The 55,145-nt window shown below is 69.8% G+C and carries 54 protein-coding genes and 1 pseudogene (1 of these 55 running past the window's edge); 36 read left to right on the forward strand and 19 right to left on the reverse strand.

Annotated elements, in window-relative coordinates; translation table 11 throughout:
• Positions 1-711 (reverse strand): amidohydrolase family protein (locus AC07ZS_RS09390; protein WP_494798328.1); only part of this gene is annotated, 711 nt, incomplete at its 3' end.
• Positions 708-1,760, reverse strand: coding sequence for a ketopantoate reductase family protein (locus AC07ZS_RS09395; RefSeq protein ID WP_494798329.1), 1,053 nt, complete (start codon positions 1,758-1,760; stop codon positions 708-710). The genes AC07ZS_RS09390 and AC07ZS_RS09395, both read right to left, overlap by 4 nt.
• Before the next feature lie 149 nt (positions 1,761-1,909).
• On the opposite strand from AC07ZS_RS09395, the gene AC07ZS_RS09400 reads away from it, so the two are divergent.
• On the forward strand, positions 1,910-3,340 hold the full coding sequence (locus AC07ZS_RS09400) for an FAD-binding oxidoreductase (RefSeq protein WP_494798330.1): 1,431 nt from the start codon (positions 1,910-1,912) through the stop codon (positions 3,338-3,340).
• On the opposite strand, the gene AC07ZS_RS09405 is transcribed toward AC07ZS_RS09400, so the two are convergent.
• The gene (locus AC07ZS_RS09405) at positions 3,258-3,623 is read right to left on the reverse strand and encodes a hypothetical protein (RefSeq protein ID WP_494798331.1); all 366 of its coding nucleotides are present in this window, start codon (positions 3,621-3,623) and stop codon (positions 3,258-3,260) included. The genes AC07ZS_RS09400 and AC07ZS_RS09405 overlap by 83 nt on opposite strands.
• 85 nt (positions 3,624-3,708) lie before the next feature.
• Between AC07ZS_RS09405 and AC07ZS_RS09410 the strand changes: the two genes are divergently transcribed.
• The gene (locus AC07ZS_RS09410; protein WP_494798332.1) at positions 3,709-4,632 is read left to right on the forward strand and encodes an alpha/beta fold hydrolase; all 924 of its coding nucleotides are present in this window, start codon (positions 3,709-3,711) and stop codon (positions 4,630-4,632) included.
• Here AC07ZS_RS09410 and AC07ZS_RS09415 read toward each other — a convergent pair.
• The gene (locus tag AC07ZS_RS09415) at positions 4,604-5,116 is read right to left on the reverse strand and encodes an Lrp/AsnC family transcriptional regulator (protein ID WP_494798333.1); all 513 of its coding nucleotides are present in this window, start codon (positions 5,114-5,116) and stop codon (positions 4,604-4,606) included. The genes AC07ZS_RS09410 and AC07ZS_RS09415 overlap by 29 nt on opposite strands.
• 56 nt (positions 5,117-5,172) lie before the next feature.
• On the opposite strand from AC07ZS_RS09415, the gene ilvB reads away from it, so the two are divergent.
• Together ilvB and AC07ZS_RS09425 are read left to right on the forward strand one after the other, a co-directional pair.
• Positions 5,173-6,933, forward strand: a complete 1,761-nt coding sequence (gene ilvB / locus AC07ZS_RS09420) for a biosynthetic-type acetolactate synthase large subunit (RefSeq protein ID WP_494798334.1) — start codon at positions 5,173-5,175, stop codon at positions 6,931-6,933.
• Positions 6,934-7,046: 113 nt separating this feature from the next.
• Entirely contained in the window at positions 7,047-10,598 is a 3,552-nt protein-coding gene (locus AC07ZS_RS09425; RefSeq protein ID WP_494798335.1) for an indolepyruvate ferredoxin oxidoreductase family protein, read from the forward strand.
• 119 nt (positions 10,599-10,717) lie between these two features.
• On the opposite strand, the gene AC07ZS_RS09430 is transcribed toward AC07ZS_RS09425, so the two are convergent.
• On the reverse strand, positions 10,718-11,494 hold the full coding sequence (locus AC07ZS_RS09430) for an enoyl-CoA hydratase/isomerase family protein (RefSeq protein WP_494798336.1): 777 nt from the start codon (positions 11,492-11,494) through the stop codon (positions 10,718-10,720).
• A gap of 56 nt (positions 11,495-11,550) precedes the next feature.
• Between AC07ZS_RS09430 and AC07ZS_RS09435 the strand changes: the two genes are divergently transcribed.
• Entirely contained in the window at positions 11,551-11,991 is a 441-nt protein-coding gene (locus tag AC07ZS_RS09435; protein WP_494798337.1) for an SDR family oxidoreductase, read from the forward strand.
• A gap of 18 nt (positions 11,992-12,009) precedes the next feature.
• Here the strand turns inward: AC07ZS_RS09435 and AC07ZS_RS09440 are convergent, their stop codons facing one another.
• A complete protein-coding gene (locus AC07ZS_RS09440) occupies positions 12,010-12,879 on the reverse strand; it encodes a fumarylacetoacetate hydrolase family protein (RefSeq protein WP_494798338.1) in 870 nt (289 codons plus the stop codon).
• Positions 12,880-12,897: 18 nt separating this feature from the next.
• Positions 12,898-13,617 carry a GntR family transcriptional regulator gene (locus AC07ZS_RS09445; RefSeq protein ID WP_494798339.1) on the reverse strand — a complete coding sequence of 240 codons (720 nt, stop codon included), beginning with the start codon at positions 13,615-13,617 and terminating at the stop codon, positions 12,898-12,900.
• 232 nt (positions 13,618-13,849) lie between these two features.
• Between AC07ZS_RS09445 and AC07ZS_RS09450 the strand changes: the two genes are divergently transcribed.
• Genes AC07ZS_RS09450 through hydA form a run of 6 tightly spaced genes read left to right on the forward strand, consistent with a single transcriptional unit; the run spans position 13,850 to position 20,244 of the window.
• Positions 13,850-14,845 (forward strand): TRAP transporter substrate-binding protein, encoded by a 996-nt coding sequence (locus tag AC07ZS_RS09450; RefSeq protein ID WP_494798340.1) that lies wholly within the window; start codon positions 13,850-13,852, stop codon positions 14,843-14,845.
• A complete protein-coding gene (locus AC07ZS_RS09455; RefSeq protein WP_494798341.1) occupies positions 14,842-15,393 on the forward strand; it encodes a TRAP transporter small permease in 552 nt (183 codons plus the stop codon). The genes AC07ZS_RS09450 and AC07ZS_RS09455 overlap by 4 nt, the downstream gene beginning before the upstream one ends.
• On the forward strand, positions 15,390-16,670 hold the full coding sequence (locus tag AC07ZS_RS09460; RefSeq protein WP_494798342.1) for a TRAP transporter large permease: 1,281 nt from the start codon (positions 15,390-15,392) through the stop codon (positions 16,668-16,670). Before AC07ZS_RS09455 ends, AC07ZS_RS09460 begins: the two co-directional genes overlap by 4 nt.
• A gap of 12 nt (positions 16,671-16,682) precedes the next feature.
• Positions 16,683-18,074 carry an amidohydrolase family protein gene (locus tag AC07ZS_RS09465; protein WP_494798343.1) on the forward strand — a complete coding sequence of 464 codons (1,392 nt, stop codon included), beginning with the start codon at positions 16,683-16,685 and terminating at the stop codon, positions 18,072-18,074.
• A complete protein-coding gene (locus AC07ZS_RS09470; RefSeq protein ID WP_494798344.1) occupies positions 18,071-18,817 on the forward strand; it encodes an aspartate/glutamate racemase family protein in 747 nt (248 codons plus the stop codon). Before AC07ZS_RS09465 ends, AC07ZS_RS09470 begins: the two co-directional genes overlap by 4 nt.
• The gene (hydA, locus tag AC07ZS_RS09475) at positions 18,814-20,244 is read left to right on the forward strand and encodes a dihydropyrimidinase (RefSeq protein ID WP_494798345.1); all 1,431 of its coding nucleotides are present in this window, start codon (positions 18,814-18,816) and stop codon (positions 20,242-20,244) included. The genes AC07ZS_RS09470 and hydA overlap by 4 nt, the downstream gene beginning before the upstream one ends.
• Positions 20,245-20,260: 16 nt before the next feature.
• On the opposite strand, the gene AC07ZS_RS09480 is transcribed toward hydA, so the two are convergent.
• On the reverse strand, positions 20,261-20,740 hold the full coding sequence (locus AC07ZS_RS09480; protein ID WP_494798346.1) for a cupin domain-containing protein: 480 nt from the start codon (positions 20,738-20,740) through the stop codon (positions 20,261-20,263).
• Between the two features lie 144 nt (positions 20,741-20,884).
• Between AC07ZS_RS09480 and AC07ZS_RS09485 the strand changes: the two genes are divergently transcribed.
• Positions 20,885-22,429, forward strand: a complete 1,545-nt coding sequence (locus AC07ZS_RS09485; protein WP_494798347.1) for a methyl-accepting chemotaxis protein — start codon at positions 20,885-20,887, stop codon at positions 22,427-22,429.
• Here AC07ZS_RS09485 and AC07ZS_RS09490 read toward each other — a convergent pair.
• Positions 22,410-23,069 carry a phosphatase PAP2 family protein gene (locus AC07ZS_RS09490; protein ID WP_494798348.1) on the reverse strand — a complete coding sequence of 220 codons (660 nt, stop codon included), beginning with the start codon at positions 23,067-23,069 and terminating at the stop codon, positions 22,410-22,412. The genes AC07ZS_RS09485 and AC07ZS_RS09490 overlap by 20 nt on opposite strands.
• 244 nt (positions 23,070-23,313) lie before the next feature.
• Here AC07ZS_RS09490 and AC07ZS_RS09495 point away from each other — a divergent pair, with 244 nt between their 5' ends.
• The 17 genes and pseudogenes from AC07ZS_RS09495 to AC07ZS_RS09575 all read left to right on the forward strand — a co-directional run bounded on the left by AC07ZS_RS09495 (position 23,314) and on the right by AC07ZS_RS09575 (position 39,180).
• Positions 23,314-23,553 carry an acyl carrier protein gene (locus tag AC07ZS_RS09495; RefSeq protein ID WP_494798349.1) on the forward strand — a complete coding sequence of 80 codons (240 nt, stop codon included), beginning with the start codon at positions 23,314-23,316 and terminating at the stop codon, positions 23,551-23,553.
• 3 nt (positions 23,554-23,556) lie between these two features.
• On the forward strand, positions 23,557-24,822 hold the full coding sequence (locus tag AC07ZS_RS09500; RefSeq protein ID WP_494798350.1) for a beta-ketoacyl-[acyl-carrier-protein] synthase family protein: 1,266 nt from the start codon (positions 23,557-23,559) through the stop codon (positions 24,820-24,822).
• A gap of 24 nt (positions 24,823-24,846) precedes the next feature.
• Positions 24,847-25,131, forward strand: a complete 285-nt coding sequence (locus tag AC07ZS_RS09505; protein ID WP_494798351.1) for a phosphopantetheine-binding protein — start codon at positions 24,847-24,849, stop codon at positions 25,129-25,131.
• A gap of 1 nt (position 25,132) precedes the next feature.
• The gene (locus AC07ZS_RS09510) at positions 25,133-25,795 is read left to right on the forward strand and encodes a COG4648 family protein (RefSeq protein WP_494798352.1); all 663 of its coding nucleotides are present in this window, start codon (positions 25,133-25,135) and stop codon (positions 25,793-25,795) included.
• Positions 25,792-27,433 (forward strand): annotated as a pseudogene (locus AC07ZS_RS09515) (AMP-binding protein). The gene AC07ZS_RS09510 and the pseudogene AC07ZS_RS09515 overlap by 4 nt, the downstream one beginning before the upstream one ends.
• Entirely contained in the window at positions 27,430-28,335 is a 906-nt protein-coding gene (locus AC07ZS_RS09520; RefSeq protein ID WP_494798353.1) for a lysophospholipid acyltransferase family protein, read from the forward strand. The pseudogene AC07ZS_RS09515 and the gene AC07ZS_RS09520 overlap by 4 nt, the downstream one beginning before the upstream one ends.
• Complete coding sequence (locus AC07ZS_RS09525) at positions 28,332-28,895, forward strand: LolA-related protein (protein WP_494798354.1); 564 nt, start codon at positions 28,332-28,334, stop codon at positions 28,893-28,895. Before AC07ZS_RS09520 ends, AC07ZS_RS09525 begins: the two co-directional genes overlap by 4 nt.
• Positions 28,892-31,231 (forward strand): MMPL family transporter, encoded by a 2,340-nt coding sequence (locus tag AC07ZS_RS09530; RefSeq protein WP_494798355.1) that lies wholly within the window; start codon positions 28,892-28,894, stop codon positions 31,229-31,231. The genes AC07ZS_RS09525 and AC07ZS_RS09530 overlap by 4 nt, the downstream gene beginning before the upstream one ends.
• Complete coding sequence (locus tag AC07ZS_RS09535; protein ID WP_494798356.1) at positions 31,228-31,866, forward strand: alpha/beta hydrolase; 639 nt, start codon at positions 31,228-31,230, stop codon at positions 31,864-31,866. Before AC07ZS_RS09530 ends, AC07ZS_RS09535 begins: the two co-directional genes overlap by 4 nt.
• Before the next feature lies 1 nt (position 31,867).
• The gene (locus AC07ZS_RS09540) at positions 31,868-32,674 is read left to right on the forward strand and encodes a polysaccharide deacetylase family protein (protein ID WP_494798357.1); all 807 of its coding nucleotides are present in this window, start codon (positions 31,868-31,870) and stop codon (positions 32,672-32,674) included.
• A complete protein-coding gene (locus AC07ZS_RS09545; RefSeq protein ID WP_494798358.1) occupies positions 32,671-33,393 on the forward strand; it encodes a methyltransferase domain-containing protein in 723 nt (240 codons plus the stop codon). Before AC07ZS_RS09540 ends, AC07ZS_RS09545 begins: the two co-directional genes overlap by 4 nt.
• A gap of 62 nt (positions 33,394-33,455) precedes the next feature.
• Positions 33,456-34,652: a beta-ketoacyl-[acyl-carrier-protein] synthase family protein gene (locus AC07ZS_RS09550; protein WP_494798359.1), complete on the forward strand. Its 1,197-nt coding sequence runs from the start codon at positions 33,456-33,458 to the stop codon at positions 34,650-34,652.
• Complete coding sequence (locus AC07ZS_RS09555; RefSeq protein ID WP_494798360.1) at positions 34,649-35,443, forward strand: beta-ketoacyl synthase chain length factor; 795 nt, start codon at positions 34,649-34,651, stop codon at positions 35,441-35,443. Before AC07ZS_RS09550 ends, AC07ZS_RS09555 begins: the two co-directional genes overlap by 4 nt.
• Positions 35,440-35,886 (forward strand): hotdog family protein, encoded by a 447-nt coding sequence (locus AC07ZS_RS09560; protein ID WP_494798361.1) that lies wholly within the window; start codon positions 35,440-35,442, stop codon positions 35,884-35,886. Before AC07ZS_RS09555 ends, AC07ZS_RS09560 begins: the two co-directional genes overlap by 4 nt.
• A 19-nt stretch (positions 35,887-35,905) precedes the next feature.
• Complete coding sequence (fabG, locus tag AC07ZS_RS09565) at positions 35,906-36,625, forward strand: 3-oxoacyl-ACP reductase FabG (protein WP_494798362.1); 720 nt, start codon at positions 35,906-35,908, stop codon at positions 36,623-36,625.
• A 10-nt stretch (positions 36,626-36,635) separates the two neighbouring features.
• On the forward strand, positions 36,636-37,736 hold the full coding sequence (locus tag AC07ZS_RS09570) for a phospholipase A (protein ID WP_494798363.1): 1,101 nt from the start codon (positions 36,636-36,638) through the stop codon (positions 37,734-37,736).
• A gap of 103 nt (positions 37,737-37,839) precedes the next feature.
• On the forward strand, positions 37,840-39,180 hold the full coding sequence (locus AC07ZS_RS09575) for a hypothetical protein (RefSeq protein ID WP_494798364.1): 1,341 nt from the start codon (positions 37,840-37,842) through the stop codon (positions 39,178-39,180).
• 6 nt (positions 39,181-39,186) lie between these two features.
• Here AC07ZS_RS09575 and AC07ZS_RS09580 read toward each other — a convergent pair whose 3' ends face one another.
• Genes AC07ZS_RS09580 through AC07ZS_RS09600 form a run of 5 tightly spaced genes read right to left on the reverse strand, consistent with a single transcriptional unit; the run spans position 39,187 to position 44,303 of the window.
• Positions 39,187-40,401: a cation:proton antiporter gene (locus tag AC07ZS_RS09580; protein ID WP_494798365.1), complete on the reverse strand. Its 1,215-nt coding sequence runs from the start codon at positions 40,399-40,401 to the stop codon at positions 39,187-39,189.
• 7 nt (positions 40,402-40,408) lie between these two features.
• On the reverse strand, positions 40,409-41,167 hold the full coding sequence (locus AC07ZS_RS09585; protein ID WP_494798366.1) for a glycosyltransferase family 2 protein: 759 nt from the start codon (positions 41,165-41,167) through the stop codon (positions 40,409-40,411).
• A gap of 3 nt (positions 41,168-41,170) precedes the next feature.
• Positions 41,171-41,971, reverse strand: a complete 801-nt coding sequence (locus AC07ZS_RS09590) for a lysophospholipid acyltransferase family protein (RefSeq protein WP_494798367.1) — start codon at positions 41,969-41,971, stop codon at positions 41,171-41,173.
• Positions 41,968-42,969: a chorismate transformation FkbO/Hyg5 family protein gene (locus tag AC07ZS_RS09595; RefSeq protein ID WP_494798368.1), complete on the reverse strand. Its 1,002-nt coding sequence runs from the start codon at positions 42,967-42,969 to the stop codon at positions 41,968-41,970. The genes AC07ZS_RS09590 and AC07ZS_RS09595 overlap by 4 nt, the downstream gene beginning before the upstream one ends.
• Positions 42,966-44,303 carry an NAD(P)/FAD-dependent oxidoreductase gene (locus AC07ZS_RS09600; RefSeq protein ID WP_494798369.1) on the reverse strand — a complete coding sequence of 446 codons (1,338 nt, stop codon included), beginning with the start codon at positions 44,301-44,303 and terminating at the stop codon, positions 42,966-42,968. The genes AC07ZS_RS09595 and AC07ZS_RS09600 overlap by 4 nt, the downstream gene beginning before the upstream one ends.
• A gap of 154 nt (positions 44,304-44,457) precedes the next feature.
• On the opposite strand from AC07ZS_RS09600, the gene AC07ZS_RS09605 reads away from it, so the two are divergent.
• A complete protein-coding gene (locus AC07ZS_RS09605) occupies positions 44,458-44,802 on the forward strand; it encodes a hypothetical protein (protein ID WP_494798370.1) in 345 nt (114 codons plus the stop codon).
• A 4-nt stretch (positions 44,803-44,806) separates the two neighbouring features.
• Here AC07ZS_RS09605 and AC07ZS_RS09610 read toward each other — a convergent pair whose 3' ends face one another.
• From AC07ZS_RS09610 to AC07ZS_RS09630, 5 genes are all read right to left on the reverse strand, one after another.
• Positions 44,807-45,634 (reverse strand): ABC transporter permease, encoded by an 828-nt coding sequence (locus AC07ZS_RS09610; RefSeq protein WP_494798371.1) that lies wholly within the window; start codon positions 45,632-45,634, stop codon positions 44,807-44,809.
• A gap of 4 nt (positions 45,635-45,638) precedes the next feature.
• Positions 45,639-46,451, reverse strand: coding sequence for an ABC transporter ATP-binding protein (locus tag AC07ZS_RS09615; protein WP_494798372.1), 813 nt, complete (start codon positions 46,449-46,451; stop codon positions 45,639-45,641).
• Between the two features lies 1 nt (position 46,452).
• Complete coding sequence (locus AC07ZS_RS09620; RefSeq protein ID WP_494798373.1) at positions 46,453-47,478, reverse strand: ABC transporter substrate-binding protein; 1,026 nt, start codon at positions 47,476-47,478, stop codon at positions 46,453-46,455.
• Between the two features lie 64 nt (positions 47,479-47,542).
• Positions 47,543-48,307 (reverse strand): class II glutamine amidotransferase, encoded by a 765-nt coding sequence (locus AC07ZS_RS09625; RefSeq protein WP_494798374.1) that lies wholly within the window; start codon positions 48,305-48,307, stop codon positions 47,543-47,545.
• Between the two features lie 5 nt (positions 48,308-48,312).
• A complete protein-coding gene (locus tag AC07ZS_RS09630; RefSeq protein WP_494798375.1) occupies positions 48,313-49,818 on the reverse strand; it encodes an MFS transporter in 1,506 nt (501 codons plus the stop codon).
• Positions 49,819-49,950: 132 nt separating this feature from the next.
• Here AC07ZS_RS09630 and AC07ZS_RS09635 point away from each other — a divergent pair, with 132 nt between their 5' ends.
• From AC07ZS_RS09635 to AC07ZS_RS09660, 6 genes are all read left to right on the forward strand, one after another.
• Positions 49,951-51,030, forward strand: a complete 1,080-nt coding sequence (locus tag AC07ZS_RS09635; protein WP_494798376.1) for an AI-2E family transporter — start codon at positions 49,951-49,953, stop codon at positions 51,028-51,030.
• Between the two features lie 102 nt (positions 51,031-51,132).
• Complete coding sequence (locus tag AC07ZS_RS09640) at positions 51,133-51,801, forward strand: response regulator (RefSeq protein WP_494798377.1); 669 nt, start codon at positions 51,133-51,135, stop codon at positions 51,799-51,801.
• Entirely contained in the window at positions 51,798-53,219 is a 1,422-nt protein-coding gene (locus tag AC07ZS_RS09645; RefSeq protein WP_494798378.1) for a sensor histidine kinase, read from the forward strand. Before AC07ZS_RS09640 ends, AC07ZS_RS09645 begins: the two co-directional genes overlap by 4 nt.
• Before the next feature lie 145 nt (positions 53,220-53,364).
• The gene (locus AC07ZS_RS09650; protein ID WP_494798416.1) at positions 53,365-54,330 is read left to right on the forward strand and encodes a Bug family tripartite tricarboxylate transporter substrate binding protein; all 966 of its coding nucleotides are present in this window, start codon (positions 53,365-53,367) and stop codon (positions 54,328-54,330) included.
• A 1-nt stretch (position 54,331) separates the two neighbouring features.
• Positions 54,332-54,778 carry a tripartite tricarboxylate transporter TctB family protein gene (locus AC07ZS_RS09655; RefSeq protein ID WP_494798379.1) on the forward strand — a complete coding sequence of 149 codons (447 nt, stop codon included), beginning with the start codon at positions 54,332-54,334 and terminating at the stop codon, positions 54,776-54,778.
• A gap of 1 nt (position 54,779) precedes the next feature.
• Positions 54,780-55,145 carry the 5' end (the start) of a tripartite tricarboxylate transporter permease gene (locus tag AC07ZS_RS09660; protein ID WP_494798380.1) on the forward strand. 1,149 nt of this gene lie beyond the right edge of the window, so the window shows 366 of its 1,515 coding nt (coding positions 1-366); the start codon lies at positions 54,780-54,782; its stop codon lies beyond the right edge, outside the window.

Below are 55,145 nucleotides of genomic sequence, written 5' to 3' on the forward strand. Positions count from 1 at the left end.
GTGGGGGCTGGTGGGGTGGGGCCAGTCGCTGCCCCAGACCAGGCGGCTGGCATTGGCGCGCAGCAGCGCCTGCGCCACCTCGCCCACCAGCGGGTCGCGGCCGCTGTCGGCCGAAAGGCGGTAGGGTGCGGACAGCTTGGCCCAGACCTCGCCGGCGAGCAGCTGGCTGCACAGGTTGGCGAAGCCCGGGCTGGCCAGCAGCGCGGCCGCACCGTGGTGGCCCATGTGGTCCACCACCACCGGCACACCCAGGGCCCGCACCTGCGCCACCAGGCCGGGGTGGCGCACCACGTCGACCAGGATCTGCACATGCCAGCCGAAGGGCTTCACGCGCGCGGCGATCTCGCGGATGCGCGCCAGGTCCGGGCCCTGGAAGATCGTGGTGACGCGGGTGCCGCGCGCGCCCAGCGCGTGCCAGCGGGCGATGTCGGCCTCGGGCGTGTCGGGCGAGACCACGGCCACGCCGCGCAGGCGCTGTGGGTGGGCCGCGAGGATGTCCTCGAAGCTGCGGTGGTCGGCGCCGAAGACCGTGGGGTGCACCAGCACACCGCGCTCGATGCCGACGGATTCGCACATCGCGAGGTAGGCCGCCAGCGGCGCGTCGGGCGGCGTGTAGTGGCGGCCCTCGGCATAGGGGTAGCGCGCCGCGTCGAAGACGTGGAAGTGGCAGTCGCAACTGCCGGCGGGCCAGCGGGCGGTGGCGCTGCTCATGCCAGGATGCCCGCCAGGTGCTCGGGGCTGGGCGCGGCCTCGCCGCGCTCGATGCGCCGGATGGTCTCGCTCACGCGCTTGTGCAGCGTGGTGTCGATGCCCAGCGCATCGCCGCGCTGCGCCACCAGGCCGTTGATGGCGTCGATCTCGGTGCGCCGGCCCTTGCGGATGTCCTGGCCCATCGAGGGGCGCTGCGCATCGCTGCGGGAGTTCGCCACCTCCATGATCATGCGGGTGATCGCCTCCAGCGCCGCCGGGTCCTCTTCGGCGCGCGCCAGCAGGTCGAGATCGAGCCCGCCCGCGGGCTCCAGCGCCAGGCCGAGCGCGCGGCCGACGCGGATGCAGGAACTGCCCAGGCGGATGCTCAGCTCGCGGGCGCGCGCATCGGTGTCGCGCTGTTTGCCCGTCATGCCGGTGAGCGCGCACACGCCGTTGCGCATGGCGTTGATGGTGAGCTTGGACCAGCGCTCGCCCCACAGGTTGGTGGTGACCTTGCACGAGTCGCCGTGCGCGAGCAGGGCACCGATGGCCTCGGCGCGCGGCGTGACCTGGCCGTGCGCCTCGCCGATGCGCATGCCCGGCTTCTTGTCGTCGCCCAGCGGCGAGTTGCGCACGATGTGGCCTGGGCCCATCAGCTCGGCGGCCAGCGCGCTGACCGAGCAGCCCAGCACGCGCCCCCAGCCGGCGACACCGGCGATGGTGTCCTCGTTGATGCCGTTCTGCAGCGACACGATGCTGCCCGTGGGCGCCAGGTAGGGCAGGATCAGCTGCGTGGCCCAGGCCGTGTCGTAGGCCTTGACGGCGATGAAGGCGACGTCGATCGGGGCTTCGCGCATCAGCTGCGGCACATCGCCCACGTGCAGGGCGCGCACCGGCGTGTGCACCGAGCCCGCGCCGTTCATGCCCTCGACCCTCAGCCCCTGTGCCCGCATGGCCTGCACGTGCTCGGGCCAGGCGTCCACCAACAGCGTTTCAACCCCGGCGCGGGTGATGTGCGCACCCACGTACCCACCCACCGCACCGGCCCCGACGACACACACTTTGCTCACATGAATTCCTTGATGACGAATGACATGCGACGGACCTTACGTGCGGACCGGGGGCGGAGGAAGACCGCGCCAGCGGCGCTGTTTCATCTCGTGAACTTCCGGTGCGGCGAGCGTGGCGCGGGGCCACCGGCGTCCGACACCATGTGCCTATGAACCGATCCGAACTCCTGGCGTCGCTGGCGACCTGCGTGGGCGAGCGCCACGTCCTTCACACCCCCGCGGACATCGCCGCCTACACCGAGGACTGGCGCCGCAAGTACCGCGGCCAGGCCGCCGCCGTGGTGAGCCCGGCGAGCACGGCCGAGGTCGCGGCCGTGCTGCGGCTGGCCAGCGCGCACCGCATTCCCGTGGTCACGCAAGGCGGCAACACCGGCATGTCGGGCGGCGCGACGCCCGACGGCAGCGGCACCCAGATCGTGCTGAGCACGCGGCGGCTCAACCGCATCCGCCGGGTGGACGCGCTCAACGACACCATCGAGGTCGAGGCCGGGGTGGTGCTCGAAGCCGTGCAGGTGGCCGCGAGCGAAGTGGGGCGCCTGTTTCCCCTGGCGCTGGCGGCCCAGGGCAGCTGCACCATCGGCGGCAACCTGGCCACCAACGCCGGCGGCACCGCCGTGTTGCGCTATGGCAATGCGCGCGACCTCACGCTGGGCCTGGAGGTGGTGACGCCCGACGGCCGCGTCTGGAACGGCCTGCGGGGTTTGCGCAAGGACAACACGGGCTACGACCTCAAGCAGCTCTACATCGGGTCGGAAGGCACGCTGGGCGTCATCACCGCGGCGGTGCTCAAGCTGTTCCCGCCGCCCACGGCGCGGCGCACGGCGCTGCTGGCCCTGCCTTCGGTGGCGCATGCGGTGGACCTGCTGTGCCGCGCGCGGGCCGAGCTGGGCCCCGCGCTCACCGCGTTCGAGGTCATCTCGGCGGCCTGCGTGCCGCTGCTGAAGCGGCATTTCTCCGCGATGCGCTGGCCCTTCGACGCACCGGTGCCGGTGGTGGCCCTGGTCGAGATGAGCGACCACGAGAGCGAGGCGCACGCGCGCGACGTGCTGGAGTCCGTGCTGGCGCAGGCGCTGGAGGCGGGCCTCGCCACGGATGGTGTTGTCGGCGAGTCGGTGGCGCAGTCGCGCGCGCTGTGGGCGCTGCGCGAACACCTCTCCGAAGCCCAGGCGCTCGAAGGGGCGCACATCAAGCACGACGTCTCGGTGCCCATCTCGGGCGTGGCGGCCTTCGTCGAGGCCGCGCTGGCGCAGGTGGAGCGCGACTTCCCCGGCGTGCGCGCGGCGTGGTTCGGCCACCTGGGCGACGGCAACCTGCACTTCAATCTGCTGGCGCCCGAGGGCACCGACCCGGCGCTCTTCTGTGCCCGGCAGGAGGCGGTCAACCGCGCGGTGCACGACCTGGTGCAGGCCTTCGGCGGCTCGATCAGCGCCGAGCACGGCCTGGGCCAGCTGCGCCGCGACGAGAACGCGCGCTACAAGGACGGCGTGGAGCTCGCGCTCATGCAAAGCCTGAAGCAGGCGCTCGATCCCCTGGGGCTGATGAACCCCGACAAGCTGCTGAGGGCCGTGCCGGCCGCGTGAGCGACGCCCGCCACGCCTGCGCGTAAATCGCCAGGCAGCGCAGGTCGGCGCTGGCCATCGCGATCTGCCGGCAGGCCTGCCATTGCGCGGGCGGCACCGGCGCACCGCAAGCGACGGCGTCGCGCAGGCGCAGCAGGGCGAGCCGCACATGGCCCATCTTCAGGCTGCGCTCCAGCAGGGCCAGCGCGCTGGCGCGCGCGGCATCCTGATCGGGCGCACTGGCGGTGTCGTCTGCGCCTCGCCGCAGCGCGCGCTTGAGCGTGCGCACCTGTTGTCTGGACACGGAAGCCTCCGGGGTGAATGGGACGGGCCCTGACGGTAGCGCGCACCGGCGCGGGCCAGGGCCGGTGGGCCGCCCGGTGTTTCACATGTTGAACCCTTGGGCGAACCGGCGCAACGGCGCCGCCCGCCGGCGGCCCATCATCGGCGGCATGCACACCCTGGCCCTCCCGACCGCGCACGCCGCCTCGCGCCATGAAACGGCGTGCGGCGAGGGCACGATGGTCTGGCACCGCTGGGGCGAAGGCGAGCCCGTGCTGCTGCTGCACGGCGGCAGCGGCAGCTGGACGCACTGGCGGCGCAACATCGACACGGTTGTGCGCGCGGGCCGCTCGGCCTGGGTGCCCGACCTGCCCAACTTCGGCGACTCGGCGAGTCTGGGGGATGGGGCCGATGCCGACACCGTGGTCGAGCCGCTGCGGCTGGGCATGGCGGCGCTGCTGGGCGGGGCCGCGTGCGACATCGTCGCCTTCTCCTTCGGCAGCCTCGTGGCCACCCTGCTGGCGGCCGCGCACCCCGGGCGCGTGCGGCGGCTGTGGCTGCTGGGGCCGCCCGTGCTGCCGCTGCGCAGCGGCAAGGGCGTGGCGCTTCGGCCCTGGCAGCACCTGCCCGCAGAGGCCGAGCAGGCCGAGGCGCACCGCGCCAACCTGGCGGCCATCATGTTCCACGACCCGGCGGCGATCGACGCCGACACCGTTGCGCTGCACGCCGCGAACGTGCGGCGCGACCGCATGCGCCGGCGCCGGCTCGTCACCACGGATGCCTTTGCGCAGGCGCTGGCGCACACCGTGTGCGACACCCGCGCGGTGTTCGGCGCGCAGGACGTGCTCTGCCGCGAGGACTGGCCGGGCGTGCGCCGCGTGCTGGAAAGCTGCCCGGGTTTTCGCGGCCTGGTGCAGGTGCCCGGCGCGGGGCACTGGGTGCAGCACGAGGCCGCGAGCGCATGCAACGCGCTCCTGCAGGCGTGGCTGCGCGAGACCGACCTCAGCCCACGGGCACCTGCCCGTCCTTGAGCACGCGCAACACGAAGCTGGACTTGCTGTGGCGGATACCGGGAATCTTGTAGAGCTTTTCGCGCAACAGGCGCTCGTAGTCGCGCGTGTCCTTCACCGCGATGCGGATGTAGTAGTCGTAGTCGCCCGAGACCAGGTAGGCATCCATCACCTCGGGGATCTCGGCCAGCACGCGGCCGAACTGGAACAGGGTCTCGTCGGTGTGGCTCTCCAGCGTGAGCTGGACGATCACGGTGTCGCGGTAGCCCAGGCGCGTGCGGTCCAGTTCGATGCGGTACTGCTTGATCACCCCCTCGGCCTCCAGCCGCTTGATGCGGCTCCAGCAGGTGGTGGGCGAGAGCTTCACCGCCGCGCCGATCTCCTGCAGCGTGCGGCGCGAGTCCTCCAGCAGCTCGCGCAGGATGGCCAGGTCGTGCTTGTCGAAATGGACCGGTGGTTTTTCGGATTCATCGGCACTTTTGCGAATGGTTTTCGACGTTGCCACCGTTTGACCTCCGAATAAAGACGCCTATTTTGCCCAGAATTGAGAAAAATCTGCACATGAATACCGCCTCCCTCGAAAAAACACCGCCGCCCGAGGCGCGCACCACGCGCAACGGCGCCGAGACCCTGCTCGACACCCTGGTGGCCTGCGGCATCGACACTGTTTTCGGCTACCCCGGTGGCGCCGCGCTGCCGCTGTACGACGCGCTGCACGGCCAGCCCGCGATCCGCCACGTGCTGGTGCGCCACGAGCAGGCGGCGGTGCACGCGGCCGAGGGCTATGCGCGCAGCACCGGCCGCCTCGGTGTGGTGCTGGTCACCTCGGGGCCGGGCGTGGGCAACACCATCTCGGGCCTGCTCGACGCGATCAGCGATTCGGTGCCGCTGCTGTGCATCAGCGGGCAGGTGGCCACGGGCGTGATCGGCACGCAGGCCTTCCAGGAATGCGATGCGCTGGGCCTGACGCGCCCGGTGACCAAGTGGAACCACCAGCCGCGCGGGGCGAACGACATCGCCGAGGCGGTGCGCGAAGCGGTGCGCATCGCGCTCGGCGGCCGCCCCGGCCCGGTGCTGCTGGACCTGCCCAAGGACGTGCAGCTGCAGCGGGTGGACGCGCCCGCGCCGCCGCCCGGCCCGGCCCCCACCGGCCTGCCCGCGTTGCCGGCCCACGAGGCGCTGCAGGCCGCCGCCGCGCTGATCGTGCAGGCGCAACGGCCCGTGCTGTACGGCGGCGGCGGGCTGATCAACGCGGGCGAGGGCGCGTGCGAGCGTTTCACCGCGCTGGCGCGCGCCTGGCAGCTGCCCACCACGCTCACCCTCATGGGCCTGGGCGCGCTGCCCGCGTCGGACCCGCTCTTCCTCGGCATGCTGGGCATGCACGGCACGCTGGAAGCCAACCTGGCCATGCACCACGCCGACCTGATCGTCTGCGTGGGCGCGCGCTTCGACGACCGCATCACCGGGCGCCTGAGCGACTTCGCACCGGGCGCGCGCAAGATCCACATCGACATCCACGCCGGCAACATCGGCAAGGTGATCCCGGTGGACGTGGCCCTGCCCGGTGACTGCGATGCGGTGCTCGAAGCCCTCACGGCCCTGCTGCCGCCCCCGCCCCCGCCATCCCGGCTGGCGCCCTGGTGGGCGCGCATCGAGCATTGGCGCGCGGCCGACTGCCTGGCCTTCACGCCGGACGAGCGCACCCTCCTGCCGCAGCAGCTGATGCGCGCCCTGCAGGGGCGGCTGGCCGGGCGCGACGCCATCGTCTCCACCGACGTCGGCCAGCACCAGATGTGGGCCGCGCAGCACCTGCGCATCGAACGCCCCCGGCACTGGCTCACCTCGGGCGGCGCGGGCACCATGGGCTACGGCCTGCCGGCGGCGATCGGCGCGCAGATCGCGCACCCGGACAAGACCGTGGTGTGCGTGAGCGGCGACGCCTCGGTGCTGATGAACATCCAGGAGCTCTCCACCGCCATGCAGCACCAGACGCCCGTGAAGCTGGTGCTGTGCAACAACGGCCACATGGGCATGGTGCGCCAGTGGCAGCAGCTCAACCACGGCAACCGCCTGAGCCACAGCTGGAACGCGGCCCTGCCCGATTTCGTTGCGCTGGCGCGCGCCTTCGGCTGGGGCGCGCGGCGCGTCGACCAGCCGCAGGAACTCGAAGTCGCCCTCGAAGAATGCCTGGCGCACGACGGCCCGTTCTTCCTGGACGTGCGCGTGGCTGCGAAGGAGAACTGCTACCCCATGATCCCCGCCGGCCGCGGCCACCACGAAGTCATGCTGGCCGACGACCGCTGGTACGCTAACGACCTTTGATGCGCGCGCCGCCCACCGGCGGCGTGGCGCATCGTTCCCACGGCACGCGCGGCGATCCCGCCTGTGCCGTTCTGCCACCCACCCGTTCCCACGAGGACGGAGAGAGAACCACGATGAACGCTCGCATCGACGCGCTGCACGCGCCCACGCCCGCCGACCCCGACCTGCGCGAGGTGTCGCTGGACGACAAGTACACCGCCACCCATGGAGAGATCTACCTCAGCGGCATCCAGGCCCTGGTGCGCCTGCCGCTGATGCAGCGCCTGCGCGACCAGGCCGCCGGCCTGAACACCGGCGGCTTCGTCTCCGGCTACCGGGGCTCGCCGCTGGGCGGGCTCGACGAAGCCCTCTGGAAGGCCCGCCCGCAGCTCGACGCGCACCACGTGCGCTTCGTGCCCGGCGTCAACGAGGAGCTGGCCGCCACGGCCGTCTGGGGCAGCCAGCAGGTGCACCTGCTCGGCGAGAGCGACTACGACGGCGTGTTCGGCCTCTGGTACGGCAAGGGCCCGGGCGTGGACCGCAGCATCGACGTCTTCAAACACCTGAACCACGCCGGCACCTCGCCCCACGGCGGTGTGCTGCTGGTGGCCGGCGACGACCACGGCGCCTACTCGTCGACCCTGCCGCACCAGAGCGACCACGTGTTCGCCGCCTCGATGATCCCGGTGCTCTACCCCTGCAACGTGCAGGAGTACATCGAGCTGGGCCTGCACGGCTGGGCGATGTCGCGCTTCTCGGGCTGCGCCGTGGGCTTCAAGGCGCTGGCCGACACGGTGGAGTCCAGCGCCTCCATCAGCGCCGACCCGTTCGCGGTGCAGACGCGCCTGCCCGGCGAGTTCGTGCTGCCCGAGGGCGGCCTGAACAACCGGCTCTCCACCGACACGCTGGGCGTGCAGGCGCGCAAGCAGGAAGCGCTGATGCAGGACCACAAGATCTACGCCGCCATGGCCTACGCGCGCGAGAACCGGCTCAACCGCGTCACCATCGACGCAGCGCAGGCGCGCCTGGGCATCGTGGCCTCGGGCAAGAGCTACCTCGACGTGCTGGAGGCGCTGGAGGAACTCGGCATCGACGAGGCGCTGGCCGCCGAGATCGGCATCCGGCTGTTCAAGGTGTCCATGCCCTGGCCGCTGGAGCCCGAAGGCATCCGCGAGTTCTCGCGCGGGCTGGAGGAAATCCTGGTGGTCGAGGAAAAGCGCCAGGTGGTCGAGTACCAGCTCAAGGAACAGCTCTACAACTGGCGCGAGGACGTGCGCCCGCGCGTGATCGGCAAGTTCGACGAGCGCGGCGAGTGGGACGTGCACAACCCGCGCGGCCGGGGCGACTGGCTGTTGCCGCCCAAGACCGACTTCTCGGTGGCGCAGGTGGCGCGCGTGATCGCCGCGCGCATCCGCCGGCTCGGCCTGCAGACGCACACCGAGGACCTGATCCGCTCGCGGCTCGATTTCCTGGAGGCCAAGGACCGGCTGCTGCAGCGCACCGTGGCCACGCCCACGCGGCCGGCCTGGTACTGCTCGGGCTGCCCGCACAACACCAGCACCCGCGTGCCCGACGGCAGCTTCGCGCTCGCCGGCATCGGCTGCCACGTGATGGCCACCGCGATCTACCCCGAGTTCAACAAGCTCACCACGCAGATGGGCGGCGAGGGCACGCCCTGGATCGGCGCCTCGGCCTTCAGCAAGGTGCCGCACGTCTTCTCCAACCTGGGCGACGGCACCTACTACCACTCCGGCAGCCTGGCGATCCGCGCCGCCGTGGCCGCCAACCGCACGATGCCGGTGCGCATCACCTACAAGATTCTCTACAACGACGCCGTGGCCATGACCGGTGGCCAGCCGGTGGACGGCCCGATCGGCGTGCGCGAGATCGCGCGCCAGCTCAGCGCCGAAGGCGTGGGCCGCATCGCCATCGTGACCGAAGACCTGGGCCGTTACCCCGACCGCGAAGGCCTGCCCGCGCAGGCCACGCTGCACGACCGCGCCGAACTCGACGCGGTGCAGCGCGCGCTGCGCGAGGAGCCCGGGGTCAGCGTGATCATCTACGACCAGACCTGCGCCGCCGAGAAGCGGCGCCGGCGCAAGAAGAAGGAGATCCCGCAGGCCACCGAGCGCGTGTTCATCAACGAAGCGGTCTGCGAAGGCTGCGGCGATTGCGGGCAGCAGTCCAACTGCACGGCCATCCTGCCGAAAGAGACGCCGCTGGGCCGCAAGCGGGCGATCGACCAGTCGTCCTGCAACGTGGACCTCTCCTGCCTGAAAGGCTTCTGCCCCAGCTTCGTCACCGTGACCGGCTCCGCGCCGCGCCGTGCGCAAGCGGCCTCCCGCGCGGGCGACACCCGCCCGGACTTCGACGCCCTGCCACTGCCCCCGGCGCCCTCGCTGGCAGAGCCCTTCAACATCCTCATCACCGGCATCGGCGGCACCGGCGTCATCACCATCGGCGCGCTGCTGGGCATGGCGGCGCACCTGGAGCGCAAGGGCGCGAGCGTGCTCGACATGACGGGCATGAGCCAGAAGAACGGCGCCGTGACCTCGCACGTGCGCATCGCCGCGCGGCCGGCGCAACTGCGCGCGCAGCGCATCGCCACCGGCGAGGCCGATCTGATCCTGGCCTGCGACATGCTCACCGCGGGCGCGGCCGATGCCGTGGCCAAGATGCGGCCCGGCCGCACGCTCGCGCTGGTCAACCGCCACGAGCAGCCCGCCGGCCCGTTCGCGCGCGACCCCGACTGGCAGTTCCCCGCCGAGGACCTGCAGGGCCTGATCCGCGACGCCACCGGCGAGCGGGCCGAGTTCCTCGACGTCACCGCGCTGGCGACCGCCTTGCTGGGCGATGCCATCGGCGCCAACCTGTTCCTGCTGGGCCTGGCGTTCCAGCGCGGCGCGCTGCCCCTGTCGCTGGCCGCGCTGCTGCGCGCCATCGAGCTCAACGGCGTGGCCGTGGCCGCGAACGTGCAGGCCTTCCAGTGGGGCCGGCTGGCCGCGATCGACCTGGAGCGCGTGCGCCGGCAGGCCCAGCCCGCGCAGACCGTGACGCTGCACCGGCCGCAGACCTTGCGCCAGACCGTGGAGCACCGCGTGGCCCTGCTCACCGCCTACCAGGGCGCGGCCTACGCGGCCGGGTTCTCGGCCTTTGTGGACCGCGTGTCGCGCGCCGAACAGGCGGCGGTGGGCGGCGAGCGCCTGAGCCAGGCGGTGGCGAGCAACCTCGCCAAGCTCATGGCCTACAAGGACGAGTACGAGGTGGCCCGCCTCTTCGGCGCGGCGGAGTTCCGCACCCAGCTGGAAGCGGCCTTCGAGGGCCCGCTGAAGCTGAACTACCACCTCGCGCCGCCCAGCCTGGACGGCCAGGGCGGGCCGCGCAAGCGCCGTATCGGCGCCTGGGTGGGCCGGGCCTTCCCGCTGCTGGCGCGGCTGAAGTTCCTGCGCGGCACGCGGCTCGACCCCTTCGGCCGCACGGCCGAGCGCCGCATGGAGCGCGCCCTGATCGACGAGTACCGCGCGCACATCGAACGCGAACTCGAGGGCCTGAGCGGCGCCACGCTGCCGCGTGCGCTGGCGGTGGCGCGGGTGCCCGAGACCATCCGCGGCTACGGCCATGTGAAGCTGGCGAGCGTGGCCACGGCGCGCGTGCAATGGACCGCCCTGTCCACGGCACGGCCATAGGCCGGCCCCAGGTTGCTCACAGCGACTGTGCCCAAGGGTGTGGACAACCCCCTGGACAACTGCCGCAGGCCGCGGCCTGCCTGGCGCCGCGCGCGGCGCTGAAAAAACAGGCAGTCGGCCTACCGGCCTTCAAAGCGGTGCGCGCGTTTTTCCTGGAAGGCCTGGCGCCCTTCGGCGAAATCGCTGCTGGCCGAGGTCAGGGCCTCGCGCCCGCGCATGGCCGCCAGGTCGTGCCGGCCAGCGGCGATCTCGTTCAGGGACCGCTTGGTCGCCTGCACCGCCAGCGGCGCCAGGGCGGCGAGTTCGCCGACCAGCTGGGCCACGGTGGCCTCGAACTCGGGCGCGGCCACCAGGGCTTCCAGGCAACCCCGCTGCCACAACTGTTCGGCCGTGAACGGGCGCGCCGTCAGGGAGGCGCGCTTGGCGCCCGACAGGCCCAGGCGCGCCACGTAGCGCTGCAGGCCGCTCGGGTAGTAGTGCAGGCCGAGCGCGGCCGCGGGCATGCGGAACTCGATGCCCTGTAGGCCGACGACCAGGTCGCAGGCCAGCATCAGGTCGGTGGCGCCGCCGTACACGCTGCCGTTGAGCGCGCACACGGTGAGCGGGCGCAGCGCCGCCAGGGCGTCGGCCGCGCGCTCGAACAGCTCGGGGTCGTTGTCCTGCTCGTTGAAGCTGCCAATGTGGTACCACGCGCAGAACACCGGCCGGCCTTGCCCTTCGGTGTGGGCCGTGAGCACGAGCACGCGGATGGCGGGGTCGGCGTCGATGCGCTCGAACTGGTCCAGCAAGCTGTGCAGGTCGCCGGCCTCCAGCCGGTTGCGGTGCGCGGGCCGGTTCAGCGTGAAGGTGGCCACGCCGTCGTCCACCGACAGCACCGGCACCGGGGGGGTGGCCATGTCAGTGCCAGCCATAGACGGCCATGGTGGTTTCGCCCGCTTCGAGCCGGTGCAGAATGGCGGCCGCCCTGCTGATCCAGGCCGTGCTGCCCGGCATGCGCGAACGGCGCTTCGGCCGCATCGTCAACATCACCTCGGCGATGGTCAAGACACCGCACGCCGCCATGGGCCTGTCCACCGCCGCGCGAGCGGGCCTCACGGCGCTGTGCAAGGCCTTGTCGCGCGAGGCCATCGTGGACAACGTGACGCTCAACAACCTGCTGCCCGAGCGCTTCGACACGCCGCGCCAGGCTTTCATGGCGCAGCGCCTGATGCAGGAACAGGGCATTTCGCTGGAAGCCGCGCGGCGCCAGCTGGCCGACTCCCTGCCGGCCCGGCGCCTGGGCGACCCGGCCGAGTTCGGCGCGGCCTGTGCCTTCCTGTGCAGCGCCCGCGCCGGCTTCATGACCGGGCAGAACCTGCAGCTCGACGGCGGCGCCTACGCGGGCCTGGTCTGAGCCAGCCGGGAGCGGTGGTCAGGCCAGGGGTCCGTCGTTCACCGGGTTGGTCAACGTGCCGATGCCTTCGATGGTCACTTCGCAGACATCCCCGTGCCGCAGCCAGACCTGGGGCTGGCGCACGAACCCCACGCCGGCGGGGGTGCCGGTGATGATCAGGTCCCCGGGGTGCAGCTCGATGCCCTCGGAGCAGGCGCACACCAGCGCGGCCACGTCGAAAATCATGTCGCGGGTGTTGCCGTCCTGCAGCAGTTGGCCGTTGAGGCGGCACTGCACGCTCAGGCCCTGGGCGCCCCGTGGCAGCTCGTCGGCCGTGACGATTTCGGGGCCGAAGCCGCCGCTGGCGTCGAAGTTCTTGCCCCACAGCCATTGGTGAGAGCGGGCCTGGTAGTCGCGCACCGTGCCGTCGTTGAAGATCGAATACCCGGCGACGTGCTCGAGGGCTTGGTCGCGGGTGATGTGGCGTCCCGCCTTGCCGATGACCGCCACCAGTTCGGCCTCGTAGTCGAACTGGTGGGAGAGCCGCGAGCGGATCAGGGGCTGCCCATGGCCCACCCAGGACGAGGCAAAGCGCTGAAACAGCACGGGGTGGGGTGGGGCGCTCGCGCCGATCTCGCGGGCATGGTCGCGGTAGTTCAGGCCGATGCCAAAGGCCTTGGATGGCTGGAGCACCGGGGGCAGCCAGGTGATGCCGTCAAGGGCCCTTTGGCGCCGCAGCGGGCCCGCGAGCGTGTGGCGGGCCCGCTCAAGACCCGCCTCGCCGAGCGCGAGCAAGGCGTCCACGGTGTCGGGCAGGCCTTCGGCGGTGAGGTCAACCACCGCGTCGCCGACGCGCGCGCCCAAGGTCGGGCGGCCCGTGGATTCATCGAGAAAGTTCAGCAGCCGCATCCAGGTCTCCGTGGGGTTTCAGGTCTTGGCGCCGGCCAGGGACTGGATGTAGGCGGTGCCCGTTTTCAGCACATGCCGGTAGACGATTTCACCCGCGAAGCGCGCATCGCGCATTTCCATGGCCGCCATCACGAGTTCGTGCTCCTTCACCGACTCGTCCCAGCGCCCATCGGTGGTGATCGCCACAAAGCGCGGGCGTCGCGCGCGCGTCATCAGGTCGGCGTGCGTGCGCGTGAGCTGCGGGTTGTCCGCCATCGCGATGATGGTCTCGTGGATGCGGTGGTTGAGTTCGAAGTACCGATCGCGGTCCTGCTCGGCATACCGCTGCAGCATTTCGTCGTGCAGTGCGCGCAGCTGGCCCAGTGCCTGTGCCGAGGCCTGCAGCGTGACGGTCTCCGCCGCGAGGCGCTCCAGGGCCGCGATCACAGCGAACAGGTTGACGATTTCGTCCGTTGACGGCGTGGTCACGCGCGAGCCGCGGTTGGGCAACAGTTCGACCAGCCCCTCCGCCGCGAGCACCTTCAAGGCCTCCCGGATGGGGGTGCGCGACACCCCCAGCACCTCGCAAAGTTCCATCTCGTTGATGCGTTCGCCCGACGCCAGTTCACCGTGGACGATCATGTCCCGGATGCGGCCGCAGGTGTCGGCGTGCACCCCGTGGCGACGGCGCCGCTCCTCGGCGCCCGGCGGCTCCTCGGGGGCCGGGGCCGACGCGGTGTGGTCTGGTGGCGCGGTCATCGGTGTGTCCATCACATTCCCCATTTGCATGCAAATTTTGCCGTTTACATTCCTGATTGCATTATATAGGTGCAAATTTAATCGGTATAAACCCGATATTGCACCAAATAAGTGCTTAAAAAGAAGTGTTGACAGCATTTTCAAGAAAAAGATAATTCACTTTCGCTTCGTTTGCATTACCCGTGCGGTTGCTGCCGTGAATCACCTTTGCTTGACCCTCCTAGGAGTTGCCATGAAGTTTCGCCGATCCCTTCTCCTCTGTGCCACCGCCGCTGTGGCGTTCGCAGGCCTTCACAGTCCTTTGATGGCGCAGCAACGGCTGCGCGTGGCGGGTAACTTTCCCGCAGACCATACGGCCTCCAAAGTGATGGAGATCTTCAAGAAGGAGGTCGAGACGCGCACGCAGGGCGAGCTTCAGATCGACCTGTTCCCGAACATGCAGCTGGGCGGGGCGGCGGAAAACGTTGATCAGGTGCGTTCCGGCACGGTGTTCGCGATCGTGACGTCGATCGCCTACTTCACGCGCATCGTGCCCGAATACGAAGCGGTCAGCCTGCCGTTCCTGTTCAGTTCGCGCGAGGCCGCTTTCCGGGTCATGGACGGGCCGGTCGGCAGGTTGTTCGACGAGCGCATGGCCCAGAAAGGTTTCGTCAGCCTGGGTTACGGTGAACTGGGCTTCCGTCATGTCACGAACAGCGTGCGACCGATCACGTCGGTCGCCGACTTCAAGGGCCTGAAGATCCGGTTGCAGCCCAACGAAGTGCACCTCGATACCTTCCGCGCGCTCGGAGCCAACCCGGTCGCCATGGACGTGAAGGAGGTTTATTCGGCGATGCAGCAGGGCGTGCTGGATGGCCATGAAAACCCTTACAACATCATCGCGAGCCGCCGTTTCAACGAGGTGCAGAAGCACCTGTCCGACACCGGCCACTTCTACGACTTCATCAACGCGGCCGCCAACAAGCGCCTGTTCGACCGCCTGAAGAAGCCGCACCAGGAGGCGGTGATGGCTGGCATGAAGGAAGCCATGGCCTGGCAGCGTGTGGAGGCCGCCAAGCAGGATGAGGGCTGGCGCCAGCAGCTCGTGAAGTCGGGCATGACCTTCACCCCGATCACGCCGCAGGGCCGCGCCGAATTCCGCCGCGCCACCACCAGCGTGGTCGACTCGCTCAAGAAGCGCATCGATGCCAAGCTGATCGACACCGTCGTCACGGAGGCTGCCAAGTGACCGAGGGGCTGAACCCCTCGCCGGCGGCCCAGCCGCCCGGCGACCCGCTGCCTTCGGTCTGGCCCGCCATTCGGCGCTGGGTCGAGGCGGTCGACAAGGTGTCGATGGTCGTGATCGTGGTGGCGATGGCCGCGATGACGCTCATGGTGACCCTGCAGGTGTTCTGGCGCTACGCGCTGAGTTCGTCCATCGATTCCGCCGACGAGGTCTCTCGCCTGTTCTTCGTGTGGGTCATATTCCTGGCGATCCCGCATGGCATCAAGTACGCGGTGCACGTGGGCATTGACTTGCTGGTCATGAGCTTGTCTCCGCGGAACAAGGATCGGCTGTTCCGCCTTGTGAGCGTGGCCAGCGCGGTGCTGATGGCCGCGATCTTCTACGCGGCCTGGGTCGCCACCCTGGACAAGTGGCAGGAACTCATGCCGACGCTGCCCGTTTCCGCCGGCATCTACTACGTCGCCGTGCTCATTTGCGCGGCCCATTCGTTCGTTCACCTCGTGTTGCACGCGTGGCTGGGTTCCCGCATCTGGGAAGGAAGGTTGTCATGACGCTCCTAGTGATCTGTGTCTTCTGCCTGCTCGCTTTCGCAGGCATGCCGCTGGCGTTCGCCCTCGGCTTCGCCTCGCTGGCCGCGCTCTACGCCGCCGATTTCGAGCTCGTGATGCTGTCCCAGCGCATGCTGCACGCGGTGGACAACTTCCCCCTGATGGCGATCCCCTTGTTCATGCTGGCCGGTGAGTTGATGGTCAAGGCCGGCATGATGGAGCGGCTGGTGACCTTCGCCAACAGCCTGGTCGGCCGGGTGCACGGCGGGCTGGCGCACGTGACCATCATCGCCGGCACCATCCTGGCCTCGGTCAGCGGCGCGGCGGTCGCCTCGGCCAGTGCCCTCGGCAGCGCCCTTGTTCCTTCGCTGCGCAAGCACTACCCCGACAGCTTCAACTGCGCGGTGATCGCCTCGGCCGCCAACTTGGGCCCCGTGATTCCGCCGTCCAACGCCATGATCGTCTACGCCCTGATGGCGGGCTCATCGGTCTCGGTTGGCGGCCTTTTCATGGCGGGTATCGTGCCGGGCGTGCTGCTGGCGCTGGGTTTCATCGGCATCGCCAGCTTCATCTCCTGGAAGCGAAAGTACCCGCCGACGGGCGAGGCCTTCAACGCGCGCAATGCCTGGGTGCAGTTCCGCAAGGCGCACATCATCCTGTTCATGCCGATCATCGTCGTGGGGGGCATCATCGGCGGCGTGTTCACGGCCACCGAGGGCGCTGCCATCGCCGTGGTGTATTCCGGGCTGGTGGGCCTGCTGATCACGCGCAAGCTGCGCTTCGCGGACCTGCCCGGCTGCCTGTTCCGTGCGGCAGTCACGGCATCGATGGTGGGCGCGCTGATCGCGCTGGCCGCCACCGTGACCTTCCTGCTCACGATCGACATGGTGCCGCAGCAGATGGCCGACTTCGTCAAGGGCATGACCTCGGACCCCATGGTGTTCGTGCTGCTTACCATGCTGCTGCTGGTGGTGGTGGGCATGTTCCTGGAGTCGAACGCGGCCTACATCATGCTGGTGCCCCTGTTCGTGCCGATTGCGGACGCGTTCGGCCTGGATCCGCTGTGGTTCGGCTTCCTGTTCATGTTCAACCTGGTGATTGGCATGATGACGCCGCCAGTGGGGGTGCTGTTCTTCGTGATGAGCGGCATCACGCGGGTGCCCATGGGGGCGATCATCCGCGAGTCCATGCCTTTCGTGATCTTCCAGTTCGCGATGCTGTTGTTGTGCGTGGCCTTCCCGTCCATCGTCACGGCGCTGCCGCGAGCCCTGGGTTTCTGAACGGAGGCCCCCATGACACCAACGCCTTCCCCCGGAGTGGATCCGGGCTCGCTGGACCTGCTGATCACCGGCGCCACCGTGGTGCACACGCGCCCGCAGCTGGAGGTGATCGAGAACGCGGTGATCGGCATCGCCGGGGCGCGGATCGCCTTCGTGGCGCAGGCCGACGCCGCGCCCCGCGCGAGCGCGCGCCGCACCCTCGATCTGCGTGGGCATATGGTGCTGCCCGGTTTCATCAATGTGCACACCCACACCATCCTGACCATGGTGCGCGGCGTGGCCGAAGACATGGGCTTTGCCCCGGCCTACACGCCCGGCGTGCCGCACGGCCATGAGGTCACGCCCGACGAGGCCGTGGCGTTGGCTCGGCTGGGCGCGCTGGAAGCGCTGATGTTCGGTTCCACCGTCATCAACGACAGCTACGTCCACGCGGACCTCACCCTGCCGGCCATGGCCGATGTGGGGCTGCGCGCCTACGCCTGCGGCCGCATCCACGATGTGGATTTCTCCCGGGTGCATCTGGGCGAGTGGCGCCACGACGACGCGATCGGCGAGCGCACCCTGGGCGAGGCTCTGGCCTTGCACGCGCGCTGGCACGGTGGCCCCGACAGCCGCACCGGTGTGCACCTCACGCCTCACGCGCCCGACACCTGTTCCCAGGCATTGTTGCGGCGGGTGGCGGACCACCGCGAACGCCATGGCGGTGTGGTCACGACACACCTGTCGCAAAGCCGCATGGAGAACCAGCGCGTGCAGGAGCGCGACGGCTGTTCGCCCTGTGAGCTGCTGGATCAGACCGGCTTGCTGGGGCCGGCGCTGATCGCAGCCCACGGCATGTACCTGAGCGAGGCCGACATGCAGCGCGCCGGTGCGGCGGGCATGCATCTCGCGCATGTGCCCAAAGGCAACGCCACCGGCGGCCGCATCGCGCCCACGCGCGCCATGCAGGACGCCGGCATCCGGCTCGCACTGGCGACGGACAACATGCACGCGGACATGATCGAGGTCATGCGATGGGCGCTCAACCTGGGCCGCATCCAGACCGGTGGCATCGACGACGGCTGGCAGCCGGCGGACATGCTGCGCATGGCGACCTACAACGGGGCGCACGCGATGGGTCTCGGCGACCATATGGGCAGCCTGGAAGCCGGCAAGCTGGCCGACATGGTTTGCGTGGACATGCGCCGGCCGCACTTGGTGCCCTGCATCAACCCCCTGGGCAACTTGGTGCACACGGGCCAGGGTCGCGACGTGGCCATGGTGATCGTGCACGGCGAGGTCGTCGTTGAAGGCGGTCGCGCGCTTCGTGTCGACCAGGACAGCATCTTGGCCGACGCCCAGCAGGCGGCGGCTGCACTTTGGCAGCGGGCTCGCGCACAAGTCGAGCCTCGGAGAACCGCTTGAAAATTCTCGTCATCAATCCCAACATCTCCCTCAGCGTGTCCGAGCTGATCCGCAATGAGGCGCAGCGCGCGGCCTTGCCTGGTACGCAGATCACCATGGCCACCGCGCCTTTCGGCGTGGCATATATCGAAACCCCTGGCGAGGCCGCCGTGGGTGCCTATGCATCTTTGCAGCTTCTGGCGCAACAACAGGCCGAGCACGACGTGGCCGTGATCGCTGCTTTCGGCGACCCGGGCGTGACTGCTGCCAAGGAGCTGCTGGACATCCCGGTGGTTGGTCTGACCGAATCCGCCGTGGCCACCGCTTTCCTGCTCGGGGGGCGCTTTGCCATCGTGGGCATCTCGCAGCGCATCGGCGCCTGGTACGTGCAGACTGTGGATCAATTGGGTTTGTCCTCGCGCATGATCGGTTACCGTGGTCTTCAGCAGGGTTTTGCCAGCGTGGGCACGGTTCAACAGGAGGCGCGCGACGTGTTGCGCGAGATGTGCCTGGCTTGTGTGGAGCAGGACGGAGCGGACAGCATCATCCTGGCGGGCGCGCCGTTGGCCGGGTTGGCGCGCGAGATCGCCGACGATGTGCCTGTGCCGCTGATCGATGGGGTGGGCAGCGCGATCCGCATGGCCGAGGCGCTGGGCCGCGGCGCCTACGCGCCTCGGCGCAATGGAGCGCTGTCGCCTCCACCTCGCAAGGCGCATCAGGGTCTGGAAGGTGGGCTGGCCATGCTGATCGGGCGGCAGCCATGAGCGCCGCCTTCGATCTGGTCATCCGAAACGCCCGTGTGGCGACCGCATCGGACTGCTTCGAGAGCGACATTGGCATTCGCGACGGGGTGATCCAGCAGCTTGGCCGGCAGCTCGCCGCGGGCGCCAGCGAGATCGATGCCGCAGGGCGAGTGGTCACGCCGGGTGGGGTTGACGCCCATTGCCACCTCGACCAGCCCATGGCCCCGCCGGTGCGCATGGCCGACGATTTCGACACCGGAACGCGCGCTGCGGCCTGCGGCGGCACCACCACTGTCATTCCTTTTGCTGCGCAGGAGAAAGGCCAGTCCTTGCGGGCCGCGGTGGATGACTACCACGCGCGTGCGCAGGGGAAGTCGCATCTCGATCACGCTTTCCACCTGATCGTGAGCGACCCCACGCCCGAGGTGCTGACCCACGAGCTGCCCGCGCTGATCCAGGAGGGCTATACCTCGTTCAAGATCTACATGACCTACGACGACCTCAAGCTCAACGATGGTCAGATCCTGGACGTGCTCGACGTGGCGCGACGGCACGATGCGATGGCCATGATCCACGCGGAGAATGCCGACTGCATCGCCTGGCTGACCCGCCGACTGGAAGCGGCTGGCCGCACCGCGCCGCGATTTCATGCACACGCCAGACCGATGCTGGTGGAGCGCGAAGCCACGCACCGCGCCATCGCGCTGGCCGAGCTGGTCGATGTGCCGATCTTGGTGGTCCACGTGTCCGGGCGCGAGGCGGTGGAGCAAATCCGCTGGGCCCGCTCGCAGGGGCTGAAGGTGTTCGCGGAGACCTGTCCGCAGTACCTGTTTCTTACCGCCGAAGACCTGGGCATTGACGACAGCTACAAAGGGGCGCGCTGCGTCTGCAGCCCGCCGCCGCGCGACAAGCAGAACCAGCAGGTGATCTGGGATGGTCTGGCCGATGGCTTGTTCACGGTCTTCTCGTCCGACCATGCACCGTTCCGTTACGACGGGACCGAAGGCAAGAAACCCGATGGAGAAGAGGTGGCTTTCCAGCACATCCCCAACGGGATTCCCGGCATCGAAACCCGCTTGCCGCTGCTGTACTCGGAGGGTGTGTTGGGCGGGCGCATCACGCTGCAGCGCTTCGTCGAACTCACCGCGACGAACCCCGCCAAGGCCTACGGCCTTCACCCGCGCAAGGGCACGATCGCCATCGGCAGCGATGCCGACCTCGTGATCTGGGACGAAGGCGAACGCATGGTGCGCAACACGGAGCTGCACCATGCCGTGGATTACACGCCCTACGAAGGCATGGCCCTGCGCGCCTGGCCGGGCATCACGTTGGCGGCGGGGGAGGTGGTATGGGATGGCCGGAACTTCCATCCCCGTCAAGGCAAGGGCCGGTACCTGCCGCGCGGCCGGCCCAGTCTGCTGCCCAAAGCCCCGCGCTCCGTGTCGTAGCGGTCCCGGCGCGCGCCTAGTAAGGCCGCCCGTCCTTGTGTGCGAAGGCCCAGCGGCCGTCGATCTGCACGGCCTGCAGGTCGTCTTGCGGGTAGCTGACCTCGTCGCCCTCGCTGCGGTCACCCACCTCCAGGTACAGCACGGCTTCGGCGGTCTCGTTGACCAGCATGTGGCCGTTGCCGGTGCCGGCCGGAAAACCCGCGCACATGCCGGGGGCCAGCGGCGTCGCACCTTCGTTGGTGACGAGCGTCGGGTGTCCGGCCAGGATGTAGACGAACTCGTCCTGCCGGCTGTGGGCATGGCGCAGCGCCGACACCGCCCCCGGTGGCAGGGTGGTGTGGTTGACGCCGAAGTGGGTCAGACCGAAATTGTCGCCCAGCGGACGTTTGATGCGCCCGGCCATGCGGGAGGCAAAAGGCTCGGGGTAATTCGACGGACGGCTGCGCGCCGGGGCGTCGGTGGCCACCAGGGCCAGGGGTTTCGGGGCGTCAGGCATGGCAGGCATTGTGGGCGGGCGCGGAAAAGCGGGCAAGCGCCGGCCCTGATCGGGGCTTCGCGGGCGGTCCGGCGACTCAAGATCGGGGCCAATCCGCCGATGCCCTGGGTACCGAGCCCCCTATCCCTCCAGAAAGCTTTCCGAATGAAACTCAATGACATCAAGGTCGGCAGCCGCCTGGCGATTGCCTTTGGACTGGTCCTGCTGATCACGGCCCTGATGGCCGGCGTCGGTGTCTGGCGCCTGCAGGAACTGATGCAGACCACGCGCACACTGGCCGGGGAAGACAACGAAAAACTGCAGCTGGCCGTGCGCTGGCGCCAGACCATCGACGTGAACTGGGTCCGCACCCGGGCGGCGATCCTCGACTCCGACACCAGCCGCATTCCGATGTGGCAGGCCGACATGGACAAGACCTCCGAGATCACGACCGCTTCGCGCAAACGCATGATCGAGCTGGTGCACTCCGAGACCGGCAAGGCGCTGATCGCGGACATCGACGCCGCGCGCGAGGCCTACCGCACGCCGCGTGGCGCCGTGCTCAAGGCCCGCATGGCCGGTGAGGACATGAGCGTCGCGCTGGATCGCGACCTCAAGCCCCTGGCCGAGGCCTACATCAACTCCATCCTGAAGCTGGAGCAGCGCCAGCAGGGCATCTACGACACCGCGCTGAAAGAGGCCGAAGAAAAGGCCGCGAACGGCCGCAACATCCTGATCCTGGGCGGCGTGCTCGCGACCGTGCTGGGCGCGGCTGCCGCCTTCATGCTGAGCCGCTCGATCACCGTGCCGCTGCGCCAGGCCGCCGAGGGCGCGCGCCTGATTGCCGACGGCGACCTCACGCGCACCATCCGTGCCGAAGGCCGCGACGAAGCCGCCCAGCTGCTGCAGGCGCTCAAGGGCATGCAGGACAACCTGTCCCGCGTGGTGGCCAACGTGCGCGGCAACGCCGAGGGCGTGGCCATGGCCAGTGCCGAGATCGCCCAGGGCAACAACGACCTGTCGGCCCGCACCGAGCAGCAGGCCAGCGCGCTGGAGGAAACCGCCGCGTCCATGGAGCAGCTGAGCTCCACCGTGCGCCAGAACGCCGACAACGCGCAGCAGGCCAACCAGCTCGCCATGAGCGCCTCCACCGTGGCGTCGCAGGGCGGTGAGGTGGTCGCCCAGGTGGTGGACACCATGCGCGACATCAACGACAGCAGCCGCAAGATCGCCGACATCATCGGCGTGATCGACGGCATCGCGTTCCAGACCAACATCCTGGCGCTGAACGCCGCGGTGGAAGCCGCGCGCGCCGGCGAGCAGGGCCGCGGCTTCGCGGTGGTGGCCGGCGAGGTGCGCAACCTCGCGCAGCGCAGCTCGGAAGCCGCCAAGGAAATCCGCGGCCTGATCACCGCCAGCGTGGAGCGCGTGGAACAGGGCAGCTCGCTGGTGGACCGCGCCGGCACGACCATGACCGAGGTGGTGAGCGCCATTCGCCGCGTCAACGACATCATGGGCGAGATCAGCGCGGCCAGCCAGGAGCAGAGCTCGGGCGTGGCTCAGGTGGGCGAGGCCGTCACCCAGATGGACCAGGCCACGCAGCAGAACGCGGCGCTGGTGGAAGAAAGCGCGGCGGCGGCGTCCAGCCTCAAGTCCCGCGCCGAGCAGATGGTGCAGGCCGTGGCGGTGTTCAAGCTTTCGTCGGGCTGAACCGCAGGGCCAGCCAGGCGAAGACCGCCCCCACGGCGGCACCGGCCAGCACGTCGAGGAACACGTGCTGGCGGATCGCCATCGTGGACCAGATGATCACCGCGCAGTGCAGCACGCTGAGCCAGCGCAGCGCCGCCGGCGCACCGGTCTGCCGGAAGATGCGCTGGAACCAGAACGCTGAGAACACCGCCGAGCCCACGTGCAGCGAGGGGCAGGCGTTGCCCGAGGCGTCGATGCCTTTCAGGAACGCCAGCCGGGGGTGCTGGGCCCAGTCGATGTCGGTCAGCGGCGTCTGGGTCGGCACCAGCCAGAACAGGGCCAGGCAGAACAGGCACAGCGCGCCCACCCACAGGCCGTAGCGCAGCAGCTCGCGCAGGTTGGGCATCAGGGCCGGCGGCAGCGACACGTAGACCCACAGCGAGACGTAGGCGTAGAAGGCCGAAGGCAGGAACGGCACCCAGTCGTCCACGGCCAGCGTGGGCATCATGAGCGGTGCGGCCATGGGGTGGTGCAACACCCAGAAGTAGCCCTGGAAGAACAGGACCATGAAGGCCATGGTGCCGAAGGCCTTGAGGTACCACAGCGTGATGAACCGGGACAGGAGCTGGCGGTACCAGGCGCGTTCGGTGGGGGTTGGCATGGGTGTGGAAGGGGCCGGCGCCGGGGCGGTCGGCCTAATGTACGACACGCCTGTGTCAGGCCGTTTCCGATAGGCCCTTTGTATAATCCCATGCCCTGCGAAGTGAGGGCGGCGTGTGCCCGCCCAAGGCCGTACCAGAAGAACCCGAGACGGTCTTTGCTTCGGAGGCGTTCCCCATGTTCGTTGTTGCGCAGCAGCTTGCTTGCAGGCCCCACCCTGCCAGTTTCATCCCTGGGCATTTTTCATGAGCTCCACTGAACTGATCCGCACCTTCCTCGTCGACCGCCTGGGCGTCCAGCCCGATCAGGTGACGCCCGAGGCCTTGCTGGCCGAACTCGGGGTGGACTCGCTGATGCTGGCCGAGCTGATGTTCGAGGCCGAGGACCGGCTGGGCATCGACATCCCCTCCGACGTCCAACCGCCGAAGACCGTGGCCGAGATGCAGGCCGTGATCGACTCGCTGGCCGCGCTCAAGGCCGGCTGAACCATGCGCAGCCACCGTGTCGCGATCACCGGCATCGGGGTGATCAGCCCCTACGGCGGTGATGCCCGGGACTTCTTCGAGCGCCTGCTGGCCGGCGAGTCCGCCGTGCGCCAGCTGGAGCTGACGGCCGATCTGCCGCGCCCGCTGTCCCACCCGTTCGTGGGCTGCCCCGGCTTCGCCCCCGAAGCCGCCCTGGGCAAGCCGCTGGCCCTGATGATGGAGCGTTTTGCCCAGCTGGGCATGGCGGCGGCCTTCCAGGCCTGGGACCAGGCCGGCCTGCCGCGCCAGCCCGACGGCGCCGACAGCGACGAGCGCGAGAGCTGGGGCTGCATCTGGGGCACCGCCCTGGGCGGCCTGGAGGCGCACGAGCGCGGCGGCCGCGACCTGTGGGTCCGGGGGCGCGACCGCGTCTCGCCGCTGTCGGTGGTGCAGGGCATGAACAACGCGGTCAATGCCCACATCTCCATCCAGCTTGGCCTGGGCGGCGTGAGCACCAGCCACACGGCCGCCTGCGCGTCCTCCAGCATCGCCATCGGCGAAGCGTTCCGGCGCGTGCGCAGCGGCGAAGCCACCGTGATGGTCACCGGGGGCTCCGACATCTGCCAGTCCTACAGCGTGCTGCGCGCCTGGGACGCCATGCGCGTGATGGCGCCGGGCAACGCCGAGACCGCGCCCGCCGCCTGCCGCCCGTTCGCGGCCGACCGCGCCGGCCTGGTGCTGGGCGAAGGCGGTGCCGCCCTGGTGCTGGAAGCCTGGGACCACGCGATCGCCCGGGGGGCGACCATCCATGGTGAAATCGTGGGCTATGGCACCAGTTGCGATCACAGCCACCTGGTCCGCCCGCACCGGCAGGGCCAGGTGCGCGCCCTGCGCGCCGCGCTTCGCGACGCCGAGCTGGCGCCGCACGAGATCGGCTACGTCAACGCCCACGGCACGGCCACGCCCGAAGGCGATCCGGTGGAGATCGCCGCCCTGTGCGAGGTGTTCGGCGACGGCGCCAGGGAGTTGCCCGTGAGCGCCACCAAATCCATGCACGGTCACCTGCTCGGCGCTGCCGGCGCGATCGAGGCCGCGGTCACCGTGCTGGCGCTGCGCGAGCAGGCCATTCCGCCCACCGCCCACCTGGCCGGGCGCATCGACCCCGCCTGCGAGGGCGTGGACCACGTGCTGCAGGGCCGGCGCCAGGTGCCGCTGCGCGCGGCGCTGTCCAACTCCTTTGCCTTCGGTGGCAGCAACGCCGTGCTGGCGTTCCGCGCGCCGCCCCTTTGAAGCCTCTTTTTCCCACGGACCGTCATGACCCAACCCGTCTCCCCTGAAACCGTCGATGCCCTCTGGCCCGAGGTGGTCGCGCTGATCATCGAAGCCCTCAACATGGAGCTCGCGCCCGGCGAGGTCGACCCCGACGGGCCCCTGTACGGCGAAGGCATGGGCCTGGACTCCATCGACATGCTGGAGATCTCGCTCGTCATTTCCAAACGCTACGGCTTCCAGATGCGTTCGGACAACGAGGACAACGAGAAGATCTTCGCCTCGCCGCGCGCCCTGGCCGCCCACATCGCCAGCCAGCGCACCCAGTGAAATGACCGTTTCCACGCTGCTGCGGGACCTGGGTGTGCTGCTCCTGATGGTGGCCTGGGTGATCGCGGCGCACGTGGGCAGCTCCGGCTGGGGCAACGCGGATTTCAACGCGGCGGTGGGCGTGTTCCCGATCGCCGTGGCCGCGCTCATGGCGCTCTGGCGCCTGCCCCAGTGGCTCGTGCGCGGCGCCGGCGTGCTGGCCCTGGGTGCCTTGCTGGCCTGGCTCTGGCCGCGCCTGCGCCACAACGTGGCCCTGCTGTATTACATCCAGCACCTGGGCATCCACGTGGCACTGGGGGTGCTGTTCGGCAAGTCGCTGTTCGGGCCGGGCGATGCCCTCATCACCCGCATGGCGCGGCGCATCTTCGGGCCCGAGCTGTCCGAGCGCAAGCTGCGCTACACGCGCGGCGCCACGCTGGCCTGGACCCTCTTCTTCTTCGCCAACGCGCTGGTGTCCACCGCGCTCTTCATCTGGGCGCCGCCGGCGATCTGGTCGATCCACGCCAACGTGCTGACCGGTCCGCTGATCGGCCTCATGTTCCTGGGCGAGCACCTCGTCCGTCTGCGGGTGCTGCCGCCGCACGAACGCCCGGGCCTGGCCGCCATCCGGCAGGCCTACCAGCGCGAGTCGGCGCGGCGCAGCGCCGATCCACCGCCGCCATGAACGACACCCTGCCGCTGATCGGAGCCCACGGGCTGGACGACGTGTTCGCCTGGCGCGCGCAAGGCGCGGTGCGGGTGCGCGAATTCCTGGCCGACGCGCACGCGCTCGCCGCCCGCCTGCCCGAGGGCGGCTGGCTGCTCAACGTGTGCGAAGACCGTTACCACTTCGCGGTCGGTTTCGCCGCCGGTCTGCTGGCGGGCAAGGTCAGCCTGCAACCCTCGTCGCAGTCGCCCGAAACGCTGCAGCGCCTGGCGGCCGACTACCCCGGCGTGTCCTGGCTGGGCGACCGGCCCGGGGCGGTGCCCGACCTGCCCGGTCTGGTGTTTCCCGATCTTTCCGCGCAGCCCCGGCCCGAGGTCACCGACATGCCCCGGGTGGACGTGCAGCGCGTGGTCGCCATCCTGTTCACCTCGGGTTCGACCGGCCTGCCGCAGCCGCACCGCAAGACCTGGGGCAAGTTGGTGCTCAACGGCCGCGCCGAGGCCACGGCGCTGGGCCTGATGCAGCGGCCGCAGTCCATCGTCGGCACCGTGCCCATCCAGCACAGCTACGGCTTCGAGTCGACCTTTCTCATCGCGCTGCACGGTGGCTGCCAGTTCGCGGCCGGCAAGCCCTTCTACCCGCAGGACATCGTGGCCGCGCTGCAAGCCGTGCCGCGCCCGCGCATGCTGGTGACCACGCCGTTCCACCTCTCTGCGCTGCTGGCCTCGGAGCTGCCGTTGCCGCCGATGGATCTCGTGCTCTCGGCCACCGCGCCGCTCAGCCCCGATCTCGCGCGCCGCGCCGAAGCGCGCTGCGGCGCGCCGGTGCACGAAATCTACGGCTCGACCGAATCCTCCGCGCTGGCCAGCCGGCGCACGCTGGACGGCGCGGCCTGGCAGCTGATGCAGGCGGTCTGCCTGGAACACGAAGGCGACACCACCTACGCCCTGGGCGGGCATGTGGAAGGCCGCGTGCCGCTGGCCGACATCATCGAGTCCGGCACCGAGGGCCGCTTCCTGCTGCACGGCCGGCATGCCGACCTGATCAACATCGCCGGCAAACGCACCTCGCTGGCCTACCTGAACCACCAGATCGGCGCGCTGCCCGGCGTGGTCGATGCGGCCTTCTTCCTGCCCGACGAGGCCGGCGACGACGGCGTCACGCGCCTGACCGCCTTCGTGGTCGCGCCCACGCTGGACGCCCGCACCCTCATGGCCGGCCTGCGCCAGCGGCTGGACGCCATCTTCCTGCCGCGCCCGCTGGTGTTCGTCGAGGCCCTGCCGCGCAACAGCACCGGCAAGCTGCCGCGCCAGGCCCTGCAGGCGCTGCACGCCGAGAAGGTGGGCCATGGACGCGGCTGAGTTCCACTGGGCCGTGCCGCCCGACCACCCGGCCTTTGCCGGGCACTTCCCGGCGCGCCCCATCGTGCCGGGCGTGGTGCTGCTCGATCAGGCGATCGTGTTCGCGGGGCAGATGCGCCAGCGCCCGTTGCAAGGCGGTTGGCAGGTCTCGCAGGCCAAGTTCTTCGTGCCGGTCGGGCCGTCGCAGGTGCTGCGCTTCGCGCTGCAGACCACGCCGCGCGGGGCCATCGCCTTCAGCGTGAGCTGCGAAGGCCGCGAGGTGGCGGCCGGCAGCCTCGTCCCGCCGGCGCCATGAAGGGCGGCACCCCTCCCGAGTGGATGCGCCAGCGCGAACGCAGCCACCTCGGCGCGCTGCGTTTCATGGTGTGGCTCTCGCTCACCCTGGGCCGTCCTTTCGGTCGCCTGGTGCTGCGCTTCGTCACGCTGTACTTCGTGCTGTTCTCGCCGAAGGCACGGCGCGCCAGCCGCGACTACCTGCGCCGCGCGCTCGGCCGCCCACCCACCTGGCGCGACGGTTACCGCCATGTGTTCAGCTTCGCGAGCACGGTGCACGACCGCGTCTACCTGCTCAACGACCGCTTCGACCTGTTCGACATCCGCTTCGTCGGCGACGACGCGCTGCACGACGCGCTGCAGCGCCAGCGCGGCGCGCTGCTGCTCGGCGCCCACCTGGGCAGCTTCGAGGTGCTGCGCGCCATGGCCCACGTCCGCGCCCATGCGCCGGTGGCGATGATGATGTACGAGGACAACGCGCAGAAGATCAACGCCATCCTCAACGCCATCAAACCGGGCGCCCGGCAGGACGTGGTGGCGCTGGGCCACCCCGACACCATGCTCAAGGCGCGCGACAAGCTCGACGACGGCCACCTGGTCGGCCTGCTGGCCGACCGTTCCCTCGCCAACGACAGCACGGCAGAATGTGTCTTTCTGGGGGAGCCGGCGCGTTTCGCGGTCGGGCCCTGGCGCATGGCCGCCATGCTGCGCCGGCCGGTGTTCTTCATGGCCGGCCTCTACCTGGGCGGCAACCGCTACGAACTGCGCTTCGAGCAACTGGCCGATTTCTCCACCGTCGAGCGCGGCGAACGCGACGCCGCCATCGCGCAGGCCATGCAGGCCTACGCCGACCGCCTGAGCGAACTCTGCCGCCGGGCGCCCTACAACTGGTTCAACTTCTTCGATTTCTGGCAACGCAAATGATCCGACGACTTCTCACCGGCCTCGTGCTGCTCGGCGTCACCGCCCTGGCGCACGCCGCCCTCGACCTCGACCAGCTGATGGCCGAACTGGCCCGCAACCCCGGCGGGCAGGCGAAGTTCGTCGAGAAACGCCACCTCGCGCTGCTGGACAAACCCGTCATCGCCACCGGCGAGATGCGCTACTCGCCGCCCGACCGGCTGGAGAAGCGCACGCTCACGCCCCAGGTCGAGACCATGGTGCTCGACAAGGACACGCTCAGCCTGGAGCGCGACCGCCGCCGCATGACCATCCGCCTGAGCGCGCGGCCCGAGGTGGCCGCCTTCGTGGACAGCATCCGCAGCACGCTCGCGGGCGACCGCGCCGCGCTGGAGCGCAACTACAAGCTCTCGCTCAGCGGCAGCCTGGAGGCCTGGGTGCTGGTGCTGGTGCCCAGCGACGAGCGCATCACCAGCCTGCTCAAGAGCATCACCGTCAAGGGCGTGCGCCAGCAGGTGCTGGGCATCGACTACCTGCAGGCCGACGGCGACCGCACCGAAATGACGATCGAGCCGACGCCATGACCCGCAGCGTCTGGCGTGCCCTGCTGATCTGGCTGGCGGCGATGGCGGTCGGCCTGGGCCTGCTGTGGAACACCCGTTTCTCGGCCGACGTCTCCTTCTTCCTGCCGTCCAAGCCCACGCCCGAGCAGGCGGTCATGGTGGACCAGCTGCGCGAAGGCGCGGTCTCGCGCCTGCTGATGCTGGCCATCGCCGGCGGCAGCCCGGACCAGCGCGCCGATGCCTCGCGCGCGCTGCGCGCCGCGCTGAAGGAAGAGGCCAGCCTGGACACGGTGCAGAACGGCGAGGCGGAGGCGCTCGACGCCGCGCGCGACTTCCTGCTCGACCACCGCTACGTGCTCAGCAGTGCCGTCACGCCCGAGCGCTTCAGCGTGGAAGGCCTGCGCAGCGCGGTGAACCACAGCGTGGACCTGCTCAGTTCCTCGGCCGGCCTGCTCTTCAAGCCCTACCTGGCGCGCGATCCCACGGGCGAGCTGGTGGAACTGGTGTCGGGCCTCAATGCCGGCGTGCAACCCAACGAGCAGGACGGCGTGTGGGCCTCGCGCGACGGCGAACGCGCCATGCTGGTGGTGCAGACGCACGCGCTCGGCTCCGACACCGACGGCCAGGCCGCCGCCATCGACCTGATCCGTGAGCGTTTCGCCAAGGTGGTGGAGCAACCCGGCCTGCAGGGCCTGGCGCTGGAGATGTCGGGCCCGGGCCTGTTCGCGGTGCGCGCGCGCGCCACCATCCAGGAAGAGGTCAGCCGCCTCTCGCTCATCAGCACCGCCATCCTGGCCGTGATGCTGGGCTTCATCTACCGCCGCGGGCGCCTCATGCTGCTCACGCTGGTGCCGGTGCTCAGCGGCACGCTTGCGGCCATCGTGGCGGTCGGCCTGGTGCACGGCACCGTGTTCGGCATCACCGTGGGCTTTGGCGCCGCGCTCATCGGTGAGGCGGTGGACTACGCCATCTACTACTTCGTGCAGTCGGGGCGGCAGGGCGTGGGGTCCTGGCGCGAGCAGTACTGGCCCACCATCCGCCTGGGCGTGCTCACCTCGGTGCTCGGTTTCGGCGCGCTGCTGTTCTCGGGCTTCCCTGGCCTGGCGCAGCTCGGGCTGTACGCCATCACCGGTGTGCTGACGGCCGCGCTGGTCACGCGCTACCTGTTGCCGCAGCTCGCCGGCCCCGGCGTGCACCTGCACGACGGCGCGAGCAAGGGCCGCTTGCTGCGCCCGCTGGTGGAGCGCGCCACCGTGCTGCGCTGGCCCCTGCTGGCGCTGGTGTTGGTCTCGGCGGTGTACCTCGTGAAGGAACGCAACGACCTCTGGCAGTCCGACCTGTCCGCGCTGTCCACCGTGAGCCAGGCCGAAGGCGAGCTCGATGCGCGCCTGCGCGGTGACCTGGGCGCGCCCGATGCGCGCTACATGGCCGTGATCACCGCGCCCGACCGCGAAAGCGCGCTGCAGGCGGCCGAACGCGCCGGTGCGAAGTTGCGGCCGCTGGTCGAGCAAGGCCTCATCGGCGGCTACGACACCCCGGCGCGTTTCCTGCCCAGCGAGGCCACGCAGGCCGCGCGCCGCGCCAGCCTGCCCACGCCCGAGGAACTGCGCGAGCGCCTGCGCGCCGCGCTGGTGGACGCGCCGCTCTCGGCCGATCGCCTGCAACCCTTCCTGGACGACGTGGCCGCCGCGCGCCAGGCGCCCCCGTTGACGCGCGAAGCGCTCGAAGGCACGGGCCTGGGGCTGGCGGTCGATGCGCTGCTGATGCAACGCCCCAACGGCTGGAGCGTGCTGCTGCCCCTGCGCCCTTCGGCCGAGGCCACGGGCGCCGACATCCCGGTGGCCGCCGTGCGCGAGGCGCTGGCCGGCAGCGGCGCGCTGTTCATCGACCTCAAGGGCGAGTTCGACACGCTCTACGGCGAGTACATCGACGAAGCCATCGTGCTCTCGCTGGCGGGCTTCCTGGCCATCGTCGTCGCCATGGCCTTCGTGCAGCGCAGCGCGCTGCGCCTGGCCAGCGTGATGCTGCCGCTGGTGATGGCGGTGGTGGTCGTGATCGCGGGCCTGCATGTCTTCGGCGTGCACCTGCACCTGCTGCACCTGGTGGGCATGCTGCTCACTGTGGCCGTGGGCTCGAACTACGCGCTGTTCTTCGACCGCCTCGCGCTCGGCGAGGAACTGGACGACGAGACCCTGCTCTCCATCGGCGTGGCCAGCTTCACCACCGTGGTGGGCTTCGGCGTGCTGGCGTGGTCGACCGTGCCCGTGCTGCACGCCATCGGCGTGACGGTGGGGCCGGGCGCGGTGCTGGCCCTGGTGCTGTCGGCGGCCTTCGCCGTCAGAAGGCCGGCGGCATGAAGGCCTTGCGCACGGTCGGCACCTCGGGCGCTGCGCCGCAGCTGCTCGTGATGCTGCCCGGTGTGGCCATGCGGCCCGAAGACCTCTTCGAGGCCGGCTTCGCCGACGCCATCGAACGCCGCGGCCTGGCGCTGGACCTGCTGGCGGTGGACCTCAGCGGGCTCGGACTCGACGCCGTCGACACCTGGGACGCCCTGCAACACCAGGTGCTCACGCCGGCGCGCGAGCGCGGCGCGCGCGTCTGGCTGGGCGGCATTTCGCTTGGCGGCATGGTGGCCATGGCGCACCTGGCCGCGCGCCCCGGCGTGGCCGACGGCCTGTGCCTGCTCGCGCCCTACCCGGGCAGCCGCCCGAGCGTGAACGTGATCGAACGCGCCGGCGGCGTGGACCGCTGGCAACCGAGCGCAGAAGACCTGCGCGACCCCGAGCTGCGTGTGTGGCAGTGGCTGCGGCGCCCGCCCGCCGACCTGCCGGTGTTCGTCGGCCACGGCACGGAAGACCGCTTCGCCGCGCGCATTGCGCAACTGGCCGAGCGCTTCCCGGCCGCGGCGCGCCACACCGTGCCGGGCGGGCACGACTGGTCGGCCTGGCGGCCGCTGTGGGCGCGTTTCCTCGATGCCGGGCACTTCCACTGACATGGCCACGCCGCGCTGGACCCCGTCCCCCTTCCTGAGCGCGAGCGCCGCCGTGCACGGCGCGGCCGCGCTGGGCATGCTGGCCGTGCCCGCCGCCTGGCCTTGGGGCGTGGGGGCGCTGGTGGCCAACCACGCGCTGCTGGCCGGCGCCGGCCTGTGGCCCAGCTCGCGCCTGCTCGGGCCCAACCTGATCCGCCTGCCTGAGGCATCGGCGCAGCGGCGCGAGATCGCACTGACCATCGACGACGGGCCCGACCCCGAGGTGACGCCGCGCGTGCTCGACCGGCTCGATGCGGCGGGGGTGAAGGCCAGCTTCTTCTGCATCGGCCGCATCGCCGAGCAGCACCCCGCGCTGTGCCGCGAGATCGTGCAGCGCGGCCACCGCGTGGAAAACCATGGGTACGCCCACAGCAACGCGTTCTCGCTGTTCGGCCCTGGCGCCATGCGGCGCGACATCGTGCGCGCGCAGGACACGCTGGCCGACATCACCGGCCAGGCACCGCGTTTCTTCCGCGCCACCGCCGGCCTGCGCAACCCGTTTCTCGACCCGGTGCTGCACGGCCTGGGCCTCACGCTCGCCACCTGGACGCGCCGCGCCTACGACACCCGCACCGGCGATCCCGAGCGGGTGCTCCGGCGCCTCTCGCAGCGCCTGGGCCCGGGTGACATCGTGCTCATGCACGACGGCCACTGCGCCCGCACGCCCGCCGGTGAACCTGTCATCCTCGCGGTGCTGCCGTCTTTGCTGCAGACCCTCGCCGAGCGCCAGCTCCAACCCGTCACCCTGAACCAAGCCCTGAACCCATGAGCCGCCAATCCGTCCAGATGCTGGTCAACGAAGCCAGCCAGACCTTCCTGCCCAGCGGGCGCTTCGCCTACCACTACGCGCGCGGCAAGCTCGGTTACGACAGCATCTTTCACGAGGTGCTGCGCCGGGGACTGCTGCCCGAAGGCGGCCACTACCTCGACCTGGGCTGCGGCCAGGGCAGCCTGTTCGCCTGGCTGCTGGCCGCGGGCCGGCTGCACGCACAAGGCCATTGGCCGGCCGGCTGGGCGCCGCCGCCGGAGCCGAAGAAGCTGCGCGGCATCGAGCTCATGCAGCGCGACGTGGACCGCGCCGCGCGCGCCTTCGGGCCGCAGCACCCGGTGGTGCGGGTGGAGCAGGGCGACATGAACGCGGTCGATTTCGGCCGGCCCGACGCCATCCTCATCCTGGACGCGCTGCACTACTTCAGCCACGAACAGCAGCGCGAGGTGCTCGCGCGCATCCGCCAGGCCCTGCCGCCCGGCGGTGTCTTCCTCACCCGCATCGGCGACGCCGGGGCGGGCCTGACCTACCGCATCTGCAACGGCGTGGACCGCCTCGTCACCTACACGCGCGGGCACCGCCTGCCGCGCCTGTACTGCCGCACCCTGCAGGACTGGGTGGCCGAGCTGCAGCACCTGGGCTTCGTGGTTGAGACCGAGCCCATGAGCGGGCGCAAGCCCTTTGCCAACGTGATGCTGGTCTGCCGGGTACCGCACTGAGCGCGGGCCGCTTCTCTGCGACCATCTGAGACAATGCCCGACCCCGTTTTCAGCTCCTGCCCGTGAAGCCCCTGCTGCTGTCCGCCTACACCGCCACCACCTGCCTGGGGGTGGGAATCGATGCCCACCGCCAGGCCGTGCGCGAAGGCCGCAGCGGGCTGCGCCCTTGCGCTTTCGAGACCGTGAAGCTGCCGACCTGGGTGGGTGAAATCGACGGCGTGGACGCGCTGGCCATGCCCGCCGCGCTGGCCGCCTACGACTGCCGCAACCACCGCCTGGCCCTGCTGGCGCTGCGCGCCGACGGCTTCGAGGACCGCGTGCGCGCCGCCGTGGCGAAACACGGGGCCCACCGGGTCGGGGTCTTCATGGGCACCAGCACCTCGGGCATCCTGGAAACCGAACTCGCCTACCGCCAGCGCGACCCCGCCAGCGGCGCGCTGCCCGCAGCGTTCAGCTACGGCACCACGCACAACCCCTATGCGCTCAGCGAGTTCCTGCGCGAGCACCTGGGCATCACCGGCATGGCCGCCACGATCTCCACCGCGTGCTCATCCAGCGCCAAGGTGTTCGCCGCCGCCGCGCGCCAGATCGAGCTGGGCACGATCGATGCGGCCCTGGTCGGGGGCGTGGACTCGCTGTGCCTGACCACACTGTACGGCTTCGCCTCGCTCGAACTCACTTCCGAAGAGCCTTGCCGTCCCTACGACGCGGGGCGCGACGGCATCTCGATCGGTGAAGGCGCCGCCTACGCGCTGCTGGAGCGCGGCGCCGGGAACCCCGATGCCCAGGCCGTGTGGCTGCTCGGTTCGGGCGAGTCCAGCGACGCGCACCACATGTCGGCGCCGCACCCCGAAGGCCTGGGCGCGAAGCTGGCCATGGAAGCCGCGCTGCGGTCCTCGTCCTTGAACGCGCAAGACATTGACTACATCAACCTGCACGGCACGGCCACGCCGGCCAACGACAGCGCCGAAGGCAAGGCCGTGGCCGCCCTGTTCGGCGACCGCGTGCCGTGTTCGTCCACCAAGGGGGCGACCGGCCACACCCTGGGCGCGGCCGGCGCGGTGGAGGCCGTGCTCTGCGCGCTCGCCCTGGTGGACGGCTTCGTGCCTGGCAGCCCGGGCTCGCGCGCGCTCGACCCCACCATCCCGCTGCAATACCGGTTGCAGGGCGCACCAGCCGCACTGCGCCATGCGCTCACCAACTCCTTCGGGTTTGGCGGCAGCAACTGCAGCCTGGTGTTCGGAAAGGCCGCACCATGAACGCGCCGCTGACCGCCTGGATCACCGGCATTGGCCTGATCGCCCCCGGCCTGCCCGACTGGCCGAGCGCGCGCGCCGTGTTGCGCGGTGAACAGGCCTGGACGTCCGCGCCCTCGGTGCTGCCCACGCCCAGCGTGTTGCCGCCGGCCGAGCGCCGCCGCGCCAGCCGCGTGATCAAGCTCGCGCTGGGCATCGGCCTGGAGGCCGCCACCGGTGCCGACGTGTCCACCCTGGCCACGGTGTTCAGCGCCTCGGGCTCGGACGGCCACAACTGCCACGCGCTGTGCGAGCAGCTCGCCACCGACGACCGCCACATCTCGCCCACGCGCTTCCACAACTCGGTGCACAACGCGCCCGCCGGTTACTGGGGCATCGCCACCAAGTCGATGGCCCCGTGCCAGGTGCTGTGCGCCTACGACGGCAGCTTCGGCGCCGGGCTGATCGATGCGCTGGGCCAGGTGGTGCTGGACCGGCAGGCCACGCTGCTGCTGGCCTACGACAGCGAGTACCCCGAGCCCTTGTTGGCCAAGCGGCCCGTGCCCGACTGCGCCGGTGTGGCCCTGAGGCTCGAAGCCGAGCCCTCGCCGCAGGCGCTGGCGCGCATCAGCGTGCAGACCACCGAGGAGCCTGCGCGCCCGATGGACCAGGCCGCGCTGGAACCCTTGCGCGCGGCCATCCCCGCGTTGCGCTCGCTGCCGCTGCTGGAGCGCCTCGCACACGCCCGCAGCGGCGAGGTGTGCATCGACTATCTGCCCGGGCTGCAGCTCGCGGTGCGGATCGAGCCCGCATGAGCCCGGCCACGCTGGACCGCGCGGGCATCGCCGCTCGCATCCCGCACCAGGGCGACATGTGCCTGCTCGAGGCCGTCGCCGAGTGGTCGGCCGAGCACGTGGTCTGCCGCGCCGTCGGCCACACCGACCCCGCGCACCCGCTGCGCGCGCACGGCCGCCTGGGCGCGGCCAACGGCATCGAGTACGCGGCCCAGGCCATGGCGGTGCACGGCGCACTGGTGGCCGGCACCGAGGCTGCGCCGCACCAGGGCTATCTCACCAGCGTGCGCGGCGTCAGCCTGCACGCCGAGCGGCTGGACGACCTGCCGGGCCCGCTGGACGTGCGCGCCGAACGCCTCTCGGGCGACGCCTCCAACGTGCTTTACCGTTTCTCCGTGAGCCACGCTGGCCGCTGTCTGCTCGAAGGGCGCGCGGCCGTGGTGCTCGACGCCGACACCCTCTGAACCCGAAGGACCCGCCGCCATGAAACGAGCTCTTGTCACCGGTGGCAGCGGCGGCATCGGTGCCGCGATCTGCCAGCGCCTGGCCGCCGACGGCCACCACGTTCTCGTGCACGCCAACCGCCAGCTCGACAAGGCCCAGGCCATCGCGCAGGCCATCCGCGAGAGCGGCGGCAGCGCCGAGGCCGTGGCCTTCGACGTGACCGACCGCGCCGCCACCGCCGCCGCGCTTGCGGCCCTCACCGAGGCCGGTGCGGTGCAGATCCTGGTGAACAACGCCGGCATCCACGACGACGCCGTGTTCCCCGGCATGAGCGGCGAGCAGTGGGACCGCGTGCTCGACGTCTCGCTCAACGGCTTCTACAACGTGACGCAGCCGCTCACCATGCCCATGATCCGAAAGCGCTGGGGCCGCATCGTCAGCATCTCGTCGATCGCCGGCGTCATGGGCAACCGGGGGCAGGTGAACTACGCGGCGGCCAAAGGCGCGCTGCACGCGGCGAGCAAGTCGCTCGCACTCGAACTCGCCACCCGGGGCATCACCGTCAACGCGGTGGCGCCCGGCATCATCGAGACCGACATGATCGAAGGCGCCTTCGATGCCGAGGCCATCAAGCGCCTGGTGCCCATGCAGCGCGCGGGCCGCCCCGACGAGGTGGCCGAGCTGGTGGCCTTCCTGGCGTCCGACAAGGCGGCCTACGTGAGCGGGCAGGTGCTGTCGATCAACGGCGGCATGTGCTGAGGAGGCGCCAGTGAAAGCCGAAGCCCTTTCCCTGTTGTGCGGATTCGCTCTGGCGCTGCCTGCACAGGCGCAGACCGACACCGCTCCCACGCTGGAGCAGTGCGCCCTCATCGGCGCCGCGACGGACCGCCTGAGTTGCTACGACACGCTGGCCGGTCGCGCACCGGCGCCTGCCGCGCCGGCATCGCAACAGCCGCCACCGGGCGAAGCGGCCGCGGAGGCCCCGGTCCCCTCGCTGCTCACGCAGGCGGGCGGGTTGCTCCCCCCGGCGTCCGCGCCGGCCGCCTCCAGCGGCCTGCTGGCGAAGTTCTGGGAGCTGGACCCGGCCGACAAGCGCGGCGTGTTCAATTTCGTGGGCTTCCACCCCAACTACGTGATGCCGCTGCACATCACCTCGCGCATCAACCGCGCACCGCAGTCGCCCACGCAGGCGGCCGTGCTCGCACCCGACGACCGCCGGCAGGAGGCAAAGTTCCAGCTGTCGGTGCGCACCAAGCTCCTGCAGAACGTCGGTTTTCCGGGGGCCGATCTGTGGGGGGCGTTCACGACACAGACGATGTGGCAGGTCTACAACCACGCTGACTCGCGGCCCTTTCGCAACACCGACTACCAGCCCGAGCTGATCTATGTGGTGCCCACCGCACAAGCTTATCGGACCCTGCCGTTCGGCTGGCAATGGCGCTACACCCAATTGGGCCTGGCCCATCAGTCGAACGGGCAGTCCGACCCCCTGTCCAGGAGCTGGAACCGCGTGTATCTGGGGGCCGGATTCGAGCGTGGCCACTGGACCTTCACGGCCAGGCTCAACCAGCGGTTGAAGGAGCGGGAGGAGAACGACAACAACCCCGATCTCCTGGCCTATCGGGGCAAGGCGGAGTTCAACCTCGGCTGGGCCAGCGGCCTGCACACCGCGTCGCTGCAGCACCGCAGCACCCTGCGCGGCGGCAACCGGGGCGCCACCTTCCTGGACTGGACCTACCCCGTGTTCCGCGACCAGCCCAACGGCCTGCGGTGGTATGTGCAGCTGTTCAGCGGTTACGGTGAGACGCTGTCGGACTACAACTTCCGGCAGACCAGCCTGGGCGCGGGGGTGAGCTTCCTGCAGTTCTGACAGGGGTGGTGCGCGCCTGTCGGTGCGGTCTTCGATGGGGTGAACCCATCGAGCCCCCATCGCCACTTTCATCCTTCAGCGATTCTGCTGAGGATGGTGTGCCATGAACCCGTTGCAACGCTTGCCCGCAGTGGGCTTCCCCGTGCCCGTGGAAGCGCGTCGGACCACCGCCGACGTGACCGACGCCTACCTGGATGGTGGGAACTGGCTGGATCTCCTGAAAGAGGTGGCGGCCCCGCAGGACGGCCAGGCCGTCGAGGCGCTCGAAGGGCTGCTCGATCTGGCGCGTTCGAGCGCTTGGGCAGACCTCCAGCTGGCGGCCGAGGACCTGCTCGGACAATTCCGGGGCACTTCATCGGGCTGGGTCGCCGCCAGGTTGGTGCTGTCCCCCACGACCGACGACATCCTCTATGCCTTCGACATGGACCGGAGCGGCGCCGGCGATGCAAAGCCGGGGTGGGAGCGGGCCATCGATCGGTGGGCCGCGCAGGGCGGCCGCGAGGCCTTTGACCGGCTGACCGCGATCCTGGGCTCGCCCCGTCCGCGCCTGTCGGCGGTGGTGAGGAGCGCCCTGATCAAGATGCAGGACAGGGCCGACGCATCGATGCACGCCGACATCAACGGGGTGCTGGGCACCGCCGTGCCGCATCGCCGGGCGGGCCGGCGCACGGAGGCCGACGGCGATTGCCTCATTCACGCCCTGCTGGGCGCCTCGTCCCAGAACGCCTACCGGTGCGAGGCCGGTACCGTTCGGGAGGTGCGTCGGCTGTTGGGCACGTCTCTGGCGAGCCATGATCCCGGAGCGCTGCCCGAACCGATCGCCCAGGTGGTCCAGCGGTTTTACGAGGAGCTCCTGGAGGTGTGCCTCTGCGTGGAAGGCTCGGACCTGCCCAATCGGCCAGCCCTCGAGAGGGTGGTTCTGCAACTGGGTTTGCGCGCCCGCGATCCCGTCCCCTTCGACCATTTGGCGGTCGATGTGCGGAGGGCCGTCCTGAAGGCGTGCGCCGATTTTCTGGCCGAACCGGGCCACTACCTTCCCTGCTCGCTGGTGCCGCTGCTGGCCCAGGTTTCGGGGCAGGCCGTGTCGCTGTATGTGGACGGTCGCGGATGGTTGCACTTTGGCCGGGACGGCCGGCCCTGCGCACCGACGCAGGAGGCCGTGGCCATCCGCTTCCACGCGCACCGGCAGCACTATGAACGCGTGGAGGGGCCCCTGAACGACGCGGTGCCCGGTGAGCCGCCAGCGTGTCGGGTGCCGCGCTTCCCTGTGGAACGCCGACCGCGATCCGTGGAGATGCCGGCGTCTTCGTTCAGCACCCGGACGGGCTCCACCTCCAGCCTTTCCGAGCTTGGTGCCAGGGCGGTGGTGTCCGCACCCAGTCGCCCACGACAGGACGGCCTGGTCGCTCGCTTTTTCAGCTGGGTGGGGGGGCTCTTCCGCTGAAGGGCGTCAGTTTCCGGCGCATTCGGCCGCGCTGCCACCGGTGGCAGCGCGGCGGCTGAGCTTGGGCTCCACAATGGGCACCGTCAGCATCGTGCTGGCCACCGCCATCAGCAACAGCGCGGTGAAGGTCTCGCTGGTGATCACCTGCTTGTCCAGCAGGATGTTGGCGAAGATGATCATGATCAATGCCTTGGTCTGCAGCAGCCAGCCGATCAGGGAGGCCTCGCCCGGCGGCCACCGGAGCACGCGGCCGGCCAGGTGCACGCCGATCAGTTTGCCGCTGACCGAGGCCAGTAGCAGCAGGGCCGCCATGCCGAAGACCGCGGCGCCACCCACCTCCCAGTTGGTGCGCAGGCCGGTGGAGAGGAAGAACACCGGCATGATCACCAGCAGTACGTGGTGGCGCAACTGGTCGAGCTTGTCCTGGTCGAACCACTCGGCATCCATCACCACCCCCGCGAGGAAGGCGCCCACCATGTAGTGCAGGCCGGACCAGTCGGCGCCGAACGCGCAGACCGCGAGCCAGATCAGGGCGACGGCCCAGCGGTCGGCTTCGGCCAGGCGGCGCATCAGGTGGCGGAAGGCCCAGCTCAGCACGACGAAGGCGAGGATGAAGGCGCCCTGTTTGCCCACGCGCTGCCAGTCCATCAGGATCAGGGCGAGCACACCCCAGATGGCGATGTCGTCCACGCTCGCGTAGCGCAGGATGCGCTGGCCCAGCGGCTGGCGCAGCAGTTGCAGTTTTTCCATCAGCAGGATCAGGATGGGCAGCGCGGTGACCGCGCAGGCCATACCCACACCGAGCACGAACTGCCAGGGCCGCGCGGACGCACCCATCCACCCCGGCATGCCCAGCATCACCAGCGCGGCGAGGCTGCCCAGCAGCAGCGGTGCGCCCAGGGCCAGTCCCGCGGTGATGCCGCTTTCGCGCCGGTGCTTCCAGGCCTGGCGCAGATCGAGTTCGATGCCCGCGATCATCACGAACAGCATCACGGCCCACCATGCGATGCCGTTGAGCGACTGGATCACCGCGGGGTTGAAGACGAAGGCGTGGTACTCGGGGAAGGCTTTGCCCAGCACGCCGGGGCCGAGCAGGATGCCGGTGATGATCTGCACGACCACCAGCGGCGCCCAATAGTCGGTGCGGCCCAGGCGCCAGATCAACCAGGGCACGGTGAAGATGATCGCCATGGCGATCAGGAAGATCTCGGTGGTGTTCATGCGGGCCTCAATGGAGGATTCGGCGCCAGATCAGCAGGGGCAGGCGCAGCACGAAGCCGATGAAGAGCCGCGTGTGCATCCAGGTCAGCAGCACGTTGTCGCGCAGGTATTTGAAGTGCGAGACGCCGCCTTCTTCGGGCGAGAAGTAGCGCACCGGGGCGTCGACGTTGACCGGCCGCACACCGGCCCAGCACAGGCGCACCACGGCCTCGGGATCGAAGTCGAAGCGGCGCATGAAGCGCGTGCCGTGCATCACGCGCACCAGCGGCGCGATCGGATAGACGCGAAAGCCGTAGAGCGAGTCGCCGATGCCCATGCCCAGGGTTTCCAGGTTGGCCCAGGCGTTGGAGACCTTGCGGCCGTTCACGCGCAGCGCAGGGGCTTCGGGCCCGAACACCGGCTTGCCCAGCACCATGGTGTCGGGTGCGGCCTGCGAGGCGGCCATGAAGTCGGGGATCAGGGTCTCGGGGTGCTGGCCGTCGGAGTCCATGGTCAGCGCGTGCGTGAAGCCCTGCTGCGCCGCGACCGTGATGCCGTGCAGCACCGCCGAGCCCTTGCCCCGGTTCTCGGGCAGCACCAGCACCCTCAGGCCGGGGTCGCGGGCGGCTTCTTCGGTGAGCCAGTCGGCCGAACCGTCGGTGCTGCCGTCGACCACCACCCACACGGGGGTCCATTGCGCGCGGGCGGCGCGCACCGTGGCCAGCACCTTGCGGCCCGGGTTGTAGCTGGGGATGAGGACCAGGTGGGTGCTGCTGGGTGCGGGCATGGATCAGGCGGCGGCGGAAGAGGAGGTCGCGGGTGGCGATGTGGGGGCGAGCACGGAGCGGAAGTAGTCTTCCAGTTCGTGGGTGAAGGCGCGCGGGTTGTGGGGGGCGTCGAAGCGCCGGCCCAGGCGCACGCGGCAGGTCAGCGGCAGGCTGGGCTTGCGCCACAGCGGCCAGCCCTTGCCCAGGTAGGGGCTGGAGAATTCGACGATCAGGGTCTGCACCGGCACCTCGGCGCGGGCGGCGATCAGCGCGGTGGAGCGCGAGAGCGGGTTGATCGGGTTGGCCGGGTAGCCCCGCGTGCGCGTGCCTTCGGGGAAGATCAGCACCTGCGCGCCCTGCTGCAGTTCGCGGCGGCAGTTCAGCACGGCGGTGAGCAGGTTGTCGTTGCGCACGTAGCGCGCCAGGCGCGCGCCCGCCCCGAGCAGCGGGTTGTCCATGAGGTCGGCCTTCATGAAGCAGACGGCGTTGGGCAGGCGGGACGCGATCAGCACGGCATCGAGCAGCGAAGGGTGGTTGGCCGCAATGACCATGGGCCCCTGGTCGCGCAGGGCGTCGATCTCGGACAGGTCGAAGCGGCAGGCGCACAGCAGGCGAAGGATGCCGACGTAGAGCCGGAAGCCGCGCATGATGGCCTGCCGGCCCAGCCAGCGGCCCAGGGGCCGGGGCAGCACCGGGTACAGGGCCAGTGCGGGTGGCGTCCAGCTCAGGCAGATCAGCGCCAGCGCGCTCAGGCCCACCACCATCGCGAGGTGCTCGTACACGGACCACAGCAGCGAGGCCGGGCGGGTCATGGCCGTGCTCATGGTGGCGCCATGGGGTGGATGGCCTGGCTCTCGATCTCCACCAGCAGGTCGGCGCGGCAGACGTCGGCCTGCACGCACACCAGCGTGGCGCCTTGAAGCAGCGGTTGCAGCGTGCGCATCACGGTGTCTGCGTCGGCCGCATGGCGCACGTAGGCGCGGTGGCTCATGCCCGCGAACGAGAACGGGCGGCCCGAGCGCGCCACGCGGTTGGCCTCCTGGGCCAGGCACTCGATGTTGCGCACCGTCTCCAGGCACTGCGCGGCCACGTCGCCGGCGTGCACCGTGGCATGCCCCACGATGCTGGCCGTGCCCGAGACGAACAGCGCTTCGTCGCCGCGCGGGTAGGCCAGTGCGGCGCGCGAGAAGGTGGGCGCGCGCGGTCCGTACTGCGAGGGGTAGCGCCAGGCACTCACCTGCCGCGGGTTCTCCAGCGGCACCACCGGCGAGGTGCCCGCCAGGAAGGCGACCGAGAGCGGGCCGCTGGCGACGCCGAGGGCGCAGGCCGCCGGCACCTGGCCGCCGGTCTCGCGCTGGGCGTGCACGAAGGCCTCGTAGCGGCCCAGGTTGAACTGGCGGTAGCGCTCCAGGCCGTGCGATTCGCCGTTGATGTCGGCCATGTAATTCCAGACCCGCCACAGGTGGGGCGTGCCCTGTTCGCGCAGCAGCCGGAACAGGCGTTCGTAGGCCAGCCGGCTGGCGCTCTGCAGGGGCGAGCCGCCTTCTTCATCGTCCTCGCGCAGTTCGATCACGCCGTAGAGCAGCTCGGCGTTGCGCCGCCAGTGGATGCCTTCGTCGTGGCCGTGCCGCAGCGGGCCTTCGACGCGCCAGTGCTCGTGCACTGGCGGTGCGCCCACCGGCAGCACGGGCGCGCGCAGCGGCTGGCGGGGCCAGGCCACCGGGGCCAGGCCTTTGAACTCGCCGATCGTGGCGCCGCCCAGGATCTCGCCGTCGGCAGCGGGTGCGTCGAGCGCCCGGTGGAGGATGTGCTGCAGACTCACGGTGTGCGGGCCAGGGCCGCTTCGTCCGCCGGCCGGATGTTGAAGCGGCGTTTGCGCCAGGCGTTGTACGCCCGGCGGGGCTGCGTGAGGTTGGCCACGAGGTACATCGCCTTGAAGATGAACATCGAACGCCCGATGGGCGCGCCGCCGTAGACATCGCCGGCCAGCGTGGAGAGCAGGGCTTCCTTCACGCGGAAGATGTTGCGCGGGCCCATGAAGAAGTCGCGCATGATGGGGTTGGTCACGCGGTAGATGAACCACGAGAAGGCCTTGGGCCCGTGGCGGCTCTGGCGGTCGAAGTGCTTGAGCGCCGCGCGGGCCTTGGCGGGCTGGCGCAGGCAGGTGTCGATGGTCTGGGCGCCCAGTTCGCCACCGTTCATGGCCAGCCACACGCCCGAGGAGAACACCGGGTCGATGAAGGTGTAGGCGTCGCCCAGCATCAGGTAGTTGTCGCCGTGGTTGTGCTGCGCGGCGTAGGAGAAGTTGCCGGTGGCCTCCACCGGCGCCGCGAGATGGGCGTCTTTCAGGCGATCGGCCAGGCCCGCGCAGGTCGCCACGTTGTCCATCAGGAACTGCTCCACGCTGCGGCCCTGGCGCGTTTTCATGTGGTACGGCCAGGTGACCATGCCCACGCTGGTGATGCCGCCCGTGAGCGGGATGAACCAGAACCAGCCGTGGTCGAACCAGAAGATGGTGATGTTGCCCTCGGCCTCGCCGCTGTTGCGGCGCGCGTCGGCGAAGTGGCCGTAGACCGCCGCGCTGTTGTGGTGGGGGTTGCGTTTCTTGATCTTGAAACGGGATGCAAGAAATGTGTCGCGCCCGGAGGCGTCCACCAGGAATTTCGCGTTCCACACGCTGGTGCGCCCGTCGTCGTGTTCGGCGTGCACGCGCACCGTGTGGTCGGGCAGGAACTCCACCGAACGTGCCTTGCAGCCTTCGTGCACGTCCACGCCCTTGCGCGCGGCGTTGCGGAACAGGATCTCGTCGAACTCCGCGCGCTTGACCTGGTAGGCGTAGGGCATGGATTTGTCCCAGGCGTCGGCGAACTCGAAGGTCTGGGTGTGGGCATGGTGCGGCGAGACGAACTCGGCGCCCGGTTTGTGCTGTCCGATGGCCCGGACCTCGTCGGCCACACCCAGGCGCTCCAGCAGCGGCAGGTTGGCGGGCAACAGGGATTCGCCGATGTGAAAGCGCGGGTGGTGCTCCTTCTCCAGCATCACCACGCGGTGGCCTTTGCTGGCGAGCAGGGGCGACACGGTGGACCCGGCCGGCCCGCCACCGATCACGAGAACGTCACAGGTCTGGTGGTCGGCGCCTGGATGGTCTGGATTCATGGCCGGGGTTCTCGGGCAGTGGACAGTCCAAAATTGTACGGTGTCCATCGAAGGTGCTAGCGCGCTGGACGCGCCTGGTTACAAGCGCGAGGGCTGAACTTTTCCGGACCGAGGTTCACACAGTCGGGGTCTCCAACCCACATTGCGCACTTCGATGATCAACAACAACATTTCCGGCTCTTCCGGCTCATATGGAAGCTCCTCCAATCAGGATGAGGTGAACGGTTGGTCGGACCAGCGCTCACAGTCGATGCCCGATTTGGGGCATAAGAAATTCAATGAATCGAAGGCGCCCAATCCTTTCGACAACAGCCAGCTTCCGCTCTACAACTTGAATTTCGGCCCTGGGAAACAGCCCATCACCCCAAATGGGGCGTCTAACGTGTTTATCCATGCCAAGGGCACAGTGACCGCGGTGCAGCCGCCGGGTTTGATTGCCCGCACCCGAACCAGTTGTCTGAGCTTCCTTCAGCGCTGCTTCGGTCGCGCCGCCCGCTGAGGCCTCAGAGTTTCTCGGTCTCTCCCGTGCGCGGCTGCCACTTCATGAGCCGCTTCTCGATGCGGCCCACGGCCGCGTCCAGCGCCAGTGCGAACGCGGTGAGCACCACGATGCCGGCCATCACGGTGTTGATGTCGAAGCTGCCCTCGGCCTGCAGGATCAGGTAGCCCACGCCCTGGCTCGACCCCAGGTACTCGCCCACCACCGCGCCCACGAAGGCCAGGCCCACCGAGGTGTGTAGCGAGCTGAACACCCAGCTCGTGGCGCTGGGCAGGTACACGTGGCGCAACAGCTGGCGCTGGCTGGCGCCCAGCATGCGCGCGTTGGCCAGGATCACCGGGCTGACTTCCTTCACGCCCTGGTAGACGTTGAAGAACACGATGAAGAACACCAGCGTCACGCCCAGCGCCACCTTGCTCGCGATGCCCAGCCCGAACCACACCGCGAAGATGGGCGCGAGGATGATGCGCGGCATGGAGTTCATGGCCTTGATGTAGGGCTCCAGGATGGCCGAGGCCATGGGCGAGAGCGCCAGCCACAGGCCGCCGGCCAGGCCGCCGATGGCGCCGATGGCAAAGGCCAGCACGGTTTCGGTGAGCGTCACGCCCAGGTGCTGGTAGATGTCGGCGTCGCGCACGAACCAGGTCCAGATGCGCTCGGCCACACGCAGCGGTTCGCCGAAGAAGAACGCGGCCTGCCGGTCGTTCTCGAACATGAAGGGCGGCACCAGCCCGGGCGTGGTCATCAGGTACCAGAACACGACGAGCGCCACCAGCAGCGCCCCTTGCCACAGGCGCAGCGTGGACGGCTGCGGTTTGATGTGCTTCCACATGGGTTCAGGCCGCCTTGAGTTGTTGCTGGTAGCCCTTGAGCACCTCCTCGCGCATCACGGCCCAGATGGCGGCGTGCAGCTCGACGAAGCGGGCGGTGGTCTTGATCTCGGCCACGTCGCGCGGGCGCGGGATGTCGATGGCGAACTCGCCGATGGGGTGGCTGGCCGGGCCGGCGCTGAGCACCACCACGCGGTCGCTCATGGCAATCGCTTCATCGAGGTCGTGCGTGATGAAGAGCACCGCCTTCTTCTTCGCGGCCCAGAGATCGAGCACCTCGTTCTCCATCAGCTGGCGGGTCTGGATGTCGAGCGCGGAGAAGGGCTCGTCCATCAGGATGATGTCGGGGTCGAGTACCAGCGTCTGGGCCAGGCTCGCGCGCTTGCGCATGCCACCGCTCATCTGGTGCGGGTAGCGGTCGCCGAAACCGCCCAGGCCCACGCGGCGCAGCCAGTCCTCGGCCTGGGCACGCGCTTCGGCGTCGGCCACACCGCGGAACGACAGGCCCGCCATCACATTGCCCAAGGCGGTGCGCCAGGGCATGAGGCTCTCGGTCTGGAACATGTAGCCCGCGCGCGTGTTGATGCCCTGCAGCGGCTGGCCGAAGACCTGCACGGTGCCGGTGCTGGGCGAGAGCAGGCCGGCCGCGACGTTGAGCAGCGTGCTCTTGCCGCAGCCGGTGGGGCCCACCACGCTCACGAACTCGCCCGCACCCACGGTCAGGGTGACGTTCTGCACCGCCGTGTAGCGCTGGCCGGGGTCGTCCTTGCTGATGAAGGTGCAGGACACGCCCTGCAGGTCGATCGCCGGACTTGTCACGTCAACCTTTCGGGTACTTGGCGTTGGCCTTCTGCACGAAGTTGTTGGTGTAGACCGCGTTCAGGTCGAGCTTGGCCTTGGCCAGTTCGGCGTCCACGCTGGCGAGCGCGCGGAAGGCGGTGTCCGCCCCCTTGGCCGGGAAGCTGCCGTCGGGCGAGAGCGCGCCCTTGGCGGCCATGAAGGCGTCGATGTAGACCGCGCGGTCGCCCAGCAGGTAGCTTTCGGGCACGGCCTTGATGATGTCGCCCGGGCCGGCCGCCTGGATCCACTTGTCGGCGCGCACGATGGCGTTGGTGAGGGCCTGCGTGGTGTTGGGGTTCTTGTCCAGGAAGGGCTGGGGCGCGTACAGGCAGGCCGCCGGCATGGGGCCGCCGAACACCTTGGCGGACTCGGCGACGATGCGCGTGTCCGAGATGATCTTCAGGTCGCCCGAGCGCTGCAGCAGGGTGATGACGGGGTCGAGGTTGCTGATGGCGTCGATCTGGCCCGCGCGCATGGCCGCCACGGCGCCGTTGCCCGCGCCCACGCCGACGATGCTCACGTCGCTGGGCTTCAGGCCGGCCTTGGCGAGCACGAAGTTGACCATCACGTTGGTCGAGCTGCCCGGCGCGGTCACGCCGATCTTCTTGCCCTTGAGGTCGGTGATGGCCTTGAAGCCGCCCATGGTCTTGGGGTTGACGCCCAGCACGATCTGCGGCGCCAGGCCCTGCAGCGCGAAGGCGCGCATGGGCTGGCCCTTGAACTGCATGTTGACGGTGTGCTCGAAGGCGCCAGAGACCACGTCGGCGCTGCCGCCGACCACGGCGGCCAGGGCGCGCGAGCCACCGGCGAAGTCGACGATGGTGACGTCCAGCCCCTCGGCCTTGAAGTAGCCCAGCTGCTCGGCGATGGTCAGCGGCAGGTAATACAGCAGGTTCTTGCCGCCGACCGCGATCGTGACCTTGGGCTTTTCCAGGCCCTGTGCGAACGCGAACGAGGGCAGGGCCGCAGCGGCCAGACCGCCGGCCACGAGGTGTCGTCTTTGCATGGTGTTGTCTCCTTCGTTGAAGGAGGCATGGTAGCCCGGGGCCCGGCCCCGCGCATCCGGGAAATCACGGCAGGGGCAGGCCGTCCACGAAGACCTTGAGCTCGTTGGGCTCGAAGGCGGTCCATTGCTCGTTGCTGGTGAGAGGCGTGGTCACGACCACGGCGGCGCGGTCGCCCGGGTGGTTGAGCTCGGCGAAGTTCACCGTCCAGTCCTGGTCCATGAGGGTGGCCTGGGCGAAGGGGTGCTGGCGCACCAGCCAGTGCAGCTTGGTGCTGCAGTGGGCCCACAGCGCCTCCCCGTTGGAGAGCAGGAAGTTGAAGGTGCCGAACCGGCGCACCTGCGGCACCAGCTCGCGCAGCGTGAGGGTGAGTTCGCGCACGTCGGGCAGGCCGGCATGCGACTTGGCGAGCTCCTGCATCAGCCAGCAGAAGGCGCGCTCGCTGTCGGTGGTGCCGACCGGGCGGAAGTGGCTGTGCAGCGGGGGCGCGTAGTCCTTGAGGTCGCCGTTGTGGGCGAACACCCATTGGCGGCCCCAGAGTTCGCGCACGAAGGGGTGGGCGTTTTCCAGTGCGACGGCACCGATGGTGGCCTTGCGCACGTGGGCGATGATGTTGCGGCTTTTGAGCGGGTACTGCTGCAGGAAGGCCGCCATCGGCGAGTCGGACGCGCTCTGGTGGTCCACGAACAGCCGCAGGCCCTTGCCCTCGAAGAAGGCGATGCCCCAGCCGTCGGCGTGGTGGTCGGTCTTGCCGCCGCGCTGGCAGAAGCCGGTGAAGCTGAAGGCCGCGTCGGTCGGCGTGGCGCAGTTGAGTCCGAGCAGTTGGCACATGGTGTTTATTGTGACGCCTGGGGCTTGGACGTCGCCTTCAGTCTCAGCGCAGCGGTCAGAGCGAGCGCACAGATGGCCGCGAGCATCAGAAAAGTTTCCTCGAACGCCGCCACGCGCGCCGGTGTGGCGACGCCGCCAGCGGCGAGCTGCGCGCCGTGCGCGGCCAGGCGCCATTCGAGCACGATGCCGCACAGGCTCACGCCGGCCGATCCGCCGAGCATGCGCAGGAAGCTGATCACGCTGGCGCCCTGCGCGATGTCCGCCCGGTCCAGGTCGCGCATGGCGCCGATGTTGAGCGAAGGCAGGATGAAGCCCAGGCCGATGCGGCCCACGACGGCCCAGGTCACCAGCAGCGGGATGATCTGCGCCGGCCGGCCGGGGTCGATGGTGACCATGAGGGCGAACGACGCGCTCAGCAGCAGCAGGCCGATGCTCACCAGCCGGCGCGTGGGCTGCCGGTCGGCCAGGCGCCCGACCCCCGCGATGACCACCGCCAGCACCAGCCCGGCCGGCAGCAGGATGGTGCCCACGTGGGAAGCCGAGAGGCCCAGGCCGCTCTGCATGTAGACCGGCAGCAGGTAGGTGGAGCCGAACAGGGCGATGCCATAGATGAAGGCCACGATGCTGCCCATGGTGAACAGCCGGTTCTTGAACAGCGAGAGGTTCATGAGCGGGTCCACGCCCTGGTCCGGGTGGAGCCGCCGGTTCTGCAGGGTGCGGCGCTCCAGCGCCACGAAGGCCACCAGGGCCAGCACGGCCCCCCCCAGCAGCGCGCCGGCCGCGGCGGCGGTGCCGCCGTGCAGTTCGACCAGCCCGTTGAGCAGGCACAGGGTGCCCGCGGTGGCGAGCAGCAGGCCGCGCCAGTCCAGTCCGCTGCCCTGCGGATTGGCGGCGGAACCGCCCGGCGACGAGGTGGGCACGAAGCGGTGGGCCAGCCAGAACGAGACCAGGCAGAACGGCACCACCATGAAGAAGATCGAACGCCAGCCGAAGCCGTCCACCAGCAGCCCGCCGATGCTGGGCCCCACGGCGGGTGCCAGCACCACGCCCATGCCGAAGATGCCGCTGGCCCGGCCCTGCTCGTTGGGCGCGAAGGCGCGCAGGATGATGATGGCCGGGATGGTCTGCACCACGCCCGCGGCCAGGCCTTCGGCCACGCGCGCGGCCAGCACCAGGGGGTAGGTGCTGGCGAAGCCGCCGGCCAGGCCGCCGGCCATCAGCAGCCACATGCAGCCGACGTAGGTGCGGCGGTAGCCGTAGCGCGCCAGCATCCAGGGGGTGGTGAGCATGGAGACCGTCATCGCCACCATGAAGCCCGAGGTGACCCACTGCGCGCGTTCCTGGCCGAGCGCGAAGTGGTGGCTCATGTCGGGGATCGCCACATTGATGATGGTCGAGGACATGATGGCCGCCATGGTGCCCACCATCACCGAGAGCAGGAGCAGCCAGCGGTAGCGTTCGCCGTACCGTTCGCGCAGGGCCGGCAGGGAATGGGGGTGGGGAGCGGTCATGGCAGGGATGTCGTGGCGACGGCCAAGCTTAGCGCCTTTGCCGGCCGGACCGTGAATGCGCCGTGTCATCGGGCCCCGCAGGGGGTCGGGTATATTGCCCCAGGTCCTTTCCTGCCCGCTCTCACTCCCTCCATGCCTCCTGTCCCGAACGCTTCACTGATCATTCGCGGCCTGTTGCTGCTGATCGTGGCGGCCGGTGTCTATTTCTTCCGCGGCTTTCTGGTGCCGGTGCTGGCCGCGCTCATCATCGGCTTTGCCAGCTGGCCGCTGTACCGCCGGGGCGTGCGCGCCTGCGGCGGGCGCACCGCGCTGGCGGCCAGCCTGGCCCTGGTGATCGTGATCGGGGTGCTGGTGGTGCCGCTGACCCTGGCCCTGCACTACGCCCTGAAGGAGGCCGGTGGGCTGGTGGCCTGGCTGCTGGACGTGAACCGCTACGGGGCGCCGCCGCCGCAATGGATCGAGGCGCTGCCCTGGGTGGGCGAGACCCTCGCCACCTACTGGCGCGAACACCTGGGCGAGCCGCACGCCCTGGGCGACTGGATCCAGATCCTCAGCGGCCAGCACATCGGCAACATCTACCGCATGGTGCTCAGCGCCACGGGCGATGCCGTCAACCTCGCGCTGACGGTGCTGTTCATGCTGATCACGCTGTTCTTCGTCTACAAGGACGGCGCGCGCATCGCCGACCAGCTCGACACGATTGGCGAGCGCATCCTGCCGCTGCAGTGGCAGCGCTTCTCGCGCGTGGTGCCGGCCACGGTCAGCGCCACCGTCACCGGCCTGGGCCTGATCGCCATCGGCGAAGGGGTGGTGCTGGGCGTGGCCTACTGGGTCGCGGGGGTGCCCTCGCCGGTGCTGCTGGGCGTGGCCACCGGTTTCATGGCGCTGATCCCCGGGGGCGCGCCGCTCTCGTTCAGCCTGGTCTCGCTCTACCTCGTGGGCTCGGGGCACCTGTGGGCCGGCGTGGGCCTGTTCGCCTGGGGCTCGATCGAACTCTTCATCGTGGACAAGACCTTGCGCCCGCGCCTCGTGGGCGGGCCGGTGAAGCTGCCTTTCCTGCCGACCTTCTTCGGTCTGGTGGGTGGCGTGAAGACCATGGGCCTGGTCGGCCTGTTCGTGGGGCCGGTGCTGATGGCGCTGCTGGTGGCCATCTGGCGCGAGTGGCTGCATGGCATGAGCGCGCAGCCACCGCGCGAGCCGCCCCCGCCGTGAGGCGTCACCTCGGGTAAACCCTGGCGGTTGAGTCCGGTGGGTGAAAGCGGTCTGAAAGTGCGGCCTTCCTACACTGTGGGCCCGGGCACCCGACGAGGACCTATGCGAATTCTGCTGGCCGAAGACGAAACCGATCTGGCGACCTGGCTCGTCAAGGCCCTGGGCCAGAACGACTTTCAGGTGGACTGGGTCAACGACGGGCGCATGGTGCGCCGAAGCCTCAAGGCCACGCGCTACGACGCACTCATTCTCGATCTGGGCCTGCCCCATCGGGATGGGCACGATGTGCTCAGCGAGCTGCGCGAGGCAGACCAGCGCCTGCCCGTGCTGATCCTGACCGCGCGCGATTCGCTGCGCGAGCGGGTGGATTGCCTGCACGCCGGCGCGGACGATTTTCTCGCCAAGCCCTTCGACGTGGCCGAACTCGAAGCCCGGCTGACGGCGCTGATCCGCCGTTCCCGCGGTCAGGATCATCCGCGCTTTGCGTGCGGCCCCCTGAGCTACGACGTCGCCTCCAAACAGTTTCGCCTCCAGCACGAGGTGCTGAGCCTCACGCCGCGGGAGCACGCGGTGCTGCGCGCGCTCATCCAGCATCCGGGCGAACCGCTGTCCAAGCGGGAGTTGCTGGAGCGGGTGTTCTCCGACGAACAGGACGTGCACCCCGAAGCGATCGAAGTCCTGATCCACCGCATCCGCAAGCGGCTCGAGAACACCGCGGTGCGCGTGACGACCTTGCGCGGCCTGGGCTATCTGCTGGAGCTGGCGCCATGAAACGGCCGGGATGGCCGCTGGTGAGCATCCGCCGCCTGCTGCTGATCCTGCTCCTGCCCGGCATGCTCGCGGTGGGCGCGGCAGAGTTGTGGCTGTCCTGGCGCACGGTCAACGACGCGGCCGATGCCGCGTACGACCGCTCGCTGCTGGGTGCGGTCAAGTCGATCGACTCCAGCATCTCCACCGCCAGCGGCGGACTGGGCGTGGAGTTGCCCTACCGGATGCTTGAGTTCTTCGAGCTGACGGCACAGGGCCAGGTGTTCTACCGCGTGGCCACCGAAGATGGCCTGGTCGAAATCGGCAGCCCGGATCTGCCTTTGCCGCCGCGGCCGCTGGAGACCGGCCGCCCTCAGTTCCACGAGGGAGCGTACTTCGGCCAGGCGGTGCGCGTGGGCAGCTATGCGCGCGAGCTGAGCGAGCCGCTGGCTGGGAAGGCGGGGCCGCAGCGCATCGTGATCCAGGTGGCCGAGACCCTGGACGCGCGCAACGATTTCCGGCGCGGGCTGCTGCTGCGCACCGTGGCGCGCGATCTGCTGCTCATGCTGCTGGCCACGGGCCTGCTCATCGCCTCGATCACCTGGGCCATGCGGCCCCTCGCGCGATTCCGCCAGGAGGTCGAAGGCCGACCACCCGAGGACCTGACGCCGATGGCCACCGACCGGGTGCCGGCCGAGGTGCTGCCGCTGGTGCACGCCATCAACCACCACATCGAGCGCAATCGCGAGCAGGGCGAGGCGAGGCGCCGCTTCGTGGACGACGCCTCGCACCAACTGCGCACGCCGCTGGCCACCCTGGCTACCCAGGTGGCCTATGCCCAGCGCGAGAACGATCCACGGGGCCAGCGCGAGGCGCTGGAGTCCATCCGCCAGCAGCTGGAGCAGACCATCCAGCAGACCAACCAGCTGCTGGCCATGGCGCGCGCCGACGGCGCGCCGCTGGTTTTCCAGTCGTTGGATGTGGTGCGGCTGGCCGAGTCCGCGACGCGCCAGGCCTGGGCCGCCGCGCGCGAGCAGTCGGTGGACCTGGGGTTCGACGGCCCGGACCAGGCGATTCCTTTGCGCGGCGACCCCGACCTGATCGGCGAAGCCCTGTCCAACCTGCTGGTCAACGCGATCCGCCACGGCGGCGCGGGTTGCCGCGCGACGCTGTCCGTGCGGGCACTGCCGGCCTCGAACGAGGCGCCGGCGCAGGTGCGCCTGCGCGTGGTGGACGACGGCCCCGGCCTCTCGCCCGAGGACCTTGCACGCGCCGGCGAGCGCTTTTTTCGAGGCCGCGGCACCGAGGTGCCCGGGTCCGGCCTGGGGCTCGCTTTCGTGCGCACCGTGGCGCACCGCCATGGTGGCCACATGGTGGTGTCGCAAGGACCTGGCGGGCGAGGCCTGCAGGTCGACATGCACCTTCCTCTGACGCCGACGTGACCCCGGGTTTACCCGCTGGTTTGCGCGCCCGCGCTGAAAGCGGCCTGAAAGTGCCCGGTTTCTACATTGGGCACCGGCATCGAGTGATGTCCCTTGTTGAATCCCCAGTTCGAGGAGACGAATCGTGAACATTTCCAGGCAACTCATCGTGGCCGCCCTGTCGGCCTGCGCCCTGACCGCGTGGGCCAACCCGCTGTCCAAGACGGAGTGCATCGCACCGGCCAAGCCCGGCGGCGGCTTCGATCTGACCTGCAAGCTGGCCCAGAGTGCGCTGCAGGACGGCAAGATCATCACCGACCCCATGCGCGTGACCTACATGCCGGGCGGCATTGGCGCGGTGGCCTACAACACCATCGTGGCGCAGCGCCCTGACGCGGCCAGCACGATCGTGGCCTTCTCGGGCGGGTCTCTGCTGAACCTCGCGCAGGGCAAGTTCGGCCGCTACACCGAGAACGACGTGCGCTGGGTGGCGGCCGTCGGTACCGATTACGGCGCGGTCGTGGTGGCCGAGAACTCCCCGTTCAAATCGCTCAAGGAAGTGATGGCCGCGATCAAGGCCGACCCCACGAAAGTGGTGCTGGGCGCGGGCGGCACGGTGGGCAGCCAGGACTGGATGAAGGCCGCGCTGACCGCGCGCGCCGGTGGCGTCAATCCCAAAACCATGCGCTACGTCGCTTTCGAGGGCGGCGGTGAAGCGCTCACGGCCTTGCAGGGCGGTCACATCCACGTGTTCACCGGCGACGCCGCCGAAGCCCTGCAGCAGCGCAAGGCCGGCGCCAAGATTCGCATCCTCGCGGTGATGCACGACAAGCGCCTGCCCGGTGAGCTGGCCAACGTGCCGACCGCGACCGAAGAGGGTTTCGCGGTCGAGTGGCCGATCGTGCGCGGTTTCTACGTCGGCCCCAAGGTGAGCGACGCCGACTACCAGGCCTGGGCCGATGCGTTCGCGAAGGTGCTCGCCACGCCGGGTTACCAGAAGCTGCGCGACGAGCGCGGCCTGTTCCCGCTGGCCATCACCGGTGCGCCGCTCGATGCCTACGTGAAGAAGCAGGTGGACGGCTACCGCAAGCTCGCCGAAGAGTTCGGCCTCTCGACCAAGCCGGCGAACTGACATGAGCGACCGGGTACTTGGCGCGGTGTGCGTCGGCACGGCCGCGGCGATGGCGTGGGCCTCGCAAGGTTACGTGGCCGCCTATTCGTACGAGCCACTGGGGCCGCGCGCCTTTCCGCTGCTGCTGGCGGTGGGTCTGGGCCTGAGCGGCCTGTGGCTGGTGCTGCGGCCCTCGGTGGGGGTCGAGGCCTTCAAGGGCGTTCCCTGGAAGGGCACGGCGCTCTGCATGGGCGCGATCCTGCTGTACGCGCTGCTGTTCCAGCTGCTCGGCTTCGCGCTCGCCACCATGCTCATGGCCCTGCCCGTGGGCATGGCCTTCGGCGGCAGCTGGAAACAGGCGCTGGCCGGCGGGCTGGTGCTGGGCGTGGGCTTTCACTTCGTGTTCGACAAGCTGCTGGATGTGACCATGCCCGCGGGCGTGCTGTCTTTCCTGCTGGGAGGGTATTGAGATGGAAACGCTGCGGCACCTGCTCGACGGTTTCGGCGTCGCCTTCAGCCCGGTCAACCTGCTGATCGCCGCGATCGGCTCCTTCATCGGCACCGTGGTCGGCCTGCTGCCGGGCCTGGGTCCCATCAACGGCGTGGCCATCCTCATGCCGCTGGCCTTCGCCATGAAGCTGCCGCCCGAGGCCTCGCTGATCCTGCTCGCGGCGGTCTACATCGGCTGCGAGTACGGTGGGCGCATTTCCTCCATCCTGCTCAACGTGCCAGGCGACGCGGGCGCGATCATGACCGCGCTCGACGGCTATCCCATGGCGCGCAAGGGCCAGGCGGGTGTGGCGCTGTCGATCTCGGCCTGGAGTTCCTTTGTGGGT

The sequence above is a fragment of the Hydrogenophaga sp. GW456-12-10-14-TSB4 genome (assembly GCF_059424305.1).

Excerpts from the sequence above, each read along its gene's own strand:
- AC07ZS_RS09450 (WP_494798340.1), top strand. The coding sequence starts at position 13,850 with ATGAAGTTTCGCCGATCCCTTCTCCTCTGTGCCACCGCCGCTGTGGCG.
- hydA (WP_494798345.1), top strand. The coding sequence starts at position 18,814 with ATGAGCGCCGCCTTCGATCTGGTCATCCGAAACGCCCGTGTGGCGACC.
- AC07ZS_RS09520 (WP_494798353.1), top strand. The coding sequence starts at position 27,430 with ATGAAGGGCGGCACCCCTCCCGAGTGGATGCGCCAGCGCGAACGCAGC.
- AC07ZS_RS09540 (WP_494798357.1), top strand. The coding sequence starts at position 31,868 with ATGGCCACGCCGCGCTGGACCCCGTCCCCCTTCCTGAGCGCGAGCGCC.
- AC07ZS_RS09435 (WP_494798337.1), top strand. The coding sequence starts at position 11,551 with ATGGCGGCCGCCCTGCTGATCCAGGCCGTGCTGCCCGGCATGCGCGAA.
- AC07ZS_RS09500 (WP_494798350.1), top strand. The coding sequence starts at position 23,557 with ATGCGCAGCCACCGTGTCGCGATCACCGGCATCGGGGTGATCAGCCCC.
- AC07ZS_RS09485 (WP_494798347.1), top strand. The coding sequence starts at position 20,885 with ATGAAACTCAATGACATCAAGGTCGGCAGCCGCCTGGCGATTGCCTTT.
- AC07ZS_RS09430 (WP_494798336.1), bottom strand. The coding sequence starts at position 11,494 with ATGGCCACCCCCCCGGTGCCGGTGCTGTCGGTGGACGACGGCGTGGCC.
- AC07ZS_RS09575 (WP_494798364.1), top strand. The coding sequence starts at position 37,840 with ATGAACCCGTTGCAACGCTTGCCCGCAGTGGGCTTCCCCGTGCCCGTG.
- AC07ZS_RS09600 (WP_494798369.1), bottom strand. The coding sequence starts at position 44,303 with ATGAATCCAGACCATCCAGGCGCCGACCACCAGACCTGTGACGTTCTC.
- AC07ZS_RS09445 (WP_494798339.1), bottom strand. The coding sequence starts at position 13,617 with ATGACCGCGCCACCAGACCACACCGCGTCGGCCCCGGCCCCCGAGGAG.
- AC07ZS_RS09625 (WP_494798374.1), bottom strand. The coding sequence starts at position 48,307 with ATGTGCCAACTGCTCGGACTCAACTGCGCCACGCCGACCGACGCGGCC.
- AC07ZS_RS09400 (WP_494798330.1), top strand. The coding sequence starts at position 1,910 with ATGAACCGATCCGAACTCCTGGCGTCGCTGGCGACCTGCGTGGGCGAG.
- AC07ZS_RS09490 (WP_494798348.1), bottom strand. The coding sequence starts at position 23,069 with ATGCCAACCCCCACCGAACGCGCCTGGTACCGCCAGCTCCTGTCCCGG.
- AC07ZS_RS09440 (WP_494798338.1), bottom strand. The coding sequence starts at position 12,879 with ATGCGGCTGCTGAACTTTCTCGATGAATCCACGGGCCGCCCGACCTTG.
- AC07ZS_RS09525 (WP_494798354.1), top strand. The coding sequence starts at position 28,332 with ATGATCCGACGACTTCTCACCGGCCTCGTGCTGCTCGGCGTCACCGCC.
- AC07ZS_RS09555 (WP_494798360.1), top strand. The coding sequence starts at position 34,649 with ATGAACGCGCCGCTGACCGCCTGGATCACCGGCATTGGCCTGATCGCC.
- AC07ZS_RS09580 (WP_494798365.1), bottom strand. The coding sequence starts at position 40,401 with ATGAACACCACCGAGATCTTCCTGATCGCCATGGCGATCATCTTCACC.
- AC07ZS_RS09460 (WP_494798342.1), top strand. The coding sequence starts at position 15,390 with ATGACGCTCCTAGTGATCTGTGTCTTCTGCCTGCTCGCTTTCGCAGGC.
- AC07ZS_RS09465 (WP_494798343.1), top strand. The coding sequence starts at position 16,683 with ATGACACCAACGCCTTCCCCCGGAGTGGATCCGGGCTCGCTGGACCTG.
- AC07ZS_RS09585 (WP_494798366.1), bottom strand. The coding sequence starts at position 41,167 with ATGCCCGCACCCAGCAGCACCCACCTGGTCCTCATCCCCAGCTACAAC.
- AC07ZS_RS09610 (WP_494798371.1), bottom strand. The coding sequence starts at position 45,634 with ATGTGGAAGCACATCAAACCGCAGCCGTCCACGCTGCGCCTGTGGCAA.
- AC07ZS_RS09545 (WP_494798358.1), top strand. The coding sequence starts at position 32,671 with ATGAGCCGCCAATCCGTCCAGATGCTGGTCAACGAAGCCAGCCAGACC.
- ilvB (WP_494798334.1), top strand. The coding sequence starts at position 5,173 with ATGAATACCGCCTCCCTCGAAAAAACACCGCCGCCCGAGGCGCGCACC.
- AC07ZS_RS09425 (WP_494798335.1), top strand. The coding sequence starts at position 7,047 with ATGAACGCTCGCATCGACGCGCTGCACGCGCCCACGCCCGCCGACCCC.
- AC07ZS_RS09495 (WP_494798349.1), top strand. The coding sequence starts at position 23,314 with ATGAGCTCCACTGAACTGATCCGCACCTTCCTCGTCGACCGCCTGGGC.
- AC07ZS_RS09530 (WP_494798355.1), top strand. The coding sequence starts at position 28,892 with ATGACCCGCAGCGTCTGGCGTGCCCTGCTGATCTGGCTGGCGGCGATG.
- AC07ZS_RS09410 (WP_494798332.1), top strand. The coding sequence starts at position 3,709 with ATGTTGAACCCTTGGGCGAACCGGCGCAACGGCGCCGCCCGCCGGCGG.
- AC07ZS_RS09620 (WP_494798373.1), bottom strand. The coding sequence starts at position 47,478 with ATGCAAAGACGACACCTCGTGGCCGGCGGTCTGGCCGCTGCGGCCCTG.
- AC07ZS_RS09640 (WP_494798377.1), top strand. The coding sequence starts at position 51,133 with ATGCGAATTCTGCTGGCCGAAGACGAAACCGATCTGGCGACCTGGCTC.
- AC07ZS_RS09505 (WP_494798351.1), top strand. The coding sequence starts at position 24,847 with ATGACCCAACCCGTCTCCCCTGAAACCGTCGATGCCCTCTGGCCCGAG.
- AC07ZS_RS09590 (WP_494798367.1), bottom strand. The coding sequence starts at position 41,971 with ATGAGCACGGCCATGACCCGCCCGGCCTCGCTGCTGTGGTCCGTGTAC.
- AC07ZS_RS09630 (WP_494798375.1), bottom strand. The coding sequence starts at position 49,818 with ATGACCGCTCCCCACCCCCATTCCCTGCCGGCCCTGCGCGAACGGTAC.
- AC07ZS_RS09535 (WP_494798356.1), top strand. The coding sequence starts at position 31,228 with ATGAAGGCCTTGCGCACGGTCGGCACCTCGGGCGCTGCGCCGCAGCTG.
- AC07ZS_RS09605 (WP_494798370.1), top strand. The coding sequence starts at position 44,458 with ATGATCAACAACAACATTTCCGGCTCTTCCGGCTCATATGGAAGCTCC.
- AC07ZS_RS09655 (WP_494798379.1), top strand. The coding sequence starts at position 54,332 with ATGAGCGACCGGGTACTTGGCGCGGTGTGCGTCGGCACGGCCGCGGCG.
- fabG (WP_494798362.1), top strand. The coding sequence starts at position 35,906 with ATGAAACGAGCTCTTGTCACCGGTGGCAGCGGCGGCATCGGTGCCGCG.
- AC07ZS_RS09510 (WP_494798352.1), top strand. The coding sequence starts at position 25,133 with ATGACCGTTTCCACGCTGCTGCGGGACCTGGGTGTGCTGCTCCTGATG.
- AC07ZS_RS09635 (WP_494798376.1), top strand. The coding sequence starts at position 49,951 with ATGCCTCCTGTCCCGAACGCTTCACTGATCATTCGCGGCCTGTTGCTG.
- AC07ZS_RS09645 (WP_494798378.1), top strand. The coding sequence starts at position 51,798 with ATGAAACGGCCGGGATGGCCGCTGGTGAGCATCCGCCGCCTGCTGCTG.
- AC07ZS_RS09480 (WP_494798346.1), bottom strand. The coding sequence starts at position 20,740 with ATGCCTGACGCCCCGAAACCCCTGGCCCTGGTGGCCACCGACGCCCCG.
- AC07ZS_RS09560 (WP_494798361.1), top strand. The coding sequence starts at position 35,440 with ATGAGCCCGGCCACGCTGGACCGCGCGGGCATCGCCGCTCGCATCCCG.